The organism is Methanothermobacter sp. (assembly GCF_030055435.1).
Lineage (GTDB): Archaea > Methanobacteriota > Methanobacteria > Methanobacteriales > Methanothermobacteraceae > Methanothermobacter.
In genome coordinates, this window is the sequence record NZ_JASFYG010000006.1 from 1 (window position 1) to 57172 (window position 57172).

Sequence of the window (57172 nt, forward strand, 5' to 3'; positions counted from 1 at the left end):
GTCATGGCGCAGGGGTTTATACCTGATCTCGTTTCGATCTCAGTAGTTAAGTCCTGCTGCGTGGTGGGTGTGTACTGCGGTGTTTGCTGTGGGAAGCCCACTTCACTGCCAGACCACACATCATACTTACATATCATCCTCATTAACATCACACGGCATGGCGGTCATGGCGCAGGGGTTTATACCTGATCTCGTTTCGATCTCAGTAGTTAAGTCCTGCTGCGTGGTGGGTGTGTACTGCGGTGTTTGCTGTGGGAAGCCCACTTCACTGCCAGCCATTCATCCTAATCTTTATATAAAACTATTTTCATAGAATTAACTGTCACATCTTAACGACTGATGCCCAAGGTCCTTCTATGATGTGGGCTGATGCCTCAGATGATTAGAAGAAACCCAGCATCGGACAGACTGCCTGCTTCGAGGGTTGCTCGGGGAGGGAAGGGTAATCTACCTGTGAACCCGTAGAGTTAGTGTGCAGGCAAAATTATAAATTTTTATAAAAATTAAAATTTCATTCTCTTGATTAAGACACGATTACCTACTCAATCACTTAATCTATTTCATCAGCCTCTCAAAGTCATCGAACTGTTCATTGACCCAGTGATATATTGTTCTTTCACGAACCTTCGATTTAAGGCCATCTGAAAGCCTCTTTCTTTCATCAGACTTCATTGCTAGTGCCTTATAGATGGCATCTGCGGTTTCCTTTATATCAAATGGGTTCACACCTATGACGTACTCGGCAAGTTCCTCGTAGCAACCGGCGTTCTCTGAAAGTATGACTGTCCCTGATTTTTCATTCATAAGCGCAGCCTCCTTGGGGACGATGTTCATACCATCGGCAATGGGGTTCACAATGAGGCAGTCATAGTTTTTGAATGCAGCAGCCACAAGCTCGTAGTCGGCGCGGTGGATGTACTCAATGGGCTTCCAGCTGGAGTTACCGTACTTACTGTTGATTTCATCCACGGTGCCCTTCACAGCATCTGTATAATCCCTGTACTCCCTTATCTGCTGCCTTGTTGGTTTACCCGTGGCAAGGAACTTTACCTTACCATGAAACTCGGGATGCTCCTTCAAAAACAGTTCATAGGCCCTGAAGCCACGTATTATGTTCTTGCTGAGATCCGCCCTGTCTGTACGGTAAATGAGAAACATGTCACCCTTCAACTTTCTGACGAAATCCTCCTTCTCCCTGAAAGCATCTGATTTGGCGGTTCTTCTTATACTATCAGGATCAACGGATATGGGATAATTCCTTACAAATGTCTTTTCATCCCCATTCAGCACCACTCCATTCTCAGAATCCAAATCGTAGCCAAGGTCCCCGCAACATTCCATGAAGTTGGAACAGTACCTTTTGATGTGGAATCCGAGAACAGTATTTGAAAGGAGCCCATTTATTATACTCTCCCTCATCTTTTCAGGGAGTATTCTGAAATAATCCCTCTGTGGCCAGGGGATATGTATGAACTGGCTCAGGAAGACATCACCAACCTTCTTCTTTATGAAACCAGGACATAAGTAGAGGTGATAATCCTGTAACATAATCAGAGGATTCTTTTCATTTCTTTCAATTTCAGATATAACTTTATCTGCAAATTTCCTGTTAACATGGACATAACCCTCATCCCAGGCAAGATAGATTTTATCATCGATTTCAGGAAAGTAGGGAGTGTTCCACATGTAGTGCTGGATGAACCAGAGAAGCGGGTTGCTTATGACACTGTAGTATGATTCATACCTTTCACGGTCCACTATAACAAACGAAACTGTGAATCTCGGATCATCTTCCGGAAGGGGGACCCTGTTTTCAGGGTAACCCGCTGCCACTTCAGCATCCTCAGGGGTCATGGCGCTGGAGACCCAGACACCGCTGAACTTTTCAACAACAGGCAGCAGGGTTGAAACAAGACCCCCCGCACCTCTTTTCATAACAATTTTCCCATCTTTTCTGAAAAATTCCACTGGTCCCCTGTTGGATACGATAACAGGGTTCTTATCTTCAAGAAACTTCATGCTGCGTCCCTGAAGTTCACTCACCATAAAGATCACTCATTTTACTTTTTATAAGGTTCATTATATGGCGTGATTTCTTCTGGGTTTCCTCAGAGGATTCTGATTCAATATAGATCCTTATAAGTGGTTCAAATCTGGACGGCCTTATGAGGACAACTCCTGATGATTCCTCAATCCTTATACCATCTATAAGTTCAATTTTTTTGCCTCTGAAATGTTCAGCAAGCCTTTCAATTAAACTATCCTTGAATTCGTTGGGACAGTCCATGCTGAATTCAACCCTGCTGTACCTCTCCATTCTGGATGCAAGGTTGTGGAGTGTCATGTTTCTCTCTGCCATTATCTCCAGCATCTTCAGAAGCGCGAAGGTGGCATCGTAACAGTGCTGGAATTCAGGGAATATGTACATTCCAGGCTCATCACCACCGAAAACTGCATTCTCTGTGTAAACCCTGTTGAGGACATCATTTACTGATGTCCTTATAAGACGTCCTCCGGTGACATTCTCCAGCGACTTTGATGCGACCACTGAGGACACCACGGGACCATCAGATGATTTCAGGTAATGGTCTGCAAAAATCGATAGTACGGTCTGGTCCCTTATAAGTTCACCTCTCTCGTCTATGAAGAAGATGGTGTCCCTATCGTTATCCAGTATAACCCCCATATCCGCGCCGGTTGACCTCACAACATCCGCTATCATGGATATGCTGGAGGCATTCGCGAGGGGAAAGTTTTTACCAAATAGCGACCCTCTGAATGTGATGTTTATGGTCTGACAGTTTAGTCGGTTGAGTATATCCGCCTCAATGTTTGATGGGGACCCCTCATCGTAACCTAAGACCACCATAAATTCATGCTTTCCTACAGAGGGGGATATGAACTCGAGTATTGATTTGATATAGGAGTCAAGGTAGTTATTGACATATCGAAGCTTTCCAAGCTGATTCAAGTCTGCATAAACTGTGGGGCGTTGTTCAAGTGGAATTTCATGGTTGCTGAGGAGTTTTATGTTTATTTCATCTGTTCGGAGTGGGGAGCGGGAGACGTTTATCATCAAATGACTGTCAAGACGCTCCATGTGGTGATGTATAACAGGGACTGTGGCAACTCCAAAATCAATAACATCAACTCCAGCAGCCATCAATCCCGTTCCTATGGCCCTCTTTATCATCTGAGATGGTGTATGTGCGTCTCTGCCTATCAGGACACGCCTGCAGCTTACGTAGTCACCTATCAGCATCCCAAGGTTGAGGGCAAATGAGCAGTCTATGTCCCGGTTAACAGAGCCCCTTATATCCTGAACGTACCTTGCCATTGGAATCACTGTTCAGCCACAATGGGATAATCCGAATCAAGGAGGGAACCTGAGAGTATCCTGAGGTTGTTGCTGACGCTGCAGTGGGACCTGATAATGGTTGATGGTTCCAGGAGGGCGCCACGGCCGATCATGGCAAACCTTTCGATGATGCAGTTCTCTCTGATATGGCAGAATTCATCAATAACACAGTTTACAAGCTGGGAGCCTTCCTCAATTCTGCTGCCATCAAGAATAACGGACCCCCTCACGAAGCTGTCACTTCCCACATAAACTCGGGGTCCAATCACGGTTTCCCTGCCTATGAATGCACCATCATCTATCTCTGCACCGTCACCTATAACCACGGGTCCAGCTATACGAACTCCCTTGCCTATAACAACATCCTGTCCCACCCATATGTCTCCAAATCGACCTGGAACCTCATTTAAAAGTTCGCCTTCAGGTTGAGGGCTTATCTGACCATTAAGGGCGTCATGGTTGGCCTTAAGGAACGTGTCTGGTTTACCTGCATCATTCCAGTAACCACTGAAAATAAATCCGTATACACCCCTGTTCTCCTCTATCAAAAGAGGGAAGATGTCAGCTGAAAAGTCAGAGTTTCCTTCAGGTATGTAATCAAAGATCTCGGGTTCCATGACATATATGCCCGCATTTGCGATTTTGCTGAAGACCTCCTCTGGGCGGGGTTTCTCATGAAAACGTGTTATTCTCCCATCATCATCGAGAACCGCTATGCCGTAATGTGAAGGGTCATCAACTGGTGTGAGGGCCACGGTAACAAGTGCATCCTTCTTTCTGTGGAAACTGACCATCCGCTGGAGGTCAAGGTCAAAGAGCACATCTCCACTGAGGACAATAAAGGTTTCATCAATATTACTGGCCGCTGCCCTAACACCCCCAGCGGTTCCAAGGGGCTTCTTCTCGGATGAAAACCTGAAATCAATCTCCGGGTACCTTGAGGAGACATATGAACTTATCTGATCTTTGAGATACCCTAGTGTCATTATAATTTTACTGTAACCAGAATCAATGACCCTCTGAATTATATAATCCAGTATGGGTCTATTTGCAACTGGTACAAGTGGTTTGGGTTTTGAAAATGTTAGAGGTCTTATTCTTGTACCCTTACCCCCCGCCATGACAACCACAGATGTCATGGATAATATTATGTTGCCCTTATCTAATAAGTATTTTCAGTCAACACATAATAAATTATTAATAAATAAACTTATTTTAAGAGAAAATTAAGAAGTAGGGGTTTATTAAGAAAAATTAACCTATTTTAAGAGCCACTTAAGAAATCTGAGGACCTCTGGGACTCCTGACACATAAAAAGAGGCTGAATCCTTTATTTCATCGGGTATCTCCTTTGAGAGCACAATTATAGATGCAGTTTTGATTTTTCTTTCAGATTCTAGTTTTCTGAGTTCCCTGAAGGCATCGGCATCGGTGACGTCGTCTCCAAGGTACACTGCAGATGATACGTCTGATTCCTCTATGATTTTCCGGACTATGAAGCCCTTGTTGTACTCCACCGGGGGTTTGAGCTCAACAAGCATTCTCCCGTGATCCACACGTATTCCTCTGGATTCAGACATCTCCCTGAGGATATCCATTATCCTTTTCTCTGTCAGTTCAGGATCAGTGCACTGCCTGTAATGTATGGAATAACAGATACCCTTATCCTCAAATATGATATTCTCATCGGGGGATTTCTCCTTGAGTTTAAGGGCACATTTTCTGATGATGGGAATGTACTCCTCAACCTCTCTGAAGCGTTTATACCTCCCATTTATAATGTACTCAAGGCCATGGTTTCCAACATATATTGCATCCTGGACCCCCACCATCCTGAGCGCCTCATGCACAGGCCTTCCACTTATAAAAGCAAGTAAACTGTAGCGTTCTGAGATTCTCCTGAGAACTTCCCTCATCTCTTCATCTACGCGGGCTTCAGAGGGTGTTGGTGCTATTTCACTTATTGTACCGTCGATATCAGTGATTATAGCTGTCCTGCTGGGATTCTTCAGGTATTCAAGTTCATGAAGAAACTCAAATAAATACTCAGGCATCAAGAGCACCTTTAATTCTCTTGAATATGATATATGGATCGCTTCCGACGACTGAACTTCCAAAGAGTTCCATGCCGCCTATATCAGATGATGCTGATGCAATGTTTCCGCGGTCCACGATTCTTATGATGCCTGGAATCTCCATTTCTGCATTGAAGAGGTGCATTGAGAGGTTGAAGCTGTAGACACCACATTTATCTATCAGGCACCTTAATATCTTGAAGAGGTGATTCCGGAGATCAGAATCTCTGGAGACATCTGTCTTAAAGGTTATGATGATCTCCTTTTCCTTCAGGGGGGTTATACTTGCATATACACACGCTTCTCCTGCTTCAGCACCAAGTCCAAGGGCCTGGTGGACTGAAAAGACATCATCATGGTATGATGAACCATAACGTTCTCTGTATCTCCTGGAGACATCATCAAGGAATGCAATCCGTGCATAGGGTCTCCTGCCCAGGAGAAGCTGCATGTGGCCGTGGATCTGGGATGCCCCTGCCCGTGGGAGGCAGTTCCATACCAGCAATGGAAAATGAAATCCTGAGGATTTCTCCGCCATTTTAAACCATTCTGAGGCGGTTATTAGGTAATCTGAAAATTCCTCTAGGGTGAAGTCAAGGGGGTCATGTTTTCTGAATATCAGAAGGCCGCTCCATGCATCGTACTTAGCTATGTTTGATGCTGTAATGGAGTGCCTTCCCACGACACGTCCGAAATCATCTTCAGGTGTGTACAGTTCTGGTTTGCAGAAGTCACACCTCTTTTTATCATTGATAAGTTCATCAAGAACCTTTCTGGCGGGTTCGGTGTCCATAGCCGGCTTTTTAAGGCGCATGGAATTAAAAAGTGATCCTTCACCCGTCCAGCGGTTGTATGTGCCTATTATCCTTTGATTTTCAGCAGATTCAATAAATTTTGTCCCAAACCTCTCTTTGAGGCTTTCACTCACCTTAAAGTGTCCTTCACCACATTCAACATTATATATGCGGTTGAATATCTCATAGATGTCCTTCTGCTCTCTTTTAAGATCCAGGAGATGGTCCTTGAGATGGGTTATCATGGTAAATGATATAATTATTAAGATTTATCCGTTTTTCTGAAACTTTTCAAGTATCCTGCGATAAACCATCCTCTCATCATCACATGATTTCTCATATATCATCCTTATGATCAGCTCAGGGGTGCTCCTTGCAAGGTAGTTTATCCTGGGTGTTCTATCCACAATGAGATTATAGTTCTCATCAAGCCCCCTTGCCTCGATACCATCAACCCGCACATCCACGTACTTGAGTATTTCACGGGCCATGTGGGTCACAATGACCGCAATGGATTCGGATTCCATTATGAACTCTATGAAGGTTGCTATGATCTTCACTGCGGCATCAAGTTCGGTTATTGCCTCAAGTTCATCGAGAAGTATGAGTTTTGAGCTTCCACTCATTGTCACAGGGGTGAAAGTCCTTATGAATGACTCAAAGGCACCGGCATCCAGGGACCTCTTCTTTGAGATGAAGTGAATCTCCTCAACGGGTCTTACCCTGGCCTCGAGTGCACATACCGGAAGCCCCATCTGGGCCATCATGGTCACCTGTGCAAGTGTCTCAAGAAGCGTTGTTTTTCCCCCACTGTTGGCACCGGTGAGGAGCACAACATTATCAGGGTTACCCAGTTTGTAGTCAATTCGCTGTGGTTCTTCTGATCCAACAAGGTTGAGGTGCAGTGCCCCCCTGAGGATGATCTCATCACCGAATTCCGGTTCAACGAGTCCGTAATCATGTGCGAAGAGGCCAAGGGCGAAGCGGTAGTCAAATTCCATCAGCTCCTTTATTTCATTTTCAACGACTTCTCTGAGTTCACTGAGCCTTGATGCCGCATCAACCCTCCTTTCAAACTTCCTTATATTTCTTGATGCTGATTCAAGACGTCTAACCCTTTCAAGTTCCCGCTGATCGATCTTGAGAGGATAAGATTTTATGAAGGGATCGAACTCAACACCTGTCTTTCTCTTTATCATCTCACAGGCCTTTTTGAGGACATCATTGAATATCCTCTCTAGTTTACCTGTCATTCCCTGGTTGAGGAGGGCCAGGACCTCCTCTCCTTTAAGGTCGATATCCTTTATGAGGTCCCTTAATTCTGAATCAGCCCATGCCTTCACAGAGTTTACAGCCTCATCAATGTCAACTTCTTCCTCTTCAAGGCTACCCAGCTCATCCATTATCGCAAGGACCTCATCAAGACAGGTTTCCATGCCCAGAATTCGTTTGATTTCAAGGGCGCCACGCAGTAGCTCAATGTTCGCCCTGAAATATCCAAGGACATCCTCCGGCACAATCTCATGTTTTTCTGAATCTGCAGTGACCATTACCGTGTTGAATGTGTCCTGCAGGTCAATCATTCCCTCAGAGTAGACATAGATTATCAGTTCGTATTCATCGAGTTCGCCCTGTTCAGGGTTCATTATCACTGGATGGTAACGGTTGAGGCCCATGTCTATCATGTGATCATAGTCCTCTTTTGTCTCCACAAGTATGGCTCTTGATGGATTGAATGTAGGGCGGGGTTTTTCAGGCCTTTTAATTTTTTTCAGAAGGTCCCTTAACTCTTCAATGGGAAGTTCAGAGACCATTTTCTTGGATTCCATGACCATTTCAATATGGTTCCTCATGGCATCAATATCCATGGAGGGGTGGAGTAGCATTAGCCGGTTACGGGCATAGTCGGTATGGGCATATGAACTGATGGTCTCAACTATTTCCTGGTAGATCTGAGATGCTCTTTCTGTTTTCAGGAATGAGGGAACAGGATTTCCAAGGAGTTCACTGGTTATTTCAATGGCCTTCCGCTGACTTATACCTTCGATTGATGAGATTCTATCAATTTCAAGGTTTTCAACAGCCTTTAAAAGCTCTTTTTCTCCCCCGAATTCGTCTATTATCTTCTGCGCCAGCTTTTCCCCTATCCCACTGACATCTGTGAGGGCTTTTCTGACAGAATTCATGGACTTCATCATGCCCACTATGTGGGGTTACTTGAATATATATGAATTCAGAGTGCACATGGAAACTATTCAAATGTACATGGCGAGAATCCATTATTCTGCAAGACCCCTCCTGAAGTGTGATGCCGTTACCCCTGAGGGACTTTCCATTACAATGCGCTCCTTGATATCCGGAATCCCTTGGGGTGATTCAAGGGCACTCACATAGGATTCAACAAGTAACCTGGTTCTCTCTGGGGATTGAATACGGCAGTCGATGGAGAAGTTCCTGAAGCCCGCATCAAGAAGGGAGGGTAGAAAGTCAATGAGGCAGGTTTCCCTTGAATTCATGATTACCGTTTCACAGCCCAGCAGCTGATTTATGGGAAATACAGCGCCCCTACTGTCCATGATCCCCCACCTGGAATCTTTGGATGTATCGAAGTCTGGTGGTGCGAGTTTCCAGAGGTTGTCCCGGGTCACCATTGCTGTGAGATTCCCATGAACGATGATTTCAGCGGGGACCTGGATTCTCTGAAGGTCATTCCATGATAACTCAGGTGAGAGGGTCAGTAGGTGAAACTTGCCTGATAGGAGGGCGGCTGAGCAGGTGTTGAAAATGTTGAGGGCTGGTGATCCATAAAACTTCACATCACGGTTTATCAGGTTAGGGATACCGTAACCACCCACCATGAGGTCCATGGAGAGGTCCTCTTCAATTTCAAGGAGCCTTTCAAGGAGCCGGTCATGGGTTATGTCAGGCCATTTCCATACAAGTTCAGCACAGTATCTGGATGAAACCCCAGAGGCCCTCTCCAGAACACTGATGATGTCTTCACCATCACAGCTCCTGAAGTCATCGTGAAGCTGGGGTTCCAGGTAAACCCTCCCTGCACCGGCCTTGAGGGCGGATTTCATTGCCTTGAGGTCCTCAACATAGACTGATATACAGGGCTCCTCTGGAAGTCTCATGGTAGGGTGATCAAATTCAAGCATTGGATGGTGATGGTGGGGTCTTCTCTCTCTGAGTATCCTTCTTCCGACCTTCATCAGAAGTTCCCTTCTGAGGGCGTTGAGACGACTTAGGGGGTAGAATAGTCCCCCAGGGTACCTGAATTCGGTTAAAGTAAGCCTGAAGGGCTTATCCCCAGCCCTCAGCAGGTGATCTTTTATTGTATCCTCATTGAGGGGTCTTTTGAGGGCCCTCTCAAACTGTGTTTCAACCGATTCCCTGAGCCTCAGCCCATTCATCATCCATTCTGCGGTTAGATTCACCATTCCATCTTTATCTGCAGTGAATTTCAGTTCAATATCCCAGCACTTTCCTGGAGATGATCTTCTGAGTTTTTCAGTGAATTTCTGGAGGTCCTTCCTCCCTGTAAGGTAAACCCGTGTACCCTCTTTTACAGGTCCTGAAGGAACGGAGAGTAATCCACCATCGTATCTATGGTCATGGACATACATTCCTTTACCTGTTCCCTGGAAGAAGAGGCCATCACCGGCTTCTGGCTTTATACGGGAGGTTATCCTTATATGGGCCCTTCCACCCCTGTACCTTTCAACATAGCCCACCGGGAGGCCCCTGTCACCGGGGTATTCTCGTCCCATGAAGTCCTCCCTGAAGAGGTGTCCTCCTGTGAGTGTCCTGTTGAAGGCCAGCCTTAGCTTTTCAAACTCCTCCTTTGATGGCTTCCACCCACCCCTCTTTATCTCATCAAGGGCCCTTCTGTAGACGCTCACTGTGGTGGCAACGTATTCAGGGGACCTCATCCGCCCCTCTATCTTAAGGGATCGGACTCCGGCTTCAACCAGTTCCTTGAGGTGCATGTAGGCTGAGATGTCCCTTGTGGATAGGAGGTACTCCTCCCTTAGCGACACCCTCCTCTTTGAGGGTTTTAACTGAAGGAGTTTATACCTCTTTCTGCATGGCTGGGCGCACCGGCCCCTGTTACCGCTTCTACCACCTATAAATGAGGATAGAAGGCACTGGCCAGAGTAACTGTAGCACAGGGCTCCATGTATGAAAACCTCAAGCTCCACGTCTGATTCAGCCGCAAGGGTTCTGACCTCATCAATGGAGAGCTCCCTTGCAAGTATAACCCTCTCAAGGCCCATCTTCTCAGCCCATCTTATCCCTGCCCTGTTGTGTATGGTCATCTGGGTTGAGGCATGGAATGGGAGGTCAAGGGATAACTCATCCCTCAGAACCAGGAGCGCTGGATCCTGTATGATCACAGCGTCTGCACCTGCACTGGAGAGTTCCTGGAGGTATTCAGCAACATCTGAAAGTTCAGAGTCCCTTAGGAGGGTATTGACAGTTACATACACGTTTCTGTCATGCAGGTGGGCGTATTCCACTGCCTCATGAATCTCCTGCAGGCTGAAGTTCTCTGCATAGTGCCGTGCACCGAAGTCCTTTCCTGAGAGGTAGACGGCATCGGCCCCTGCATTGATGGCGACCCTGAAGGAGTCAGGTGAACCTGCAGGTGCAAGGAGTTCCGGGATTTCCAAGTACTGTTACCTCCAGACAGAATAAGGATTTATTTTATCTCCTCAAGGACCTCGGTAACTATCTTGAGGAATTTCTGTACAAGGGCCCTGTTTTTCTCCTCACTGGCCCTGACACGGTCCTCTTCAATTTTTCTGTGAATTGCGATTGCATATATGTCTGCAAGGCGCTCCATTACCTCAAGATCCCTTTCATCGTAGTCCCCATCCTTCCCTGAAACTGCAAGTATTCCCACGAGTTCCTTGTTGAGTAGCGCAGGGGATGCCAGGAAGTTCTTTATTTCAATGTGGCCCTCAGGGACCTCCGTGGATTCAGGGTGTGAGGATGGATCATTTACAAGAAGGGGCTCCTTTTTTCTGATCACCAGATTCCAGAGACCACCCATCTCAGCGGATTCAGAGTCCATATGACACTCCCTTCCCACTTCCTCTGAGGTGAAGTAATTCCTCAGTTTGCCGTCTGATTCAAAGAAGCCTGCCATGCAGTATCTGCTACCTGTAAGTTTTTTTGCCCTTTCAATTATGCTCTTTGATATCTCCTCTAGTGGAAGGGGGGATAGGAGCTTCTTTGATACCTCTGCAAGGCTTTTGTTTATGGCAGTCTCCCTTTCAAGCGCCCTTCTTGCAACTTCCTTTTCGGTGACATCCCTGTGGACACCCACCACCCCCTTTATATTGCCCTCAAAGTCACGTAGGGGCGATAGGGTTGTTTCAAAATGGGGGTTATTCATGGTCTGCCAGACCCACTCATAGCTCACGGTTTCTCCCTTAAGTGCCCTTTCAATCATTTCGCTGTGAATCCTGTCACCGAAGACCTCGCTGACATTTTCACCCTGAACTTCATCTGCATCAACACCGTATTCTGCAAGTGGTCCTGGTGATATCATGGTTAGTCTTCCGTTGCTGTCAGCGGTGAACAGTATATCGCTTATTGATGAGAGTATGGCCCTGAAGAGTTCATCGTTTTCTGCAAGGCGCCTCTCGAGCTGGTGTTTGTGGAGGGCGACCTCTATGACGCTGTGGAGTTCCCGGTCCTCAAAGGGCTTTATTATGTATCCAAAGGGCCCTGTTATCTTGGCCCTTTTGAGGGTTTCCTCGTCGGAATAGGCGGTTATATAGATTATTGGAACCTTCATCCTTTTGGTTATCTCCTCAGCAGCCTCTATACCATCCATGTCCCCCTTGAGGACAATATCCATCAGTATGATGTCTGGCCTTGTTTTTTCAGCCATTTCAACGGCCTTTTCACCGGTGGAAACTGTGGCTGTAACCTGGTAACCCAGGGATTCAAGGCGCTGGCTTATATCAATGGCAACTATGCTCTCATCCTCAACCACCATGACCTTGGCTTTTGACATGTTCCACCTCTATAATAAAATTAATACTATAATTCTGTATCTAAATCATTATAAAGTTATGTTATGATTTCAAGGCATAGGGGAAGATATTTTACCTTCACCGATAGATTAATCTCTATGTACATATGCTTTGAGGGAATTGACGGGTCAGGTAAGACGACACATTCCGCCCTCACCGCGGAGTGGCTCAGGGAAAACGGATACAGGGTCTTTAATGTTAGGGAACCAACAGACTCCAGGATAGGGGGCCTCATAAGGGAGATGCTCTCCAGTCCCGATGCCAGGACACCTGATGGGCAGAGGATACTGGCTCTGCTCTTTGCTGCGGACCGCCTGACACTCAGGGGCAAAATAAAGGGGGAATGGGGTGGAAGTGTTGTGGTGAGTGACAGGTGCTACTATTCCAGTATGGTTTACCAGGAACCCGATGAATGGGTTTCTGAGATAAACAGGTTCGCACCAAAACCTGATATAGTCATACTACTTGACCTTGATGTTGAACTGGCAATGGAGAGATGTGGTGGTACCGATGAATTCGAGGATCCCTCATTTCTTTCACGTGTCAGGGAGAGGTACCTTGAACTCGCAGATAAAAATGAATTTTACATTGTTGATGCAGGGAGGGGGCTCAATATCATTCAGAGGGATATAAAGAGGATAATTGCCCCCCACCTTGGGATATGCCCCGATGGGATAAGATAGTGGTTGATGAACTCATTTTGCGCGACCTAACAGGGTAGCTGGAGTAATTATATGATAGATCCAGTGGATCGATGCACTCATTTTTCCTGGGGCCCCGGGTTCTCGAGTTCCTCTATCCTCTTTCTGATGGATTCAAGGATACGTTCCCTTGCCCTTTCAAGTTCCTCTAGCTCACCCCTCAACACGGGGCCATCGTCTGTCTGTATCAGTTCAACCTCGTATTCATCAATTATCTCAGCCATTGTTGTGTGTGTTATACCTGGCGGAAGTCTCATGTCGTAAAGCATCTAAACACCTTCCATGTAGTCCCTTACAGGTCCCAGCATGTCAATAAGGTACTCTGAGACCGCATTCTTCAGATCCAGCGGGTGTAGGTCGCCGCTGGAGTAGGTATTCAGGAGTTCGTCAAGGTCCAGTTCAAGGTCACCCCCGAATTTCTCAGGGCGACTTATGGTCATCCTGCCATATTCTGGCATTATAAAGTACTTCACGATTTCGATGATGGGGTTACCCTCCAGTTCCCCCATGGGACAGTAACTACCCTTCACCTTTTCCCTTATCTCATCGGGGGAGTCGTCCACTGCAATGAAGTTGCCCTTGCTGGAGGACATCTTCTCTGAGCCGTCGGTGCCGTGGAGCAGTGGGGTGTGTATGCATACCGGTGCATCGAAACCGAGCCTTGGGAGGTTCTCACGTGCCAGCATATGTATCTTTCGCTGTTCCATTCCACCCAGCGCCACATCCACATCAAGGTAGACCATGTCAATGACCTGCATGAGAGGATAGATAACCTCTGCAACCTTGTGATTCTTTGATTCCCTTGTTATCTGGGCCATGCTCCTCCTGGCACGGGTAAGTGTTGTTATGAGGGCCATTCTGTATACAAGGTCTGTGTACTCTGGCTGAGTCTGGAAGGATGAACCGAGGATGAACTCGGTTTTATCAGGTGAGAGTCCCAGTGCCAGGAAGCATTTCCTGTTGTAATCTGCCATCTCCCTTATCCGCTCCATGCTGCCCTTACCATTGAGGTATGCATGGTAGTCGGCAAGGAGTATCTTGACCCTGAAGCCGGCATCCTGCATCTCCCTCAGTTTCCTTATGGTTATAGCGTGTCCCAGATGGACCTTACCTGAGGGTTCATAGCCTGTGTAGACAACAGGTTCATCCTTCTTCAGGACTTCCAGCAGTTCATCGGGTGTTATGACCTCAAGAACATCACGGGTTAGGGTGTTGAGCGTATCATCCATCGGATCATTCCTCCGCCTCATCAATGATGTAGAGTCTCTTCTTAATTTCTATAACAGGAACCTGTTCTCCTATCTCAAGTTTTGATGTGTAGCTGTCAGCTTCAAGGTCCACGGGTTCAAATGTTTCAGGGTGAAGTACCTGTATCCTTCCAGGGGATCGTGCAGTCACTGTGGTTGTCTTAACATCACTGGCCCTCGCAACGAGGTCAATATTTTCATATTCTCCCCAGAGTATATTCTTCACATCACGGGTCTCAAGGTCCTTTACAGCCACACCACGCTTTCTGAGGTCAAGGACCGTGAGCATTCGATCCTGGTGCAGTAGGAAATCCCCTCTTCTGAAATCAGGGAGTCTGAGCGAGATCCATGTTCTGTAGAGTCCCTTACCGCTTGACTTATCCTGCCCAATTAGCCGTGGTGATTCGCGGACAATGCCACCGAGTTCCTCCCTGAGGGCGCTTACAACCTTTCTGGCGGATTTATGGGATCCTATGTAGTAGTCGACCCCCTCCTTCACCTCAACCCTCTGGGGGAGGTATGCCAGCTTATCCTTCCTTGAAAGCTTCAGGAGGGTCCTTTTAACTGTGAGGTCAGCCCTTTCTATTTCTGATTCATCCAGTTCCCTTCCATCGGCCCTTAACTGTATCACAGCTTCGTAGTAGCCTGATGCCTGTTTGCTGCAGGCCGGGCAGGCAGTGTTTGTGAGGCGGACCTCCACCCCGTACTCCTGGCTCACCATACTTCCGAGGACCTCAGCATCCACCTCCACCAGGCACTGGTAGATGGTGCCCCTCTGCTGTATTATTTCCAGTTCAATTTCAGGGTTTTCAACGGGGGGTTGCCATCTGATATTCTCCTCAAGGGCCCTGTATACTATTTCATCCTCAGGGAGGCCCTCGTCCACCCACTGGCCACTTATCAGTTTTGCATGGCAGTGGCTGCACACATAAACCTCTATTCTGGAGGGTATGCTGAGGATGGTGTAGTCCTCAAGGAAACAGTCCCTGCATAGTCCATCATATAATTCAGAATCAGAACTACCGCATCTGACACAGAACATTTTCTATAGCTGCTCCTCTATCTTCTCTAGACGTTCTTGAGGGGCGCCTTGGCACCGCATGCCTCACACTTGAGAAGGGATATCCGCCCCTCCCTGATTATCCTTGTATCAGGTCTGTTGCATTCGTGACATATGACGAATTTGTTGACGTAGTCCTCTATCCTCTCGTTTATGAGAAAGTGGGTGAATTTACCCTGGAGTATGGCCCTTCCACCCTCAAGGTTACCTGCGGTACCCAGTTCCCTCAAAAGGAATTTCAGAAGGTGCTGCGGGTCCCTGTTGAGGGCATCTGCGACCTCCCTGAAGTTCTGTATGAATGTCCTGTTTCCTTGTATAACTGAGTACGCCTTTGGAACCTCGAAACGTTTTGTTTCAAATACCTCTGGGGGCAGCTGCTCTATGGCCCTTTCAAGTAATTTTTCGTAATCATCCATAATCTATACCTCCGGTAAAAAGTGTGTAATGGAAAATTCAGACCACCTTAAGGTATCCCCTGGCGGGCTCAAATATTGCACCCTTGTCCTTGAGGATCCTTATCAGTTCCTCAACCTTTTCCTCACTCACGTTATATCTATCCATCATCTCAGTTATAAGAATATTGGTGGGTGCCCTGCCACCGTAGTCCTCCTCGTATTCCTTTATGAGTTCAAGTAGAAGGCGGAACTTGTCCCTCTCGGATTTGGGTGTTCTCCCCTCAACCTTGTCGATGTCTATCTTGCCTGTCTCAGGGTCATACCCCACCTGTTTCAGGCATGCCTGGGACAGTTTTATGGCCTTCCTGGCATCCTCTGCCTCCACGTGTTCCTTGAGTTTTATCTTTGCACTGGCCTCTGAGAGTCGTACAAGGGCCTCCAGCTGCCTTGCTGTTATGGGGACGGGGGAGTCCTCATCGGCTGCGCTGGCCCTCATTGATACGTAGAAGTCCTCAAGGACTTGCATCGCCTCATCTGTCAGCACGGGCCTCACATTCTTCCTTGCATAGGCTATGTACTTCCTCAGCAGTTCTGGATCTATTTCAAAGGGGGTGTGGTCCTCCTTATGTGTTTTCAGGATGTGTCTTGCAAGCTCCCTGTCCTTCTCCTCATCGGGTTTATCCTCCACAACGAATATCAGGTCAAAACGTGACAGTATGGTTGATGGAAGGTCTATCTGTTCTGCAATTGATTTGTAACTGTCGAATCTTCCGAATTTTGGGTTTGCGGCTGCCAGGACAGAGCACCTTGAGTTGAGGGTTGCCATTATACCTGCCTTGGCTATGCTTATTGTCTGCTGCTCCAGTGCCTCGTGGATGGCTGAACGGTCCTCATCACGCATCTTATCCAGTTCATCCACACAGACGTTACCCTTATCCCCAAGGACAAGGGCACCGGCCTCAAGGGACCATCCACCGAACTCATCCCTCACAGCCGCAGCGGTGAGCCCAACCCCTGAGGTACCTTTCCCGCTTGTATATATCCCCCTGGGGGCCAGCTTTGACACGTACTTGAGCATCTGGGACTTACCTATACCTGGGTCCCCGACTATGAGGATGTGTATGTCCCCACGGAGGCGGGTCTTATCATCGAGCTCCTTTCCGGTCCCCCCAAAGAGCTGAAGGGCTATGGCCTCCTTTACCTCACGGTAACCGTGTATTGATGGTGCGGTGGACCTTATGATCTTCTCGTATATGTTGGGGTCGGCTGCAAGCTCCTTTATTTTTTTCTCGTCCTCCTCACTTATCTGGAGCTCCTCGAACTCCTGTTCAAGGAACTCGGTGTAGTTTCCGTATATGAAGTTCTTGAATCGCCTGGTCCTCTCATCGCGGACTGTCCTCAGTGTACCTGTGACCCTCACGATGTCCCCTGGTGTGAGGGTGTCAACTAGGTCATCCTCAAGGACGACTGTTATCTGGCGGGGCTGTTCACCACCTGAGAGGTTCTCAAGGGGCTCCTGGAGTTTCAGTGTCTGGGTGTCCAGGAACTCTGATTCGTCCTGAAGGAGCCTGAAGGACCTGCCACCACACTCTGAGCAGAGAGATGGCTCTGTGATCATGTTGGTGGACTGGCTGACCTCATGGAGCCTCATGCAGCCCCTGCACTCAAAGACGGCCTTAACTATTCTGGGTCTTATCTCATCTGTCTTCCTTACAATACCGTCAACTACAACGAATTTACCTATGAATTTACTCCGGAGCTCCCGGAGGGGTATGACGTTACTGACTCCGCTGAACCTTATGTTGAGGTCCACGTTCTTCCTCAGCGGATCAATATTCCTTATGGCCTTCTGCGCGGCCCTTATCACATCGTCTGGTTTTTCAATTAGAAGGTCCGCAAGATCTGGATCGAACATTTCAAGGTCAAGGTAATCAACTTCAATTGATCTGACGTTTGGGTACTTCTCTATGGACTCAAATACCCTGTCCTTGTACTTCTGGAGTGAAAAGAATTCTTCGAATTTTGTTAGTGTCTTGCTCATATCCACGGTTTTCATCATGAAACTATATTATAATGACATTATAAAACCTTAATTGAGTGAGTGAACTAGCCTTATGTATGAACATGAAGATTTTTTTTCACAGTCACTGAATGTAAGGTGAGATCATGAAGAGATCAAGGATAAACCTCTTTAAGGTAACTTCAATGACCATATCAATTCTGGGAGTACTTCTCATAGCCGGAACCATATTGATATTTGCATATATAGGCGTAGACGCAATATCTGATGCCATATCAGGGAGTGTGGAGAAGGGTGCCGAGTACGATGAACTTGCAAAGCTTCAGAGCGATTACTCGGTACTGAAGGTCCAGTATGACTCGGTTAAAAAGGAGGTTTATCATAGGAACAATGATAACCTGACAAAGACGTACCTGAATGCTGAGATAGAGCTCGTGAAGGCTAAATCGGCGATTGATGACGTTAAAAGTGCACTGGAGACAAATAAACCAAAATATGAGGTTGATAATCGTATAAAAACAGCCAGGTATCAGCTTCAGGTTGCCTCACAGGCCCTGAATGATCTGAGGGCACTCATGTGAGCTTAGGGTTCTCTCCTATTCCTTTTCTTGAATTCCACCCGATCTAATGGATGATTCTCTCCCATTTCCTTCTACCCTTGAAGTTCCGCCCTACAATGTACATCTCTGCGCTTGCCTTTCTTGATGAGGCTGGTTTTGTTGTTTTGAGTTTCCAGAAATCCTTTTTCATTTCCTTTATGACTTTATCGAGTTCAGGCCCCTGGAATGCCTTGATCAGGATGTTCCCCTTCCTTTCAAGGACCCTGTAGGCTATATCAAGGACGTTCTCAACGAGATCCACCGAACGGAGGCGGTCGATGTCCCTTATACCTGAAAGGGATGGGGCAGCATCTGATATAACCACATCCGCCCTTCCGCCAAGCTCCTCGATTATCCTCTCCTTTATTGCAGGGTCTGTGAAGTCCCCCATTATGGCCCTGAAGTTCTCGGCGGGGAAACCCTTTATCCTCTGGAGGTCAACTGCAACCACAAGTCCCTCCTCACCTACCTTCTCAAGGGCGACCTGTGACCATCCCCCGGGGGCTGCCCCGAGGTCGAGGACCCTGTCACCATTCCTTATCAGTTTGTAGCGGTTGTTGAGCTGCAGTAACTTGTAGGATGCCCTTGAGCGGTAGTTCTCCCTCTTGGCGCTTTTGTAGTAGTGGTCCCTTTTTCTTTCAGCCTGCCATCGTTTTCCCATGGATTCACCTCTGGAAGTTCAGTGATCTGCAGACAGGCGCCCCTGTCCTGATGATCCTGGCATCGAGTTTTTCATTGTCAATTTCAAGGAGCATGACGCTTGGATCTGTTAGGCGGGGCACTGTAGGGCTTCCAGGGTTGAGGAGAAGCATGTCCTCAAGTTCGGTTATGAAGGGCTGATGTGTATGTCCACTTATGAGGACATCCGCACCAAGCTCGAGCCCCAGGTACCTCAGCTGCTGGGTATCACCACGGGGGTAGACCTCCCCGTGTATGAGGCCCACCCTGTATGCTCCGATCTCAAATACCCTTGATCTGGGGTTGTCTACACCATATCTGCGGTCCATGTTTCCCTGAACGCACTCAACAGGTGCAATGGTTTCAAGGTCACTCAGAACATCCGGTGAGGTCAGGTCACCGGCGTGGAGTATAAGTTCAACGTCCCTGAAGGCCTCAAATACCGCCTCAGGAAGTTCAGCTGCCCTGTCAGGGATGTGTGTATCTGATATAACACCTATTAGCATTCTCACTCTCCTTATATGGGGGATAGTTTTCTTTGTTTACCCTCTGTCAGTTCCATGGTGGATTTTCAGTTGATACCATCAGGTGAGCAATAAAATTACACAGTCCTATATCTTTTTTATTTTTAAAATAAGTTTTCCGGGGTATCGGTATCTGGGTCGTGAATAAACTGTACCCTGTTGGGCCGCACTCTGGTTCCAGAGGTGTCTGTATTTCTGACCTGTACCGAGACCCGAAGGTGTTAATGAGGGGAAACAATAAATGGGCTGTTGGTTATCTCACAAATTCCTCAAATTCACAGGTACGGTCACCGAGACCCCAGCACTTAACCTCACGGAGGTCAACTGGTCTCCCGCTCATGGATTCGAGTATCCCTGCAAGTAGACCACCCTCAAAGTGACAGAGGGCCTTACCTGAAGCAGGAAGTCCTGCACAGCTTAGGCACTCATCAACCCTAAGGCGGTAGGGGTTCTCTTCAAGAATCTCAAGTTCACCGGCGCGGTTATCATGGAGAACTTTCACGGCTTCATCAGTGCTCTTCAGTCCCATACTCCGTCCAAGGTCCTTACCACTCTTGTAGAGGATACCATTGGCCCCGTCTCCTATGATTGAGTAGGGCATGAACCTCAGTATCCTGAACAGTTTTATATCTGTCATGGTACCAAGGGATGGTCTTTCCGCCACAAGGTCTCCAACATCATACATATTCATCACCTTTTAATAAAGGGTATCTCTTAATATTTAAAGTTTTGTTATTACCGGAGCATCCAAAAAATAGTAATAAGTCGCAGACAATTATTATCCCTGGCAGCATGGCCACAGTTCTTAATTAGGGATTAAAAAAATTAATGATCAGTCACCGGCAAGGAAACCCCCAATGGCGCCACCGATACCCATGAAGATCATTGAAACAAAGAGGAGTACCACCACAAGCAGTATACCGGCGAATGCACCAAGGAACAACCCTCCGAATCCTCCAAGGACGGCACCAAAGATTGTTAAGAGAACCGCTAGGACTATGCCGCCAAAGGCACCGGCAAGCGTGGCATTCCAGAACCCACCAGTGGCACCTTCCCTCACCATGAGGCCAACAACAAAACCCGCAAGGAACAAGCCAAGGACAGAGGCCTGGTCAATAAACGGGCTAAGGATGATCGGAAAAACAACTGCAAGTATGAATCCAGTAATGACAGCTCCCCACTTAACCATATAAACACCATTATAATTTATGTTACGCCATCCTAAAAAACTTTTAGATTTATAGACACCTCCTGACATAATATTATACATGCCAGGGGAATCTATGGCAGTTGTCTTCCCACACCACCTCATGGAGAATCATCCCGCTGCAGAGAAAACATCAGACTTCATTGTGGTGGAGGACCAACTCTTCTTCGGAGACCCCGTATTCAACCTGAGGTTCCATAAGAACAAACTCTTACTTCACAGGGCCTCCATGCGCTACTATTATGACCACCTGAAATCAAGGGGCCTGAATGTCAGATACATAGATTACACGCCGGACCCTGACATGGGGTACCTCAGGGAGCACCTTGAGGGATATGAGAGGGTCTACACACTGGAACTCCTTGACCATGAACTTGAGAGGAGATTGAGGCGGCTCTGCAGTGAAACGGGCGCAGAACTCGTTGAGATTGAGGGGCCATTCATCTTCAGAAGGAGGCTCATGGACAGTTACTTCAGGGATGGCAGGTTCTTTCTCACATCATTCTACATAAGGGAGAGGAGGAGGCTCTCCATTCTCATGGAAAACTCCAAGCCCAAGGGCGGTAAATGGACATTTGATAGGGAGAACAGGAGGAGGCTGCCGCGGGGAACGAATATTCCCAGGCCCATAGAACTGCCTGAAAACAGTTATGTGCGTGAAGCCAGGAGTTACGTGACCGAGCGCTTTTCTGATAACCCTGGTTTCATGGAACACTTCAACTACCCCACAACCCACAGGGAAGCCCGGATATTTTTGAGGGATTTCATAGAAAAAAGGCTCAGGAACTTTGGAAGCTACCAGGATTTCATATCCCGTGATGAGACGTTTCTCTTCCACTCTGTACTCTCTTCCTCACTCAACATCTGCCTCCTAACACCCATGGAGGTTCTGAAAGCAGCGCTATCTGCAGATGCCCCCCTCAATTCTGTTGAGGGATTTGTGAGGCAGGTTATGGGCTGGAGGGAGTTCATAAGGGCAGTTTACATTCTTAGGGGATCCTATCAGAGGACCAGGAACTTCTTTAACCACAGTGGCAGACTGACAGATAAACTTTATTATGGCAGAACAGGTCTTGAGCCCTATGATAACGCAGTAAGGAGGGTTTTAACCTGGGGATACACCCACCACATCGAGCGTCTCATGGTCATAGGTAATCTCATGCTCCTCCTCAGCATCGACCCTGATGAGGTTTATCGCTGGTTCATGGAGATGTTCATAGACTCCTATGACTGGGTGATGGTCCCCAACGTCTATGGCATGAGCCAGTACGCTGATGGGGGCCTCATGGCAACCAAGCCCTACATATCATCATCAAACTATATCCTGAGGATGAGTGACCATGCAAGGGGTGACTGGTGCAGGGTCTGGGACTCCCTCTTCTGGACATTCTTAAGTGATAAGAGAACCTATATAGGTGAAAATCCACGCATGAGGCTCCTCTACAGGTACCTCACAGATGAGAAACTTGAGAACTTCCAGAAGGTTAAAAGAAAATTTTTAGAGGAACTCAGAGACCCCTGATAGGTTACTCATAACCTGTGTAGTCCAGGGCACCTGAGTTGTAGAGCCTCTGAAGGTCAGATGCATGGGTTAGCTCATATGCGGTGTAGGGGTTGTTGAGGTAAGGGTGGATGAGACCCTTTATGATGTAATAGTAGGCTCCCAGTCTCCCGTACTGCCTCCAGACTATCTGCACGTAGAGGGGGAAACCACAGCCAGGGTTTACGAATACGTTACCCTCCCGCACGGTCCCATGGAAGACCATGGGCATGGGGCCCTCCTGGCCCTTCTCGGCAGCCACCCTCTCAACGTAGTCCATGGCCTCATCGAGAGTGTCGAATTCGTATCCATCGGCCCTGTAACGGTATTTGCCATCAGGCACTCCAAATATGAAGGATTCAAGGACCTCGGTCCAGTCTATGTCTGTCCTGTACTCTGAACTGATGTATGCGAGTTCTATTATGGTGACGTTGCCCTCCCTGTAGTGTCTGTAGTTTGAGCTCCCTGCGTAGTGGACCACAAGGGCACACTTGGACCCCCTCTGGGCCGCGTACTCTGCAAGCACCTTTGACTGGGGGTGTCCTGGGTACATATCAGGGTTTGCCAGTTTTACGAAACCCAGACGCCCAACGGGCTCCACGGGGCTCAGGGCAGTTACAGCGTAGAGGTATACCCCAAATATGAGAATGGCTGCAACGATTATATAGGATGATCTTGCCATGTTATCCTCGTTTAATTTATCTATTTTAATTTATGCTAAGGCCCATTCTGTATAAAAGTAACGGTGTATATTAGGCAAGAGAGAGTCATTATTTTTCCTGCAGTAACTCTTTGATTTCCCTGACCTCCCTTTTAAGATCCTCTATACTTTTTTCTATGTTTTCTATCCTGTCATGGATCTCCTTTTCTTCTTCAGGGTTTTTAACGAACCAGGAGGCCAGGGAGGCTGTGAGGAAACCCACGAAGGTGACCCCTACAAGCATGAGTATGCTGGTGATGGCCTTACCGTAGAGTGTTGTTGGGGGGATTACAACCTCACCCACGATGGTGGTTGTGATGCTGTACCATAGGGAGTCCAGCGGGCCGTGGAGGGATCTGTTGACCCCTGATTCTATCATATAGAAGAAGAGTGTGCCTCCCACTATTGCAAAGAGGAGTATTCCCAGTGCTTGGTCAAGGTGAGTGTCCACAAGGAATGTGAAGAACTTCTTGAGGTACTTCCTGAAGAGTGCGAGGACCTTCACAACCCTGATGATCCTTATGAACCTGAAGGCCCTAAAGAAATCCACAGGCATGAAGGCCAGTATATCCATCCAGTTCTCCCTTAAGAATCCTTTTCTGTTATCGGCCCTTTTGAGGTTGATGGAGAATTCCAGGAAGAGTATGATGCAGAGGAAAAGGTCAAACTGGTTGATGGCATTCACTGTCCCTGGATTTGAGGGGTAGAATGATATGTAGCTTAAAAGCACTATGTCAAGGATTATGAGTATTAGGAGAGTGAGTTCCTTGATCCTGATGAGTTCTCCGTACTCCATGGGGACCACATTATAGAGTTGGTCTTCTGGCATCTTAAATACTTTGCAGTGCATGGGGTTCCATCCTAACTGCGGTTCATGTAATCTCTTAGTCCACATGACAGCCATAAAATGTAAGTACATGACTTCGTTATAGTGACGTTACGAATCCACATGGTCAGAATAAACACCTAGGTAGTACTATTTAAAGAAATGTTATTTAAAGGTTAAGGTGGACTACAAGTTTTTTCCAAGATAATCTTTATTTCTACGACAAAGTCATGATTACCTGGTCTCTGCCACAATCAAAATTCCATGCCTATCTTCTCAAACATTTTTCCTATATAATCGCCATGTTCCTGAAACAAGATGTTATGATCCTCAAATTCCGCCAAGGCATCCTTGTCATCAATTTCGGAAAATCTGCCATTTTCCCATGATTTCTTTATTTTGCTGTACTCGGATACCGATACAATGAAAGCATCCAGTTGTAAATCAACACTCCCATCTTCATTTATCCTATCTTCAATACGCTTAATGAATTTGCATAATTGAATTTTCTCATCCTTGAAATTCCCCAAGTTTCTGATACCCTTCGGATCAACAAAAACCATATACTGCTTATCTCCATCTTTAAGCCACAAAATGAAGTCTGGATAGAAACCCGCACTTAAGAAAAACCCAACCCCCTTTTTGGAAATATTTCTTAATAAAAACAGATCTTTATCCTCAAATAAATCTTTTCTACTCTCCAAGAAATCTCTCAGATCCTCCACAAACTTTGTTTCTCCCTCATTCAACTTCACAGGGATTGATTTTATCTCTTCTTTATTTTCTTTCCAGATTATCAAAGGAGTGTAAAGATGGTTGTCAAGATGGACAATGAAAGAATCCCATTTTTCCCAAGAATCAGGCACCATGTCCCCATTATACCCTTCAAGCTGCTCTGTAATACTCGAAATATCAGAGGCCAATTTTTTCGGGATTTTAAGGGTAATCTCATAGTTCTCTGGAAACATTGAGAAACTTTCCTTAGTTAGTTTCTCAACCTCTAAATAATCCATCATCTTTCTTTTTTCCATCTTTCTGTAAAATTTGCTCATATAATCCTTGAGAACCATCAAAACTATTTCATGGAACTTTTCCATCCCCTTGAAGGAAGTTATTTTTAATGTGGGCCTACCATTCTCCCTTTCCACAGCTATTCCAGAGGCATCGGCCATGAAAATCTGATATCTCCTCGAGTTTATGATATCCCTCAGGACATCAACGTCGATGAGCAGATTGAACATTCCATTGATTGTCTTATGATTTATTACTTCAGAATAAATTAGATCCCAATCAATAAGATCCAGATACTCATCAGATATTTCCACGGCCCTGTTAACGACTGTAGATACCGCTTCATTTCTCAATCCATGTGCAAATGTAATTTTAGGCCTTAAATCAAGCTTAATAGTATCCAAGATATCCAGATCAGCCTCCAACCTAACTGGATGCTCAAGAAAATCAAAGTCATCCTTTGTCTTTATTGTATATATCTTCCCTTCCCATTTTTCGCTGTTGTTAAACCTGATAGGGATCACTATTTCCTCATAATGCACTTCCTCATTCTCTATCGCTGTGAGGAATGAATTTATGTAATCAGCGTTTAAACCGAATATAAACAAGGTCTGAAGGGCTTTTAATTCATAATCAGGATTTTCTTCTCTTTTTAGAGAATAATCTTTACCTTTAAGCCTCACACCCCTCCCAAAAAGTTGGATGATCTGCGGTCCTTCACCTTTTCCCATATTTATTAGTCCCATATTGGAGACTCTCCATGAGTTCCAGCCTTCAACAAATTTTTTTGAGCCTATAAGAATGTTTATTGGTGATCTGTTCTCATTTATTCCAAAAAACAGAGATTGACTCATGTGATCCTCTTTCAGTTCAATCCCTGACTCCTCTATTAACTTCTTAAGAGAAGACACATCTCCAACGTTTATAACTCCAAAGTATTTTTCTGATGTGGATGCTTTAAGCCCTATTTCACCCTCTGCATTCTTAATTTCATAAAGTTCAAGGTTTCCTTTGCCATTGAAAACATTTTGATAGATGCCTTCAACAATTTCTTCAATGGAATCTTCTCTCACAAAATCAAACTTGCCCTTGAAAATATCGTTCCCTTCCTCGTCAATGAGTCCTGACTGCCCGCCCAATATCTTCTCAACGTTTTCTTTAAGATAGTTTTCTGATTTCATTATTTTATCAAGAAATTGAATTAACCGGACCACATCAGAATTTAATCCCTTTCCAGTAACTTTACTTCCAACAAAGGTCTGCAGAGGTTTTTCTATATGGTACTCCCTCAATTCTTCCCTATTCTTTTCAAAAATGACCAGTTGCTCATAGAAAGATAATAATCCTGCTGTTAGCAATAAATTTTGCTGTTCTTCTGAATAGAACTCTCTTGCTCCCTTTTTCTCTGCTTTTATGTTATAAACGTAGAAATCCTTTCCATAACCATCCATGTAAAAATACTTGTAAGAGTAATCAAAGATTATGGCTTTTGAGTATTCATCATATAATTCAATATTCATCCGGTTTGACTTTCCACCTCTTGGTCTCCCGGAGCTTGTAAATTTAATAATCTGGCCAAATGTCGCTGAATATTCAAATATAAATCCATTTTTTGCTATTTTTTCTCTTAATCCTTTCCATGTCTGTTCTTCAGATTTTTGACCTTTGTGTCCCTCATCAATAAAAACCAAATTTTTACCATCGAAAGAGGAGATATCTACACTCACACCCTCTCCTTTTTTCTCCTCCCTTAGTTTATGAATTTCTATAACCAGAATTTCCTCATTCCTTGTCTTTAAATTATCAATGTTCCCATCATATAATTTGCAGGGAATACCTGACAATTTTAATTCATCATAATGCTGTTTTGATAAACCTTCATTAGGTGTTATAAGGATGATGTTATCCCATGGTTTATCTGCGTATTTCAGAATCTGCCAGTAATTTATATGCATAATAAGCGTTTTTCCGCTTCCTGTTGCCATCCAAAAAGCAAGTTTTTTAAGGTCATCCTCACTGAATGGTTTTATTTCTGTCCCCTTTTCCCTGTTAAACTCCTTCAGGAACGAGTTCAATTCATTTAAAAAGTTATGTCTGTCCCTGCAATATCTATCTAAAAATATTTCTGTAAATAAAACCGCCAGGTATTGGAAGTACTTGAGGTTAAAGTTTGGCTGGTTTCTATTTTTCCTTAATGTCTCTACATATCTTCTTATCGATTCATCGTATCTTAAAAGTTGATCCTCCCATCCTCCCTTTAATCCAATCAAAAAATCAGCAAAATAACTTCTTCCATGGGAGTCATAACCCTCTTCTACATCCTTTAATTTTTCCCTTAATTCGTTAAAATCATCCAAGCCAAACAGTTTGAGGAAATACTTATTTAGTACCAGGTGCTTCTCAAGTTCCATTGACATCTTATCTCACTTCCTCAAACATTAAAGATTTGAATAAATGTTCTACTAGTCTAAAGTTCTCAACTAGGGCTTCTCCATTTATGTAAATTTCATCTGGTCCGAAATCGCCTATGTTGTCTTCAATAATTCTTTTATCCTTCTCAAAATCAATGTTTTCAGTGCTTCTCCAGATGATGGCTGTTCTCTTCCTTTCGTTTTCTCCGAAAACAAAAACATATTTTCTACCGTTATCCTCTAAAGTCTTATAGGTTTTTACATGCAATCCTAAAAGATAGTTGAAGGTCTCCACTGTATCCACATTAACCAATTTTGGCTGATAATTATCCATAATTTTTAGTTTATAATTGAAGGGGTCTCTAAGTTCTTCAAGATTTAGAAAAGTACTGCTGTTCCTGGTTTCCCATTCAAGCATGTAATTAACAAAGTAATTGGGTACATCATAAAGTGTTTTCTGTGGTTCTTCAAACTCAATGTTTTCCAATGCATCCTCGTATTGCTCTAAGACATGGTATTTGAAAAATCCTCCAGCCGTTTCTGGGTTGTATTTCTCTTTAATATCATTACTTATTCCTGACCTGTCGTAAGCCAGCACCTTTTTCATTCTCGGTAAAACCACTGTCCAGAAATGATCCCCCATTTCCACCCCAATCCATTTTCTTCCTAGTTTATGGGCTACCGCCGTTGTTGTCCCAGAACCAAGGAAGAAATCCAAGACAAGATCTCCTTCATTCGAAGTGGATTCTATGACACGCTTTAATAGAACCTCAGAATTTTCAGTTTGGAAATCCCAGTTAGAGGTATAACCTGAGATATCAGTCCAATTAGAATCAATTTGTTTTACTTTAGTTGGAGGAAGTAAATATTCTATTTTTACATAATCTTTATTTCCGCAATTCGGACACCCTTTCCAAATGCCAGAACTATGAATATGATTACATTTTTTACATTTTAATCGTATTTTTCCTTCCTTTTCCATTTGCTTTATTTTTTTCTGTCCATATGTCCAATGTCTTCCTTTTGGAGGATCAAATAAATACCCAAATATATAAAGCGGGTTTCCCTGCCCCTGAGAGTCCATAGCATGCCATCTGGCACCCTTTGCCCGAGGTAATCTTTTAAAAAGCAAATTAAATAAAAAATTATCAGACTTAGAATAAAGATAAAGAGAGTCGCTTGCAGTATTGAATCTTCTCACTCTTGAATCTTGTTTGCTTATTCTACTGACAATTATTTCATTTCTGAAATTTTTCCTCCCAAAAATTTCATTCAAAAGCATTCTTACATACATATTCCCATTATAATCACACCTTACAAAGATGCTTCCCTTTTCATTAGACAAATCCCTTCCAAGTCTTATCCTGTTTTCAAGCATTGTTATCCAGGTCGCATCTTTATAATCTACTTTGTAAAGATAATCTGCTTCCTGCTCTTTGTTAAACGGCGGATCAATATAGATGGTCTGTACTTTCTCATAATATTTATTTAAAAGCAAATTCAAAGCCTGCCAGTTTTCACTTTTTATTAGAATACCATCCAAAATATCATCTAAATCATTGTTTTCTGACAAAGAACTTAACAGCCTCCACTTAAAATCTTCATCAAAGTACTTTGTATCAACTGGCAACGTCTTCCATTTTTTCCCCTCTAAAGTATTATTAACAACTAAATCATTTTCATTCCTGACATCAATCTCAAATAATTCCTTCCACTCATTTAATTGTTCTTCATTCTTCAGAATATCATCCAAAATACTTTCTAAAAACTTCTCACCTCCATATTCCTTAATTTTATCGAGGGTTATTACATAATTCGTATCAATAACAAACTTCTTCTTCTCCCATACTTTCTTCTGAAAGTTTTCAATCTGTGCTAAGAACTTGATTATCGTTAAAGCAATGCTCCTGAATGCTTTAAGCCCTATAATGTAAATTTTTAATTTATCAAAATACCCTCCATCATCTAATATCTGTAAATCTTCCAGATTCAAAAACTCATTTTTAATGTAAAAGTCCAGCTCCCTCTCCAAAAATTCTTTCAGATCTTTGTGTATGAAGTAATCTCTTGTGTTTCTTCTTGTGTACCTGTAAAGATGCCTTTCAATTAAAGTCTTATCTCCTTCTTTTCTGAAGATCAATTCCCCTATCTTTTCAGGGATTCTCTCCCTCAGGATTTTTATTGTTTCTTCATTAGCTTTATCCTGTGATACCGTGTTTCCGTGTTTATACTTCTTCTTTTCATCTTCACTTAAAGTTCTGTACTCAAAATAGATATCCAATTCATTATTTTCGTTATCGAAATCAAAAACTCTCTTATTCAAAACAAAAAACTTCTTTTCCTCTGACTTAACGTTTCCTTTTTCTTCTTCTGCTTCTAAAACTCTGAAATTAACTGTCAGAGCCCCAACCCTGAACGTGTATTTCCTGAAATACTCCGTGGTCTTTATGTAATACTGATCCTTATTTGCCCAATAAAGCAAAACTTCTTCACCATTATAGGGGACCATATATTTTTCATTCTTACCATATCTCCTTTTACTTATGAAATCCCCCTTATCATAATAACGGGAGAAGAAATTGATGAGATGATTGTAGATCTCTCTTTCTAGGTCTTCTGAAATTTTAACCGTTTCTATCTGCCTTTTCAAATTTTCATACTTCTCAATATCCTCAGCAAAATCTACTCTATAAATTTCCTCTCTATCCTTATCTCCACTTTTTAATGCCTCAAGGTATTTCTTAACACCATTTCTGGATGACAGCTCCTTTAATTGTTCTTCCAGACCTTTTTTTTCTTCTTTGCTAAGTAGATCCAATTGATTTTTAATTTCAGTGATAAGATCCTCTTCAATAAACTTTTCAATTTCTCTTCGCTTGTAATTCATTATCCTATAAATGCCAAAGTCAAGATCTTCATTTTCGAACTGAAATATTTCCCTAAGCTTTTCTTTTAAGTCTTCCCTCAATTCATTAGACATCTCAGTTTTTGAAGCCATTAAGCCCCACCTCTATATGATTATAAAGCTGTAATAATGTAACTAGTGACCACATCCTAGTTCTTGAGTAAACACCTAGACACCCCTTAGATATGGAGTTTAACCATCTAATTCTTTATTGTTCTCTTTCACATAAAATGATCCCTAAAGTATAAGAAAGTTAGATAGATAAACTAGATAAAAATGAAAGAGAAGACCTTATAAGGAGATTAGAGAAACTTTCCTCCCAGAAAGAACTTGCCAACAATGCCAAAAGAATTTTAGAACAGTTAAAAATGGAATAATTGAACTACTTAGACCAGATAACCCTTAAAAACAAAATAGAGTAAATAAGTAAGTATTCTCAATTCTCTAATCTAACCTTATCGATTCAACCACTTTTTTTATCTCCTTATCATTCACAATATTCCTATTAAAGTCAAAATAATAGCCTTTACCGTTTTTTATCGTATAATAGCGATAATTCGTGCTTGTTACAGTGTATACAGCAGGATTACCATCTATACTCGTATATCCATAATTCAATACAGGTTCTCCAAGCTCAGCCTTAACCTGTTGTGTCTCTTGAAGTTCCTGATCCAAAGTCGCAGGGAATAAAGTGCCAGGTTCAGAGGAAATAACTCCAGAGCCATAGGAAAAGGCCATCCTACCATCAGGCGTACGGACCCAGTCTCCCTTCACCTCCCAATCTCGAGGTATATCAAATGAAACACCGACCTTTGAATCATGATAGGTTTTTGTTGGAAAAATAATCCCAATGGCAAAATATAACAATATAAGACATACTCCAACAACTACGATTTTTCCATTAATATGCATCACCCCCTTCTTAACTTTGAATTATATATATGCATATAATATATTTAGAGGTATATATTATAAATATAAATTAGAGATGATGACAGATGAATAGAAATCTCCTCATAATAATCCTCATATCCCTAGTTATCACCACTGCAGGCTGCACCACCAAATACCAAAAATTCTCTAATGAGAATATGTCATTCGAATACCCTGAAAACTGGGAGGCCATGCCAATACTGGATGACGTAAGCCTAACAGAAAGGGAGGGTGATGGTAGAATCTTCATCAATCCCACCCTTGAGGATCTAGAAACCTTCAAATCATGGTATGGGCAGAGCGCAGAGTATATTGGTGAAGAAAAAATTGGAGGAGTAACCTGTTATAAATATAAAGTTGATCATGGAGGAGCCTACATTTTCCAAAAAACAAATACCGTCTTCCTTGTAGTATACGGTGAAGGATCTGAAGACGTTGCAAAACACATCATAGAAACATTAAATGCAACATACATTATTGAACCCACAAAATCCCCTCAAATATAAAAAAGAAGAAAAATTAAGTGATTGTAGATCCGTTTTCATCAAAGTAAAGAGTGCTTATTCTGACAACAGGCGATTTCTGTCTTCCCTTAACTCCTGAAACACTGACTCTGCTTGTTTTAATATCTGTGGTGTTGTAGGTGTTCTCATAGGATATCGTCCTTGACCTGTAATTGGTGTTGTAGGTGTACTGCTTGAAGAGTGCAGTGGTGCCGAGCTGGAAGTATCCAAGGCTGAGGTCCCTGCTGAGGCCCTTCTTCAGGTAGAAGTTGTAGGTCTTCCTGGTGACTTTGCCGTGGTCATTGATGTTCACATATAAGAGCACCCTGATGGTCACCGCAGAGTTGTTCTTTATCCTCACCTTGAGGGCCTTCTTTGGTATCGCTGCAGATATCAGCGCTGTATCATCATTGTTCACGGGGTTGCTGTCGTCTATTTCAGGTGAGACCGCAGAGGCGTTCACTGTAAAGTTACCCGCTGAGACCACCCTGGCTGTTATATTGAGGAGTGCTGTTTCACCGTCTGCAAGGTCACCGATGACCCAGACACCGTTACTGTAGGTGCCCCTGTCCATCTGCACATTCTGGACCTGCAGGTTAGCAGGTAGCTGCAGGTTGACCCTGGCATTCTGGGCGACCTCAGGACCATTGTTCCTGACACGGCAGACCACGTTGACCACGTCACCCTGATAGGCCCTCGGTTTACTTACATAGAGGTCAAGGTCCAGGTCAGTTCCCCTGACAGCGACTGATGCGCGGGCCATGTTATTGTAGACATTCACATCACCCTCATCCACCTCACGCACCGAAACATAGTCAGAGAGATCACCTGTCCTGTTAACCAGGCACACAACTGTGAGGGTGACCTCTTCACCGGCATCAAGGGTCTCGAGGATCCACTCCCTCGCCACATCATCAAAGTAACCTGTAGTGTAACTGTAACTCTGAATCGCAAGGCCGCCTGAGAAGAAGTTGGCAACATTGATGTTATTTGCAGCGTGGGGGCCCCTGTTCTTGAGTTTCACATTGAATGTGACCGTATCACCAAGCCGGGCACTCTGCTTACTGCTTGTCACATTGAGTTCAAGGTCCGCGATCCCCCTGACCCTGAACTGCAGCTGGGCATCGTTGTTGGAGGGGTTCTCATCACCATCCGCCGTCACATTGGCAGTCACCGTAACGTTTCCTGTCGTGTTGAGGAGGCACACAAGTGTCAGGGACCTCTCCTCATATGCAGGTATGTCCCCAATCTCCCAGGTACCTGTCTCGAGGTCATAGTATCCCTGACCTGTGTAATAGTCCTGGAGGACCAGACCCTCAGGAACTCTGACAGTTGCAACGGCATTCTGCACGTTCTGATTGCCTGCCTTCGCTATGACCTTAACCCTAAGTGTCGAGTTATACACTGGCTTCGTATTGTTCTTATCGAGTTCAACACCCACATCTGCTGCAGCCGATGAACCTGCCAGTATAAAAACTGCGAGGAGTGCTGCAAGCAGAAGTGTTCCATTACGCATGCTATTTTCCACCTCCTGAAGATTCATTCACAGTAGATACCTGAAGGAGGCTTTAAAGCATGCCTTTGGGTACAAACGAGTGTCTTATGTAACCATGCAGATTAACAGATTCATAAGTTACATAAGAATATTAAAAATCGAGCATTGGCCTCCAATAAATCTAATATCAAGAATTTTCAGGTATTATAATCTAAAACATGGAAATACCATTTTAATACTTTTAAATCTTCCATTTAGAGATTATTTCAAAAAATATTTATGAAATCAGGGTTTATAAGTGAAATGGTGATTAAAATGCCGCTAAAAGATATAAACTTAAAAGCTCTTGATGGGAAACTAACGCTCTCACTGAGCATTTTTGTCATGATACTATCAATGTTTTCATTGATTTTATGGTTAAAAGGACCATCAAGTCTGTTTGAAATAAGACCTTTTCTGGATACAAATCCTGTGATATTCACGAGTTTCATCTTGCTGGCCATCTCAATCATCACAGTGAGGACCTCAATGAAGATAACATCTCTAATCCTTGCAGTTCTCCTGATACTCCTACAGATGAGTGGAAACTGTAAATGCATGCAGGGACTCCTCAACCTCCACCTTCCAGCAACCTGCACCATCACCTCAACAATAATCACAGCCTACGCAATAGCCGTAATCCTGTTCACCCTAAGATACTATTCCGCGGCCCAGATCATCAGCTACACTGCAGGCACAGTGGCATATGCATCATTCCTCTCAAGCATCACAGGCATATCAGAGACCTTACCACAGTTCAGAGTATGCATAACATCCTCTGCAATGATGGTATTCGTGGCAGTAGGACTCCTCAGCACCCACCCATCAAGGGGGGTCATCGAACCCATATACTCCAACAACATAGGAGGTTACACAGGAAGAATGCTCATCCCAATCATCATAGGCGCCGTAACCATCACATCATTCATAATAATCAGCAGCAAGAAATACCTCCCATTCTCCGCAGAAGTTTTCATCGCAGCACTGAACCTTGCACTCATAATCATAATAATAACCTTCACAGCCTACAAACTCAACAGAGTAGATGCAGAAAGAATAAAAAACCAGAAGAGGATGGAGAGGACCTGGAAATTCTTCAGGAAAGTCGTGGAAAACCTTGAAGAAGCAATCGCAGTCCTTGACAAAAATGGCGAACCCCTTCACAGAAACACTGCAATGAAAACCCTCAAAGTGGACCTAAAGGAACTCTGGAAGGAAAACCTGAAAAACAAAAACCTCCCACAGCCAATCCACACATTCAAAATAGATGAGAGATACTTCACAGGATGGGCCATACCCCTCGACGAGGGAGGCATCATCTCACTAATGGACGTCACAAGACTCATAGAAATACAGGAGGACCTCAGGGCAAACATAACCGAAAAAGAGGCCATTCTCAGGGAACTTCATCACCGCGTCAAGAACAACCTCCAGATAATAACGAGCCTCATAAACATACAGTTACATGATGCAGATGAAAAGGCAAGGGAAGCCCTGCTGGCAATCCTCACAAGAGTAAAGGCCATGGCCATAATCCAGGAGTCCATTTACAGCGCTGAAACCTATACCATGGTTAACATGAGGTCATGCGTATCTAGACTAACAGAACACCTGAGGTCACTGTTCAACGCACACAACATAAATTTCCATATCAACACAGACCTGAAACTCAACATGGAAACGGCCATGCCCCTCTGCCTCATAATAAACGAACTCGTAACAAACTCCATCAAACACGCATTTCCAGAAAACAAGGGAAGTGTTCACATTGAAGTAAAGGAAAAGGATTCAGAATACCACTTAAGAGTGGCAGATGATGGAGTAGGACTCACAGATAAGGAAGAAGGGACAGGTCTCAGCCTTGTAAAGAGCCTTGCACAGCAATTAGAAGGTGAATTAAGGATACTCACAAAAGAGGATAGGGGTACCGAGGTCATAATACCTTTCAGGGAACTGGAATACAAAAAAAGAAGATGAAATACAATATAAATTGTTTATATCCACATCAACTCCCTTTTTGCCCTGTTAATCAGGTTCCCATTTTCATCCTCATATTCCTCGATTATCCTCCTGATGGCCATCCTTGAGATATCACTCCTGGACCTCCCCTCAATGAAGCTCAGAATATGAAGCTTGCAGGCAGTATGGAGGTCCAGGTAGACCCTCTGAAGGAATATCTTCTTCCCGTGATCATATTCCAACCTGCAGATGAATTTCATTACTTCATCGATTTCTGAGTTCTTCAAGGAAATCACATCCTGCCTACGCTCTGCGCTGTCCTTGCAAACAGGTAGGTCATCCATAACAATACCAGAATTATCATGGATGCCGTGAATATAAAGGCGTATTCATCAATTTCACATACTCTACGGTCCCTAAATTCTTCATCCAGATCCATATCTTCCCAGTGGTCGTCAAAATCCATATCATCACCTCAGGAGTTTTATGAAGCCCTTCTGATATGATTTTATGGAGATAAAAGCCCCTGGACATGGAATTTGGCACATTAAGAATCTCTTGAAGAGAAACTGTGGAGGTAGCACCATATCCACTGACCATAATATTACATATTATTAATATTATAATAAAAGTTTATGGGTACTGCATAACATCTAGTTAAACATCCGATGTCAGGATTGTTAGAGAAGAGTGTTCTTACAGCACCTTAAGATGATTTATTCGAGGTCTATATGATTGTCTCTGGACGGCAAAATAGCTACTGGAGTTCTCACTCCGGAAAATTCGATTTGCATTTACATTACACAGGGACCTCCCGAATATACGACCAAAAAGAAGCAAAATCCTACTTATATACGTCCAGTTTATTGAGTCCGCCGAAATCGCATACTTCCCTTATCCTGAACCCATAACCTCATATATCCATAGTATTATTTAATAGTCCTATGGTAATATGAGGTGATTAAAATGAATAGTGAAATAAGAGCCGCCCCGCCCTCAGCGAAAGAAACTGGAGAACTAACAAAAAAACTGCCCTTAGACAGGAAAAAGAACAAACACCTCTTTATTCTAGAAGAAATCCTGTACATGGACACAATTGAAGAACATCCCCTTGGAATACACCTCCACCTAGAGGTACACATCCTCTCTGGAACCTGTGCCCATGGAAGCCATAGATGAAGGATCATGCAGAGTCACTATGGGCCTTAAATCTGTAACAGGGGAGTGTAAGGCTTGGAGAAACTCATCAACGAACACCTCGAAAATGGCAGGAGCGTGGCTGTGAGATACAGGGACGTCACAGAATATGATATAAACGCAGACTACGAGATCATCTACCTGGAGATTATAAACCCCGCAAAGGAAACCGCTGCGATGATACTCTCAGAGCTTATAGAATCATCCAAAACCACCATATACAGCAAATACACTCTGAATGAAATCACAAGGACCATAAAGAAAAGAACAAAAAACAGGGACGTCCTGATAGTCTTCAATGATCTGCAGGACCTCTCAAGGAGCTCAACCCGCTTCTTCCTGGATATAATCAGTGAGGTCCAGATACTCTGCAGCATACGAGCAGAGACAAAGGGATACCACACAAAGCTCCTGAACAATATGAAGGTCCTGAGCCTCGAAGAAGATGAAGTGACCGACATAAAAATACCTCTGATCATAATGGGAGGGCTTATAGCCTTTTTATTATACCTGAAGATTGCAATGGGCCTTACGGGAACTGTTGCATATCTTGTTCTTGCATCTGTATGGTTTGGAACGATAATAGCAAGGACACTGCTCTGGATTGCATCATGAAATTCACAGGAGTTCAGATGGGGATGAGATGGTACACTCATGCGATTTTTGCATTTATCATGGGCACTGTCCTTGGTTATATCCTCGGTGTGGATCTGGGACCCTACTATTTTATTGTTACAGTTGCAGCAGGTACAGTAATTGATTTCCTGGAAATTGCAGTTTATGATAATCACAAAAGAAACCTTCACAACCTCTTCATTCTAATACCCTCAGCTCTGATTTACATGATGTATGATGCCACAATAGGCGCGGGGCTGACAGTGGGGCTCTTCTCACATATTGTACTTGACTGTATGACACCTACAGGTTGCCCACTCCTTCACCCTTTAAAGAAGATGAGATACGCTGTGAAATGGAAGAATAAAAACTCCAAGGCACGTGAAAGGAGGATCCTGGCAGTAATGGTCGTACTTGCATTCTGTACAGTGGTAATAATGGTTCCGCACAGTCCTGTGAATGGCATGATCGAATCATGGGCGGCAGGCCAAAACACAGGCAATAGGTCAGACCAAGGATTTACAGGACCCCACCTGAGCATAAGCAACCCTACAAGGGACGTGTGGATCCACCCCTTCTCAAATGGGAGCATATTCATAGATGTGGAAGATGATCCATCCAGTAAGTACCACCACACTTCAGGCCCATCTAGATCCAGATATAAACTACAAGGAGACCCAGATAAAAAAGAAAAGAAAAATGAAAACAATACAAACAATTTCAACTCCTCTAAACAAAGATAGAATCCCATAACCTGTCATAACCACAACCATAACCAGCCATAACCAGGATATCCAGAGGTCACATTAAGAATCTGATAAATCCAAAAAACAATCAAAACTGATATTATCGTTAAAAAAGGATTATGGTATCGTCAAAAGATCAAAAGAAAGCTTTAATGATCTTGTGATACGGTTACAAAACTGGGTTTCACCAATATATAACAATTTTTTATGATAATTCCAATACGGTAATCACTTTCAGGAATTTTCCTGATACCTGTTTCGATGCATAGGAGTACCTTTACCTGTGCATGACAGGAGACTCAGACCTAAATTCAGTTGCACTCTTTTCTTATGTAACCATGAACAAGATTTATATGTAAAAAGTTACATAAGAAAATATGGTGATGGTGATGATAAAGTCATTCACCGCGATAGTAGACAGACAGAAAGACGTTGAAACCCTGCAGGAGATGAAAGACTACATAGCTGCAAGAATCAGGGCCCTGGAAAGCCAGACCTCTGAGGCTGGAGACGGGTCCTCAGGTAAGAGCAGGGAGGTCGTGGCCTCAGTAACCTACAGGCTTGAAAAGGTGAGGTGCGGGAAAAAGGGCTGTAAGAAATGTCCACACGGCCCCTACTGGTACGCCTACTGGAAAGAAAACGGAAAAACAAAATCAAAATACATAGGGAAAACGCCGAAACCAGTGACTAGGACACCGAAAGCTCCTCAATAACCTCTTTTTGCATTGAAACAAATGAGAAGCCCTCCCTGTCAACATCCAGGAGTTCATCCTCAGTGAAGAGGTACCTGGCCTCATCAGGCATCAGATACAGAACTGCAAGGTACTCATCAAACCACTCCATATACACAGGCTCATCAGGGACAAAGAAATAGTAATTACCTGTGATCCTATCCATGAAGAGCCTGCCACGAACCATCCTTGAACCTGACACTCCAATCACCACCTACATCAACCTCTGCTGAAGTTCCTCTGAAATCAACCTGTGCAGGTAGAAACCCCTATGCCTGCAGGACTCCACATCCAGGACAAAGGAGGACCCATCATCCCTGAGGGCCGTGAGGGGTACAAAGAACCAGTGCCTCACCTCAGGTATCAGAGTCGTGACAAAGGGCCTCGCCCTGAACCTGGTTGCAAGTCTCCTCAGCTTCCAGATGTAAGCCTTGGGGAGTTCAAAGACCTCCATGTATGGCAGGAGGACCATGAACAGAAAAACAGTTTCACCATCACCTGCAAGCATGAGGTGCATTTCACGCTCCCTGATACTCAGAACATCAAAATTCTCCTGCATGAGGGACCTCTTGAGGTCATTCTGGCGATTCAAGAACGCCTCACTGTTGACATACTCACTCAATTCCAGACCTCCACAAGGTTTAATGCCGTGGACAGGCCCCCCGTGGTGGAGGCACCCTGAGGGGGGAGATTCGGCCGGAGAGGGACACAATCTGAATTCCATAATTAATTGCATGTGGGACCTGTCCACCGACACTTTCATATTAAACTGAATAAAAAAAGTAATAAAAATTTATGGGTACAGAAACAGCAGGTAAACCTGTGAATCTCATTTAAGCCATCCATAAATATGGGATTGTTGAAGGGGGTTGGTGGGGGTGGGCGGGTGGGGTGTACAAGTTAGATCCAGAGCCCATAAAAACTGGCCCCACTCCAGGACCCCCATATGTCTGATATACAGGGTGTGTATATCATGATATACATGGGGTGTATATAACTCTCCGAGGGTACCCGCCGGTCGGGGCTGATATCGATATACAGATATTGTAATACATCATCTGATATACGTGGTGTGTATATCTGGGGGTGTGGGGGTGATATACGTTGAAGGTATGCCTGTAGGGCCGTCCTGATATACATATACACGATATATATATCAGGTTTTTCTCCAGGAGACCTTCGCTGGGTTATATACAGTATGTGTATATCATGATATACAATGAGAGTATATAAATACTAAAAATGATTATTTTATTATTAAATTAATTATAAGATCAGGAGGTGTTAATCTGGATAATTCCTGGAGACGGTTCTCTAATAAAAAAGTGCAGATGATCATAGAACTACCTGAAAGACTGCTGAGGGACCTCAGATTCATGGCCCTCCTGAAAGGCATGGATGAGGAAGAACTCCTGCAGGAAATCATAACAGACAAAATCAGTGACATTAAAGGCAAAAACAACTAGATTCGAGTCCCAATTACTCTTTTTCTAGGTGATCAAGAATTATCTTCCGAATGTAGTTACTCATCGTGCTCCTCGGCGGGACCCTCCTCTTGAGGGCCTCAACCTCATCAGGGTAAAGCCTCACAACAACGGGTTTTGTGTTCTTGAAACCGCCACCAGGTCTGCTGCCAGCCAAGAATAATACCTCCTCTGTGTAGACCTTCACCCTTGGAACTTATAAAGGTTTAGGAAACCAGGGCAACTTTTCTGGGGTCCCTGCAGAGTTGATACAGAAAGACAAAATTGCTGGGCCAAAAAAATTATGAATAGAGAATAAAAAGGAAGTCAAATATTCATTCTCAGGAGCTCCTCAAGTTCAAGTCTGGTTATACCACACTTCATGGCATGGAAACCAATAGTGTCATTACCTGTGAACTCATTGATCTCCATCGGATCACAGTCAAAAACCTCAGCTATGCTCTTAATGGACCTGATTGATTCCAGGATCTTCTCATCAACCTCAAAATCAGCAGAGTACCTGGACTCAAGAAGCTGGAGGTACTCGCGCTTCTCCTCAATCTTCCTCTGCGTTTTCTTAAGGACATCCTCAAGTTCACTGATCTCATCCTTCAGGAGCTCAATCTCAACACGGAGCCTCGTGCTTTCACTGCTGATCTTACTGGCAAAGTAGTCGATGGCATCCCCGTAGCTGTAATTACTGTTCTTTATGATCACCTTGGACTGAGGCTTGCACCTGGCAGAGACCAGAACCTTCTGCATATACGTAATCACTCCCTCAGAAGCGTTTCAGCATCATCCAGGAGTTTAACCAGCCTCTCAAATGCATCAATGGCCTCCAGTATCTCCCTGAGATCATCTTCACCAACACTATTCATAACAACACCTCCAAAATTATTACAATAATTGTATTAAAATAACATTATATAAATATTACTAAAACTAGCAGTTGGTAAAAAATGAATGAATAAAAGATCAATCAGAGACCCTAATCAGGGATTCTCTTACTCAAAAGTTCATTGATCTCAGGGTACTGCTTGAATATCCTTATGAGCTTCTCAGTCTTCTGGATCTCCTCCTTCATCTGATTATAAATCTTCTCAACCTCCCTCAAGCGCCTGTAATCCCTATCCTCAATGGTCCTCACCTCAACACCATCAATTGAAAGATACGGGAGGGCCTTCATGTACCTCCTCTTGAGGTCCTCAGGATCCATGTACCAGTAGGCCCTATCCACATCAGAGATCTTATGACCTGCAAGGAAGTCCGCCAGGACCTTGTCACCCAGCTTATTAATGATGGTGGATATGAAGTACTTCCTGAGTGCATGGGCCCTCCAGAAACTGTAGGCACCATCCTTCTTCCTGAAACCCGCCTCGAGGCCTATACGCCTGAAATTCGTTACGATGATATCCCTGTCAATATCCTCACCATTTCTCTTAACAAAGAGAGCCCGATCATAATCCCTGATGCGTATCTTCTCATTCCTGCCATACATCCGCTCCTTGAGGTAATTCAGGATCTCCTTCGTGGCCTCAGGTGGGATGAAGGTCATGTAGCGGTAGTTAACCTTCTTCCTGACAATATCCAGGGTTATGATCTCATCCATGAGTTCATCCCTGGCATTGAAGAGGTCCTCAACCGTTTCAAGTTCACGGCCGATGGCATCACCTGCAGCATCCAGGAACTTTCTGATGGTCAGCCTCCTGGCCTCTGCCTGCGCCATGCCTGAGAGTGCCATGAGGTAGATGAGGGCCTTCTCCCTGGGCGGTGCCATGCTCACAAGTGTCCTGAGTTCCTCCCTGGTGATGAGTTTGCCATAGTTCTGCTCCAGACAGATGTCCCCTGAGGGCTGTCTGAGTTTTGGCATTGTGATGTCCATGGCCTCATAGAATGACCTTACGGCATAATAGTAAAGGCTGATGGTGGAGGGGGCCTTGCCCTCATCCTCAAGGGTCCTTCTGAACTTCAGGAGATGCAGGTTTATCTTGCGGTTTCTCATCCTGATGCCGGCCTCCTCCTCTTCCTCTGCCTCAGTTATGAGTTCTGCAGGTGTCATGCCTGTGACCATGCAGTACTTCTTGAGGCACTGGAGGTATGTTTTGAAGGTGGACTTCTCCAAACCCTTCCTGAGTACCCAGGTCTCAAATATCACATGGTCCGAATCTCCAAACTTCATACACTCTCCTCCAAAAATATTATTTAATACTGTCCCTTAAATATCTTATTACAAATAGTGTTTATTCGGACCATACGTTCGTAATAGTATCCTATTACGAATATACGGACTGAATAAACTGGATATTTCCATTTATAGAAAATTTTTTCAAACTAATCAGTAGATGAGGGATGAGAATCAAAAAATATCATTGATCTGAAAAAGAATTATAAATTATTTTATCTTTATCCTCCTGAGGGAATCCCTATAGGAGAAATCAGTCTTCCCTCTGTTCTGAATCCGATAATTGAAACATCTTCAGTGACGTTTATTCTTCCCCTGAACTTTCTTTTTTCTCCAGGTTCAAGCCTATCTATATCGATTCCATCAACCTTCACTACATTTCCATAATCGTCAATTAATTTTATATAGACAACCCCAAAATCTAGAGGCTGATTGTACCTGTTTTGAACTTCTCCCGTGATAAAATAAGCTCCATTAGCCTCTTCAATAGTGAAATTGATGACATCAAACTGGACAAGCCCTTTTTCATAGGAGGTCATAACTTCGCTTCCTTCAAAACTTCCCACCATAAAAATAAATATGGACCATAAAAGGAAGATAGAAATCTTTGTAATTCGTCCACGTCTATTCCACCATTCACTGATTCTTCCAATTATACCTCGTTTATCTCCCATTAAATCACCTTTAACATTAAACAGATAAACTATAAATTCATCTGATTAAAGTTTTTTCTATTTAATCTCAAATAACTACTTAATAAACATATAATAGATGACTATTATTATAATAAATAGAGGTATTCAATTTTTTCAGACTGCATTTAATTATTTCAATTTTTTACTACATAAAAAGGTCGATACTAAAATAATTCACTTAGATGGTGCATCCTAAAGCTGCTATTAATTTATAAAAAATAAAGAGATCCTGCTTAATTAAACAGGCGTTCCATATGCAGGGTAGCTAAACTTCTCTTCCCACATGTATCCACAGTTCCTGCATTCGAAGTAATCGAGATATTTGCCCTCCCTTTCCAAGTATATCTCATCAGTGACAATATTATTAAAGGAACCACAATAGGGGCAGCTTACCTTCTCTCCCTCGGGTAAAACAAGTGGAAACTTTCTATCCTTAGTTGATTTATCGGTAGATTTGGATTCATATTCATATAGTGATTTATCTGCATCTATAACTTTAGCTTCATATTTTACTATTTCATGGCCGGGATCATCAAGATAGAGCTCGAATGTTGATTTAGCTCCAGGAGCAAGATTAGTATCGTTAGCATAGGTGTAATCTTCTGCTACGAGTTCCCCATTTTTATCGTATCCTCTTACAAGAATTTTGACATAGGCCACGCCAAAATCATTTTTGTTTTTTACCGTACCGTTAATATAATAGTATCCATATTGAAAGCTACCAGTTGAATTTACTATTACAACATTTTTTGCTTCAGGATGTGTTTCCTGTGTTTCATTAATGGTTTCAGTAGGTTCTTCAGAAGTACAACCAGAAACCATAACTACCATACAAATTAAACCCAAAGTTAGAAAACCCAAATATTTTGTTTTTATAGACTTCATGGAATACCTCTAAAAAGTTATATGGTTTATGTTTACTTATTTATGATATCAAAATCATTTAAATATTTAATCAAAGTTTTTGGTGTCATAGTTAATAACATACAGCTAAGCATCGATAATTATGAAAGTAGCTGACCACAGGTTGCACAATCATAATTAACGAATCAGCCTAAATTTCAGATTGCTAGAAAAGCGATTCGTGTTGTTTCCTGAAACCCAAATAGTTTTTATAGAAATGGCAGGAATATAGTAATGTATCTCAGGGGGTGATCGGAGGATTGAGTTTATTTCTGTTATTCTTCAGGGGAATGGTTATTTAATAAATATGAAATCGGACATGATTATTTAAGTCGTATGGATAGAATAAGGGGAGGTCAATGCTTTGAGCAGGATAATGAACTTTTCCAGGGACCTTGTAGGGGTTCTGGCATCGCCTGAGGAGACGTTAAGCAGGGTAAGGGAGCTTGGAGTTGAAAACCAGGGCCTTTACCTTTACGTGTTCTTCTCGGCCTTTCTTGGGTACATGATGGGTGGGTTAATTTCTGCTATAACGGGCGCCGGTATAATGGTACCCGTCCTATTGGCGCTGGTTGGACTCGTTGTGTCCTTCATAAAACTGATAGTATGGGCTATCATATCACATATAATCGCTACCGTGGTATTTGAGGGTAAGGGGACATTCGCAGGCACCCTGAAGATGATGGGATTCTCAGCGGCGCCCTTTGTGGTGGGAATATTCGCTCTCCTGACAATGACACTTCTCGGGACATTCTTCACATCATCAATGCTATTTGTGGTGATGTACATCTGGACGGTAATGATTGCCGCCGCTGCAGTGGCTGCTGAACATGAAATGGGCTATGGAAAGGCGTTTCTATCAGTGTTCGCACTTCCAGCCATTATAATAACACTTCTTATGATGCTTGCGGGGGCATTATGATGGATAGAACTGACATTGCAGGGGCCATAATCCTCATAGTGCTAATTGGAGGGTTCATTGTGGCATCAACAGCCTCTCTTCTACCCAAAACCTGGGAGGAGTCCACTGTATCTGAAAACTTCACCCTGAACTCTGCAGAGGTCTCTGGTGTTAAGTATGTAAATGTGAACATGGAATCAAATACAAGCGGGGCCTACATTGGATTTGCTGATAATGCAGATAGCGTTTACATGATCTCAACAAAAACCGGCCCTGGAGATGCGAAGCCAGAGGTTAACTATACCGTTGATGGCGAGACACTGAACCTCAACGTTAAGATGGATGCAGGTGATGCAAGGATACTCCTATCAAACAGGTACACCTACAATATAACCCTCAGGAGCAAGCTTGGAGGCGTTACACTGGTTCTTGCAAATAACTCAAGGGTGGACACCATCAATTCAACCATCCAGTACGTCGGCGGCGGCACAGTAATCCTGGGGAATACAAGCTTCCGGAACGCCTCACTCAATGTGAATACTGGTGGATTCTACATAGCAGACCTTGCAGAGGGTGTGAGACCCACAGGTAATATGAGCACCCAGGTCACGGTGGGGGGAACATCAGTAGCCTTGTTTCCGGCATACGCCACCAGAATCACCGGATCCGTGGATTACGGAGGGATAGGTTTCGAACCACAGGGATTCAATGTTTTGAGAAATTCAACCGGTTACCTTGAAATGGAAACACCATCCTATGGAAGTTCAGCAGGACTTCAGATAATAAACAGGGTCGGACTTGGAGGCATCAACGTGGGTGTATTCAGGATGCCTGTCACGCCCTGAAACTTTTCACGCCTTTAATTTTTTTTCTCAGGGGGATCTTAGGCTCAATGTATGTCCTGTACAGTGTTTCAAAGAATACACGTATCATGTATGTGTGCTTAAGGAGATATGAGGGCCTTGAATAGAATTTGAGGTATGCCTTAACGAGTTTTCTCTGGATAACTTCACGGCTCAGTCCAAGTTTTTCGTACTTTATAACAGGCTGTATAACGGTGTACCGACCCCAGTCCTCCTCTAGGAGGCCCTTACTTTTGAGTTCAGTGTAGATGGGGGTCCCGGGGAATGGTGTCAGTATGGATTACTGGCTGTAGTCCGGGTTAAGTTTTATTGAAAAGTCGATTGTTCGATCCATCTCGGAGGGCCTCTCACCAGGGTAACGAGAATGAATGATGTTATAACCTCCAAACCAGCCCTTTTAGCAGCCTTTACCGCGTCCTCTGACTGCTTAACGGTTATGCCCTTTTTCATCATATCAAGGATGCGCTGGCAGCCTGATTCAACACCATAGTATACTGTGCTCATCCCCGCCTCCCTGAGAGTCCTCAGAAGTGGCTCCTGAACCATATCCACACGTGAGGATGTAACAAAGCTCACATCCAGGCCCCTCCTTCTGATCTCCTCTGCTATTTCACGGGCCCTTGGCCGATGCAGCATGAAGGTGTCATCAAGGAAGGCAATTTCATGGAGGCCGTAGATCTCGGTGAGTTCCTCAACCTCATCCACGAAGTTCCCGGAGCTCCTGAAACGAAACTTTTTACCCATTATAAGTGATGAAGAGCAGTAGCGGCAGGGATAAACGCATCCACGGCTTGTTATCATACCCCGCCTCCTGACTGGAGGTTTCATAGTCCCTGAAGTGCACAAGGTGCCTTGCAGGAAAGGGGATGTCGTCGAGGTTCTCTATGAGCGGCCTTGGAGGTGTGGTTCTGAGCCGCTCATCGGCGCGGTAGCTGATACCCTTAACCCGCTCGAGGACAACCCTGTACCCGCGTTCCCAGCCCTCTGCGATTTCGACGATGGTTTCCTCACCCTCACCCATAACAACAACATCAAGTTCCCTGCAATCCCTGAGAGTCTCCAGAGGGAGAAAAGTGGGGGTGGGGGCCACCTATAACCGTAAGGACATCGGGAAGAACTCTCTTTATGGTCTTTATGTACTCAAGGAGGTCTTTATGGTGGCTGTGGTTGCGGTTATCCCAACAATGAGGGGGTTGAGCTTTTCAACGAGGAGTGCAACACCCTCTGCCCCCATCCTTCTGAGGTCGTCGTCTATTATCTCCACACTGAAGGAGGCCCTCTCAAGGGCTGCTCCAAGGTACATCAGGTTGAGGGGAGGTAAAACAAATCCAAGCTTATTCTTAACAGCTGTCTGATCCTCAGGGTTTATGAGAACAACGTCCAATAAAAACACCATCCTTCAATTAAGGCCTCCTACGAGGATGGCTTCTTTAAGTATGCCCTTCAGTCTATTCACCCCTCAGGGTTTTAAGCCGTTCCACAGGATGTCAGCGAATTTTTGGGGGAGCCTGGTTTCATGGCATCTGAAGTGTGAACTGAGGCTTGCATGTGAGATGTAACCTATTATAAGTTCTGCGGCGACTCCTGGATCCACATCCTTTATCTTTCCTTTTTCTGCCATTTCGCTGAGATAATTCTCAAGTGCAGTGTATATCATCTCCCCTGTTGAATCTGGAAGTTCCCATTCCTCAAATCCGTGTTCCTCAAGTTCTCTCTCAGCCAGCATCACAAAGAGGAGGTCCATCTTCTCTTTAACAATGACCTCTGTGAGCCCTGAGATAACATCATAGATGACCTCCTGGGGCTCCCTGTCTGCATTAAGTACATCCTCGAGTAGTGAAGACACCCGTCTTCTGCTTGTATCCATTATCCTTTTCAGTAGATTTTTCTTGGATCCGAACTTTCTAAAGAGTGTTACCTCGCTGACACCGGCTTCAGCAGCTATCTCCCCTGTTGTGGCTCCCCGGTAACCCTTTCTTATGAATAGGCTCCTTGCAGCTTCCAGTATCCTATCCTCTGTGGAGACCATGATATCACTTATGTAAGTACTTACTAACACACCTTATATAAACTTATCCCGATAAGCGGGTTAATGTTATATAAAACAACCAGCACAGATTAAACCATGGAAATAACCGAGGACGATGTTATCCAGTCCCTGGGTATCTTCACAGCTGTCCCTGTAATTCTGCTTAAGCGCTGGGCCGGAAGGGGCACCAACCTCGCGGCAAAATTCAGGTCCCAGATAATGAGCCAGTACTCTGACCTGTCCCTGAGGGACCAGAAGCGGGTTAAAAGAGTACTTGAAATGGACGTATCAGAGATTCAGGATATACTTAAGAGGGCCTACATGAGAACAGGTAAGAAACAGCTCAAGATACTTGCAGATCCCTCAAGCAGAAGATTCATAGAGGTAAACCTCCGGGAGGTCAGGAGTATACTCGATGGCATCCTCTGAGGGCGCACCCTCCTTACTTCCTTAAAGGACTCCAGGCATTGGACCCCAGTACGCAGTATCTTTTCTTCCTCTTTGCATGATCAGGACCGTAGCCTTTCACCATACATGCGCTCATAGTACCTGAGGTACTCCCCGCTCTTGATGTTCTCCCACCACTCTCTGTTTTCAATGTACCACTGGATAGTCTCCCTTATACCCTCCTCGAAGGAATAGGTGGGCCTCCAGCCAAGTTCATCCATTATCTTACTTGCGTCTATGGCATATCTCCTGTCATGTCCTGGTCTGTCATCAACGAATTTTATGAGTGACTCATCCTTCCCGAGCTCCCTGATGATGAGTTCTACGATCTCAATGTTCCGCCTCTCATTGTTGCCACCTATATTGTAGACCTCACCGATACGGCCATGGTGGAGTACCAGGTCTATGGCCCTGCAGTGGTCATACACGTGTATCCAGTCCCTAACATTCATGCCATCACCGTATACAGGGAGCGGCTTCTCCTCGAGGGCGTTGGTTATCATGAGGGGTATGAGCTTCTCAGGGAACTGGTAGGGGCCGTAGTTATTGGAGCAGCGGGTTATGTTGACCGGCAAACCATAGGTACGGTTGTATGCCCTGACAATGAGGTCTGCAGAGGCCTTGCTGGCAGAGTAGGGGCTGTTGGGTGCAAGGGGAGTATCCTCTGTGAAGTAACCCTCCTCTGCGGAGCCGTAGACCTCATCTGTTGAGATCTGTATGAACCTCTCAACGCCGTGCCTCCTTGAGGCCTCCAGAAGTGTCTGGGTACCCATGACATTTGTCCTTATGAATATGCTGGGGTCCTCGATACTCCGATCAACGTGGGATTCCGCCGCAAAGTTCACAACAGCGTCAGAGTCTGCTATGAGGCGGTTAACGAGTTGTTTGTCGGTTATGCTGCCCTTAACAAATGTGTAACGCGGGTCATCCTCCACGCCGGCGAGGTTTTCAAGGTTCCCGCAGTAGGTAAGGGCGTCAAGGTTGATTATCTCATAGCTGTGGTTCTCAAGCATGTACCTTATGAAGTTGCTACCTATGAAGCCGGCTCCACCGGTTACAAGAATCCTTTCCATTCAAATCTCCTCAGAGGTAAACTGGCCTCTCCTTCAGGGGCTTCCAGTTTCTGTCCTTATCTGAAATTATGAGTTCATCCACCATTTCCAGGGGCCACTCTATCCCGATGTCGGGGTCGTCCCAGGGTATGCCAGAGTCATATTCAGGGAGGTAAAGTTCCGTGCACTTGTAGTTGACTATGCACTCATCTGCGAGGGCCAGAAATCCATGCGCAAATCCCTCTGGAATGAAGAATTCCCTCCGATTCTCCTCTGAAAGGAAGACACCCACCCATTCACCGTAGGTCTCTGAGTCCCTCCGGAGGTCCACCGCAACATCAAAGATCTCACCCTTCACAACCCTTATGAGTTTTCCCTGGGGCTTTTTTGTCTGGAAGTGAAGGCCCCTGAGAACGCCCCTCCTGGACATGGACTCATTGTCCTGGAGAAAGGTTATATCAAGCCCATGGTCCCTGAATAATGCCTGGTTGAAGGTCTCCATGAAGTATCCCCGTTCATCTTCGTAAACCTCAGGTTCTATGATGACTGCACCATCGACTCTGGTCTTCTGGAATTTGAATTCACCCATGGAAGTTTCCCTCCGCTAGGTCCTTCAGGTATCTGCCGTATTCTGTCTTCTCAAGTTTTTCTGCCATTTCAAGGAGATCTTCCCTTGTGATCCACCCGTTGTTATAGGCTATCTCCTCAAGGCATGCGATGTAGAATCCCTGCCTCTTCTGTATGGTCTCTATGAAACTGCTTGCCTCAAGTAGTCCATCATGGGTACCTGTGTCAAGCCAGGCCATACCACGGCCCATGAGCTCCACCCTGAGCTTCTTCATCTTCAGGTACTCCTCATTGACGGAGGTTATCTCAAGTTCACCCCTCTCAGATGGCTCTATTCTCTCGGCAATTTCAACAACCTGGTTGTCATAGAAGTAGAGGCCAGGAACGACGTAATTGGATTTGGGTCTTTCAGGTTTTTCCTCTATTGATATAACCCTGCCTTCACTGTCGAATTCAACAACACCGAATGGTCGGGGGTCCTTTACATAGTAGCCGAATATAACAGCACCCTCCTTGATGGATGCGGCCCTCTGGAGTATTTCACTGAACCTGTGCCCGTAGAATACGTTATCGCCCAGGACCAGTGCCACCCTGGAGTCTCCAATGAAATTCTTCCCCACAATGAATGCATCGGCAATACCACGGGGTTCCTCCTGCACCTCATAGGAGAACCTGACACCGAACTGTGAACCATCCCCCAGCAGGTCCCTGTAGAGTGGAAGGTCCCTTGGTGTTGATATCACCAGTATATCCCTTATACCTGCGAGCATCAGCACAGATAGCGGGTAGTATATCATGGGCTTATCATATATGGGGAGGAGCTGCTTTGAAACAGCCCTTGTTATTGGGTAAAGGCGGGTTCCTGAACCTCCTGCAAGCACTATACCCTTCATTGTGAACCTCCTTATCTCATTTCTTCAAGGTAATCCTTAAGGGCTTCCCTGTAGCTTCTTAGGGGTCTGAAGCCCTCCATGATCCAGTTGTAATTTTTCAGGACAGAAAATGATGGCCTGCGGGCGGGTCTCGGGAATTCATGGCTCCTTACAGGTTTCAGTTTAACATCCATCTGCAATGTACTGAATATTTCCCTGGCAAATTCATACCATGAGCAGTGGCCAGAGTTTGTTATGTGGTAAACACCATATGCGGGCCTTTCAATAAGCTTCCCGATTGCACCTGCAAGGTCACGGGTGTATGTTGGAGATCCGTACTGGTCATCCACAACACTTATCTCATGTCCCCTCTCTGCCAGTTCCACCATGGTCCTCACGAAGTTCCTCCCGTTCCTGCCAAAGAGCCAGGAGGTCCTTACTATGTAGAATTTATCTGTCAGATCCCGCACAGCAACCTCGCCCAGGTACTTGGTTTTACCATAGAAATTTAGGGGATCAGGTTCATCAAATTCAAAGTATTCATCACCCTTCCTGCCATTGAAGACATAATCGGTGGATATGTAAACCATACTGGCACCTGTCTGTGACGCGGCAGCCGCAACGTTCCTGGTCCCGAGCACATTCACCTGATAGGCGGTTTCACGCTCTGACTCTGCACAGTCAACGTCTGTGAATGCAGCCGCATGTATAATGGTATCAGGCTGCGTTTCGGCTGTAAGCTCCATGAACCCCTCAAGGTCCCGAATGTCAAGATCTCCTGACGTTAAAACATCATGTTTTTCTTTCAGGACATCAATGAGGTCAGTTCCAAGCATACCCGAGGCTCCGGTTAAAAGAACCTTCATTCAATCACCCATAATGCTCACTGCAGCCCCATAACCTGTTATCTCAAGGAAGGCATCAACGTCACCGAGACCCTCAAGGACATGGTCGGCGCCTGCGGCCTCCAGTTCATCGACGGTGAAGTCCCCGGTGGCAACCCCCACAGTCCTCACCCCAAGTTCTCTTCCGGCTTCAATATCCCGTGGGGTGTCACCTACGGTTATAACATTTTCCCGCCGTATCTGTCCGTAGATGGAGGATGCTCTTTCAAGGGCAAGCCTCAGTATGGCGGCCCTGCTGCACCCCTCATTGCCAAAGCCCCCGAAATTGAAGTATCCGTCAAATGAGGCCTCATGGAGCTTCAACCATGCGACTGGCTCAATGTTTCCGGTCACAACCCCCAGCGGTGTCCCGGCTTCACTTAGCCTTTTAAGTATAAACTCTGCACCATCCAGGGCTCTTATGTTATCCCTCTCAAGGTTCAGGCGGTAATTGTATGAGATCCTATCCACTATCCTCAAGAAATCCTCATCGCTGATTTCAAGGCCGTACTTCCATGCTGTCTGGAATATTATCTCCTTATCGGTCATCCCCTGGATGCTCCCAATGTCTATCTCAACATCAACGTTGAAAAGTTCCCTGAACGCCTGCCTGAAGGAGTAGAAGTGACAGTGGGATCCAACAAGCAGCGTTTTATCAATATCAAATATGATTGTGTTCATCTTAGACCTGCCTCTCATACTTTTTCCTGAGGTGTTCAGAACTGTACTCATAGTAAACTATGTTTGATTTCAGAAATACCCTCTGGGCGGGGGTGCCATTCCTGAGGTAGGTGACGATTATCTTACGTTCACTTACCCGTATTTCAATTGCATTTCCACGGGGACCTGTGGTGTAGGTGTGTTCAGCCCCCAGGATGTCCATTATTCTTATCCAGTCCACTGCCATGGCCCTTTACCCGCTCTTTGATTCTGCTTCACCATCATGGTAACGTTATTATTATCTACAGTTTCATCTATAAATTATTCTATGAAGAGGGATGTCTGTGAAATCGATGATGCCAATGAGGCCCTTGTGCTCAGGGTGAAGGAGTCGATGCCTGGAGACGATGAAATAAAAAGACTCTGTGACCTCTTCAAAATATTATCAGAGCCCACAAGACTCAGAATAATCGAGGCACTCAGTGTGGATTCCCTGTGTGTCTGTGAACTTGTATCCCTCCTTGAGATGACCCAGTCAGCGGTTTCCCACCAGCTCAGAATCCTGAGAAGCGCGGGAATCGTTGACTATGAAAGGGATGGTAAGATGGCACGCTACCACCTCACCGATAGGGGCGTGGCAGATCTCATAGAAAACTGCAGGAGTAAATGTCTCTAGTAGGGAGTTATATCATGTATGAGGTTCTTTCGCATCCGCTGGAGGATGGTTCACCGGTTCACACGGCACTTGATGATGTGAGGATATCAATCAGGAACAGGATACCTCTGGATGGGTATGAGAGCCACACCATCATCACATCCAACCATGCCGGGACCCACGTTGATGCCCCGGCCCATTTCATTGAGGGCGGAAAAAGGATATGTGAATACAGTATTGATGAACTTGTATTCAATGATGTCTGCACTGTCGACGTTGATGTGGGGCCAGGGGACCCCATAGGAAGTGGGGATATTGAGATTCCAGACTGCAACCTTCTCCTCATAAGGACGGGCTTCGAGTCGGTGAGGGGTGAGGACACCTACCTGCAGAATAACCCTTGGATCACACCTGAACTTATTGATGACATAAGGAGAAACTTCAGGGACATCAGGGCCATAGGTGTGGACTGCATATCAATATCAAATCCGGAACACCCATCTGAGGGTGAGATGGCCCACCTAAGGGCCTTTACTGAGGACCCTGACTACGGGGAACCACTTCTCATACTTGAGGATATGAAACTGATGGATGCTCCGGAGGTTATTGAGAGGGTCTTTGTGGTCCCATGGACAATTGAGGGTGTTGACAGCGCACCATGTACCGTTATAGCGGAATTTCAGGTTTAATTTTCAGGAATTCTGTGGAGGGTATCTGTGGAGATAAAAATAAGGCCTGTTGGATTTGTGAGATCCCCATTCATGAAGAGGGGGGAGGCACCCCACCAGGGTAGGCTTTCAATGGAGGAGAGCGAGATCCACATCTTCCCGCAGTATCGTGACGCCCTGGAGGGGGTTGAACTTTTCAGGTACCTCTTTGTTCTCTACTGGCAGCACCTGGCTGAAAGGGATGTTCTTAAGGTTGTCCCGAGGGGTAAAAAGAAGAAGAGGGGTGTTTTTTCAACAAGAGCCCCTGCAAGACCCAACCCCATAGGTCTGTGCCTGGTTGAACTCCTGGAGTCAGGGGATTTCCTCAGGGTGAGGGGCCTTGATGCACTGGACGGCTCACCTGTCGTTGATATAAAACCCTACCATAAGGATATCGATTCACCCGGGGACTGAAAGGTCAGAACTCCTTTTCACTGCAATTAGCAGGCAGTTATTGGGGAATGCTTAACGTCTGGCCTATTCATCAGTTCTGAATGCTGCCTCAATGTCCCTTACAAAGGGTTCTATCTTGCAGTCATAGACGTTCTCATTTATCTCCCTCTCGGTTATGGCGACTGTCTGGACTGGTTCCTTCCCGATGATCTCGCTCATTCGTCTGAATGTTCTATCTGCACCGCTTCCACCGTATGTACAGAAGAAGGCAGCATTCTTTATCTTTGATGCATTTTCCCTGAGGTAGGTTCCTATAGGTACTGATGGATTACCTGCCCAGACAGGCGTACCCACTATCACGAGATCATAATCTGATGGGTCCTTTTCATAGGGTTCAAGTACAGTGTCCTTTCCCCTTGCAGCCTGGTAACCTGATTTTAAAAACCCTATGATACCAGTTCGTTTCTGGGTGTCCCTTATCTCCTCGATGTCACATTTGAGTTCCCTGGCGATCTGAGATGCCACCTCCCTGGTACGCCCGGTTCTTGAGTAATATACAACAAGTGCCTTCATGGTTACTGGTATGTGAATGGGCGCATAAATAATGTTCCCTCTCTGTTGAGGTTAAGTGAGCCTAATGATCATTTCATGAATAGCCTGCGGGACCTGAAAATTGAAGTAATAAGGATCATTATTAGTATGGGGGGTAGCTTCCAGAGATTTAAAGGGGGGTTGTTAGGAGTGGAAAAACGGGGAGGTGCTTTTTTGTTTTTTTATCTCTGGAAGCTGATTTTTTTGGTGCTTTCAACAGAACAAAATATCCCGGAAGTTGAAAGCAGTAAATTAGGGGGTGATGTGTGTATGAGACACACAAACCTATATGTTAGAATTCTAGTATATAAAGATTTCGGTTCTTTTGGGTGGTTTGCAAGCTAAGGTATCACATACAAAAACAGTGATGGGGGTCCACACATAAGTCCTCTTTACGGGGTGCATGCTAAAGTATCACATACAACACAATATAGACAGGTGACACATTATGCCGGTTATAGTGGGGCCCCTTTTCACTGCACGCACATGCCAGGAATACATGAAGATGTTTGATCTCAGGATAAATGAACTTGAGGGGCTGCGAATACTTGACTGCCCAGCTGGCGCCAGTTCATTCACACCACTCATGGCGGAGCTCGGCCTTAATGTGAGGGCCTGTGACATCATGTATGGTGAAGATGCAGATAACCTTGGAAACATGTGCAGGGAGCACCTCATGGTCCTCACCGATGCACTTAAGAGGATCAGGAACAATTTTGTGTGGAGGTTCTACTCTTCACCTGAGGAGATGCTTGAAAAACGCCTGGATGCCTGCAGGTGCTTTGAGGAAAGCTACCGTGAGCGCCCTGAACTTTACGTGAGGGGGGACCTCAGGGATTTACCATTTGATGATGATGAGTTTGATCTCCTTCTCTCATCCCATCTCCTCTTCATATATGACCACCGCCTTGACAGGGAATTTCATGAGAGGGCCATTTCCGAGATGATACGCGTCAGCTCAGAGGTGAGGATATACCCCATCGTCAAGGAGAACGGGAAACTCTCAGATTATGCAGAGAGCATACTGGAGGATAGAAGAGATGAATTTGATGCATTCACAGTCACAGTGGACTATGAGTTCAGGAGGGGAGGTAACATGATGCTTGTTCTTAAGAAAAAATGATGTCAGTTTTTTGTTTTTTATAGCTTATGATTACTGGTTTCGTCCTTGAAGAAAAGATTATATCAGCTCTTTTCCCCTGGAAGATCATCTGATCTCATCCAGTATAGCCTGATGCATCCTCCTGATGAATTCTATCCGGTCCTCATACTTGAGCACATCCAGGTAACCCTGGGCAACCAGGTTAAAGGCGAATGGTGAGGGTATCCTCGTATCAACCTGCTTGATCTCCATTTCACCATCACGGATCCATTCAAGGACCCTGATGGCATTCTCGATGTCCATGTAGTCCTCCATAACCTCCCTCCGGGCCTCCTCGAGTATGGGGAACCTGTCATCCAGTTCACTCACAAATTTAAGGAGTATCTTACCCCTAACCTGCTGCCTGCCAACAGACTTCTCCTCCCCCCTGTACCTACGGAGTATCATGAGGGCACGGCCAGCGCAGTGCCTGAACCTGCTTGCAAGGGTTTCTGTCCTGTCAATGGCCTTCTTAAGTATCTCCCTGAGATTCTCAGGTTCAAGTTCCATGAATGACTCGAGACCACCCATCTTTCCCTCTGAACTCAGATAGAATCCATTATCAGATACAGATATCATAACGTCCCGCCGGTAACGCCTTGCAATGACATAGGCAACAGCCCTTGATAGGGCGTCGTTAACCCTCCTTCCAAAGAGGCTGTGGAAGACTATGAATTTTCTGCCCCCGAAGCCAGTGTAGTACTCAACAAGCATCCTCCTGATGCTGGGTATTGCCGCGTAGAGGTACTGTTCACGGAAATACTCGTAGATTGAACCCGCGGCCCTCTCATCCACGTGGAGGTAGTCCATTATGAATTCTATTATCTCTTCCCTTGAACGCCCGTACTGGAACTTACCATCCATAATGTCCCTGAAGCGCTGTATGTCAACTGCAAGGTCAAAGGAGAGGGGCAGCTGCTCTGAGAACCATGATGGAATGTTGGGGGGTCCTGAGGCGGGGCTGACATTGACGGTCATGCCCCTCGCATAGTTGAATCTGTAGATCTTCCCGCCGAGAACAAAGGTGTCACCCTTCCTGAGTTTCTCCATGAAATCCTCCTCTATCCTCCCCACGACCTTCCCGTTGCACTTTACAACCGCAGCGCTCCTATCAGGTATGGTCCCTATGTTGGTGGAGTAGAGCATCCTGGCAAGTTTACCCCTCCTCCCGAACATGTTCTTTTTGTGGTCAACCCAGATCTTGGCATAGACGTACCTCTCCTTGAGCTCAGCATACTCCCCTGCAAGGTAGCTGAGTACAGAGAGGTAATCCTCCCTCCTGAGGTTCCTGTAGCAGTAGCTGTTCCTTATAACCTCCAGGGCATGGTCAATATCCCAGGGGTTCTCAATGGCCATCCCGTATATGTGCTGGGCCAGGACATCCAGGCAGTTCTCGGGTACCCTTATGGAATCTATTTTACCCTCAACGGCGTTCTTGAGTATGAGTGAACACTCAACAAGGTCATCCCTGTCCACGACAACTATCCGTCCCTTTGATTTCTCATGAAGCTGATGACCGCTTCTCCCGATACGCTGAAGTGCCCTTGAAACAGATTTTGGTGAACTCAAAAGAACCACCAGGTCAATGTACCCGATGTCTATCCCGAGTTCAAGGGAAGTTGACGATACAACCGCCTTCAGCTCACCCCTCTTGAGTTTTTCCTCTGTTTCAAGCCTTATCTCCCTTGAAAGTGATGAGTGGTGTGCCATGATGTTTTCATCGGTATAACTCTCAGGGAAGCGACTTTTCAGGTTGTAAACCACACTCTCGGTCCCGCTGCGCGTGTTGGTGAAGATCAGGGTTGTCCGGTGTTCCATTATGAGGTCGTGGAGGATGTCATAGAGGGC

General features: G+C 44.9%; 62 protein-coding genes and 2 rRNA genes (1 of these 64 cut by a window edge). 19 read left to right on the top strand and 45 right to left on the bottom strand.

The genetic code is table 11. From position 1 onward, the window contains the following. Positions 1 to 114: ribosomal RNA gene (gene rrf, locus QFX30_RS07310) — 5S ribosomal RNA — on the top strand; the annotation flags it as partial. 42 nt (positions 115 to 156) lie between these two features. Next, positions 157 to 277: ribosomal RNA gene (gene rrf / locus QFX30_RS07315) — 5S ribosomal RNA — on the top strand. A gap of 278 nt (positions 278 to 555) precedes the next feature. On the opposite strand, the gene QFX30_RS07320 is transcribed toward rrf (QFX30_RS07315), so the two are convergent. From QFX30_RS07320 to QFX30_RS07355, 8 genes are all read right to left on the bottom strand, one after another. Further along, positions 556 to 2019: a trehalose-6-phosphate synthase gene (locus QFX30_RS07320; protein ID WP_300490285.1), complete on the bottom strand. Its 1464-nt coding sequence runs from the start codon at positions 2017 to 2019 to the stop codon at positions 556 to 558. 16 nt (positions 2020 to 2035) lie between these two features. After that, positions 2036 to 3337: a phosphomannomutase gene (locus QFX30_RS07325; protein ID WP_300490288.1), complete on the bottom strand. Its 1302-nt coding sequence runs from the start codon at positions 3335 to 3337 to the stop codon at positions 2036 to 2038. 5 nt (positions 3338 to 3342) lie between these two features. Further along, on the bottom strand, positions 3343 to 4497 hold the full coding sequence (locus QFX30_RS07330; protein ID WP_300490291.1) for an NDP-sugar synthase: 1155 nt from the start codon (positions 4495 to 4497) through the stop codon (positions 3343 to 3345). A 120-nt stretch (positions 4498 to 4617) separates the two neighbouring features. Continuing rightward, positions 4618 to 5412, bottom strand: coding sequence for a trehalose-phosphatase (otsB, locus tag QFX30_RS07335; protein WP_300490294.1), 795 nt, complete (start codon positions 5410 to 5412; stop codon positions 4618 to 4620). Then, a complete protein-coding gene (locus QFX30_RS07340) occupies positions 5405 to 6472 on the bottom strand; it encodes a hypothetical protein (protein ID WP_300490298.1) in 1068 nt (355 codons plus the stop codon). Before QFX30_RS07340 ends, otsB begins: the two co-directional genes overlap by 8 nt. Before the next feature lie 24 nt (positions 6473 to 6496). Next, a complete protein-coding gene (locus QFX30_RS07345; RefSeq protein WP_300490301.1) occupies positions 6497 to 8425 on the bottom strand; it encodes an endonuclease MutS2 in 1929 nt (642 codons plus the stop codon). Positions 8426 to 8506: 81 nt separating this feature from the next. Beyond that, positions 8507 to 10903 (bottom strand): U32 family peptidase, encoded by a 2397-nt coding sequence (locus QFX30_RS07350; protein WP_300490304.1) that lies wholly within the window; start codon positions 10901 to 10903, stop codon positions 8507 to 8509. Positions 10904 to 10932: 29 nt separating this feature from the next. Further along, positions 10933 to 12258 (bottom strand): GAF domain-containing protein, encoded by a 1326-nt coding sequence (locus QFX30_RS07355; protein WP_300490307.1) that lies wholly within the window; start codon positions 12256 to 12258, stop codon positions 10933 to 10935. A gap of 117 nt (positions 12259 to 12375) precedes the next feature. Between QFX30_RS07355 and tmk the strand changes: the two genes are divergently transcribed. After that, complete coding sequence (gene tmk / locus QFX30_RS07360; RefSeq protein ID WP_300490310.1) at positions 12376 to 12960, top strand: dTMP kinase; 585 nt, start codon at positions 12376 to 12378, stop codon at positions 12958 to 12960. 77 nt (positions 12961 to 13037) lie between these two features. On the opposite strand, the gene QFX30_RS07365 is transcribed toward tmk, so the two are convergent. Genes QFX30_RS07365 through mcm form a run of 5 tightly spaced genes read right to left on the bottom strand, consistent with a single transcriptional unit; the run spans position 13038 to position 17739 of the window. After that, positions 13038 to 13247, bottom strand: a complete 210-nt coding sequence (locus QFX30_RS07365) for a hypothetical protein (RefSeq protein WP_300490313.1) — start codon at positions 13245 to 13247, stop codon at positions 13038 to 13040. Beyond that, a complete protein-coding gene (locus QFX30_RS07370) occupies positions 13248 to 14207 on the bottom strand; it encodes a tyrosine--tRNA ligase (RefSeq protein WP_300490316.1) in 960 nt (319 codons plus the stop codon). Between the two features lie 4 nt (positions 14208 to 14211). After that, positions 14212 to 15267, bottom strand: a complete 1056-nt coding sequence (locus tag QFX30_RS07375) for a 60S ribosomal export protein NMD3 (protein WP_300490319.1) — start codon at positions 15265 to 15267, stop codon at positions 14212 to 14214. 26 nt (positions 15268 to 15293) lie between these two features. After that, positions 15294 to 15701: a translation initiation factor IF-2 subunit beta gene (locus QFX30_RS07380; protein WP_013295174.1), complete on the bottom strand. Its 408-nt coding sequence runs from the start codon at positions 15699 to 15701 to the stop codon at positions 15294 to 15296. A 37-nt stretch (positions 15702 to 15738) separates the two neighbouring features. Next, positions 15739 to 17739 (bottom strand): minichromosome maintenance protein MCM, encoded by a 2001-nt coding sequence (gene mcm, locus QFX30_RS07385; RefSeq protein ID WP_300490321.1) that lies wholly within the window; start codon positions 17737 to 17739, stop codon positions 15739 to 15741. A gap of 107 nt (positions 17740 to 17846) precedes the next feature. Here mcm and QFX30_RS07390 point away from each other — a divergent pair, with 107 nt between their 5' ends. Further along, positions 17847 to 18281, top strand: coding sequence for a hypothetical protein (locus QFX30_RS07390; RefSeq protein WP_300490324.1), 435 nt, complete (start codon positions 17847 to 17849; stop codon positions 18279 to 18281). Between the two features lie 43 nt (positions 18282 to 18324). On the opposite strand, the gene QFX30_RS07395 is transcribed toward QFX30_RS07390, so the two are convergent. The 4 genes from QFX30_RS07395 to QFX30_RS07410 all read right to left on the bottom strand — a co-directional run bounded on the left by QFX30_RS07395 (position 18325) and on the right by QFX30_RS07410 (position 20690). After that, the gene (locus tag QFX30_RS07395; RefSeq protein ID WP_300490327.1) at positions 18325 to 18960 is read right to left on the bottom strand and encodes an SAM-dependent methyltransferase; all 636 of its coding nucleotides are present in this window, start codon (positions 18958 to 18960) and stop codon (positions 18325 to 18327) included. Positions 18961 to 18964: 4 nt separating this feature from the next. Then, positions 18965 to 19483: a metallophosphoesterase gene (locus tag QFX30_RS07400; protein WP_300490330.1), complete on the bottom strand. Its 519-nt coding sequence runs from the start codon at positions 19481 to 19483 to the stop codon at positions 18965 to 18967. Between the two features lie 271 nt (positions 19484 to 19754). Further along, positions 19755 to 20186, bottom strand: coding sequence for a V4R domain-containing protein (locus QFX30_RS07405; RefSeq protein ID WP_300490332.1), 432 nt, complete (start codon positions 20184 to 20186; stop codon positions 19755 to 19757). A gap of 147 nt (positions 20187 to 20333) precedes the next feature. Next, positions 20334 to 20690 (bottom strand): DUF5518 domain-containing protein, encoded by a 357-nt coding sequence (locus QFX30_RS07410; RefSeq protein ID WP_300490335.1) that lies wholly within the window; start codon positions 20688 to 20690, stop codon positions 20334 to 20336. Between the two features lie 94 nt (positions 20691 to 20784). Here QFX30_RS07410 and QFX30_RS07415 point away from each other — a divergent pair, with 94 nt between their 5' ends. Beyond that, a complete protein-coding gene (locus tag QFX30_RS07415) occupies positions 20785 to 22230 on the top strand; it encodes a cryptochrome/photolyase family protein (RefSeq protein ID WP_300490338.1) in 1446 nt (481 codons plus the stop codon). Positions 22231 to 22234: 4 nt separating this feature from the next. Here QFX30_RS07415 and QFX30_RS07420 read toward each other — a convergent pair whose 3' ends face one another. The 5 genes from QFX30_RS07420 to QFX30_RS07440 form a co-directional block, all read right to left on the bottom strand. Next, positions 22235 to 22930: a hypothetical protein gene (locus QFX30_RS07420; protein WP_300490341.1), complete on the bottom strand. Its 696-nt coding sequence runs from the start codon at positions 22928 to 22930 to the stop codon at positions 22235 to 22237. Positions 22931 to 23018: 88 nt separating this feature from the next. Then, on the bottom strand, positions 23019 to 23777 hold the full coding sequence (locus QFX30_RS07425) for an ion transporter (RefSeq protein ID WP_300490344.1): 759 nt from the start codon (positions 23775 to 23777) through the stop codon (positions 23019 to 23021). 251 nt (positions 23778 to 24028) lie between these two features. Further along, positions 24029 to 27202, bottom strand: a complete 3174-nt coding sequence (locus QFX30_RS07430) for a DEAD/DEAH box helicase family protein (protein WP_300490346.1) — start codon at positions 27200 to 27202, stop codon at positions 24029 to 24031. Position 27203: 1 nt separating this feature from the next. Continuing rightward, positions 27204 to 30194, bottom strand: a complete 2991-nt coding sequence (locus QFX30_RS07435; protein ID WP_300490350.1) for a site-specific DNA-methyltransferase — start codon at positions 30192 to 30194, stop codon at positions 27204 to 27206. Positions 30195 to 30545: 351 nt separating this feature from the next. Then, positions 30546 to 31013, bottom strand: coding sequence for a hypothetical protein (locus tag QFX30_RS07440; RefSeq protein ID WP_300490353.1), 468 nt, complete (start codon positions 31011 to 31013; stop codon positions 30546 to 30548). Positions 31014 to 31099: 86 nt separating this feature from the next. Between QFX30_RS07440 and QFX30_RS07445 the strand changes: the two genes are divergently transcribed. Then, complete coding sequence (locus tag QFX30_RS07445; protein ID WP_300490358.1) at positions 31100 to 31540, top strand: hypothetical protein; 441 nt, start codon at positions 31100 to 31102, stop codon at positions 31538 to 31540. A gap of 13 nt (positions 31541 to 31553) precedes the next feature. Here QFX30_RS07445 and QFX30_RS07450 read toward each other — a convergent pair whose 3' ends face one another. Then, positions 31554 to 33053: a DUF11 domain-containing protein gene (locus QFX30_RS07450; RefSeq protein ID WP_300490360.1), complete on the bottom strand. Its 1500-nt coding sequence runs from the start codon at positions 33051 to 33053 to the stop codon at positions 31554 to 31556. Between the two features lie 245 nt (positions 33054 to 33298). Further along, complete coding sequence (locus QFX30_RS07455; protein WP_300490363.1) at positions 33299 to 33544, bottom strand: hypothetical protein; 246 nt, start codon at positions 33542 to 33544, stop codon at positions 33299 to 33301. 16 nt (positions 33545 to 33560) lie between these two features. Between QFX30_RS07455 and QFX30_RS07460 the strand changes: the two genes are divergently transcribed. Further along, positions 33561 to 35048: a sensor histidine kinase gene (locus tag QFX30_RS07460; RefSeq protein ID WP_300490365.1), complete on the top strand. Its 1488-nt coding sequence runs from the start codon at positions 33561 to 33563 to the stop codon at positions 35046 to 35048. Positions 35049 to 35065: 17 nt separating this feature from the next. On the opposite strand, the gene QFX30_RS07465 is transcribed toward QFX30_RS07460, so the two are convergent. Then, on the bottom strand, positions 35066 to 35317 hold the full coding sequence (locus QFX30_RS07465) for a hypothetical protein (RefSeq protein ID WP_300490369.1): 252 nt from the start codon (positions 35315 to 35317) through the stop codon (positions 35066 to 35068). Positions 35318 to 35322: 5 nt separating this feature from the next. Further along, on the bottom strand, positions 35323 to 35496 hold the full coding sequence (locus tag QFX30_RS07470) for a hypothetical protein (RefSeq protein ID WP_300490372.1): 174 nt from the start codon (positions 35494 to 35496) through the stop codon (positions 35323 to 35325). A 500-nt stretch (positions 35497 to 35996) separates the two neighbouring features. On the opposite strand from QFX30_RS07470, the gene QFX30_RS07475 reads away from it, so the two are divergent. From QFX30_RS07475 to QFX30_RS07490, 4 genes are all read left to right on the top strand, one after another. Then, positions 35997 to 36209: a hypothetical protein gene (locus tag QFX30_RS07475; RefSeq protein ID WP_300490375.1), complete on the top strand. Its 213-nt coding sequence runs from the start codon at positions 35997 to 35999 to the stop codon at positions 36207 to 36209. A gap of 54 nt (positions 36210 to 36263) precedes the next feature. Next, a complete protein-coding gene (locus QFX30_RS07480) occupies positions 36264 to 36842 on the top strand; it encodes a hypothetical protein (protein ID WP_300490377.1) in 579 nt (192 codons plus the stop codon). Next, positions 36839 to 37585, top strand: coding sequence for a metal-dependent hydrolase (locus tag QFX30_RS07485; RefSeq protein WP_300490380.1), 747 nt, complete (start codon positions 36839 to 36841; stop codon positions 37583 to 37585). The genes QFX30_RS07480 and QFX30_RS07485 overlap by 4 nt, the downstream gene beginning before the upstream one ends. Positions 37586 to 37977: 392 nt before the next feature. Beyond that, positions 37978 to 38301: a hypothetical protein gene (locus QFX30_RS07490; protein WP_300490383.1), complete on the top strand. Its 324-nt coding sequence runs from the start codon at positions 37978 to 37980 to the stop codon at positions 38299 to 38301. Here QFX30_RS07490 and QFX30_RS07495 read toward each other — a convergent pair. Beyond that, entirely contained in the window at positions 38276 to 38533 is a 258-nt protein-coding gene (locus QFX30_RS07495; protein WP_300479227.1) for a hypothetical protein, read from the bottom strand. The genes QFX30_RS07490 and QFX30_RS07495 overlap by 26 nt on opposite strands. Next, positions 38534 to 38941, bottom strand: coding sequence for a hypothetical protein (locus tag QFX30_RS07500; protein WP_147670837.1), 408 nt, complete (start codon positions 38939 to 38941; stop codon positions 38534 to 38536). Between the two features lie 709 nt (positions 38942 to 39650). On the opposite strand from QFX30_RS07500, the gene QFX30_RS07505 reads away from it, so the two are divergent. Further along, positions 39651 to 39785 (top strand): hypothetical protein, encoded by a 135-nt coding sequence (locus QFX30_RS07505; protein WP_255477753.1) that lies wholly within the window; start codon positions 39651 to 39653, stop codon positions 39783 to 39785. Positions 39786 to 39798: 13 nt separating this feature from the next. Here the strand turns inward: QFX30_RS07505 and QFX30_RS07510 are convergent, their stop codons facing one another. From QFX30_RS07510 to QFX30_RS07530, 5 genes are all read right to left on the bottom strand, one after another. Further along, a complete protein-coding gene (locus QFX30_RS07510) occupies positions 39799 to 39960 on the bottom strand; it encodes a hypothetical protein (RefSeq protein ID WP_191216084.1) in 162 nt (53 codons plus the stop codon). A gap of 149 nt (positions 39961 to 40109) precedes the next feature. Then, on the bottom strand, positions 40110 to 40544 hold the full coding sequence (locus tag QFX30_RS07515) for a hypothetical protein (protein ID WP_300490386.1): 435 nt from the start codon (positions 40542 to 40544) through the stop codon (positions 40110 to 40112). A 226-nt stretch (positions 40545 to 40770) separates the two neighbouring features. Next, positions 40771 to 41961, bottom strand: a complete 1191-nt coding sequence (locus QFX30_RS07520; protein WP_300490389.1) for a site-specific integrase — start codon at positions 41959 to 41961, stop codon at positions 40771 to 40773. A gap of 224 nt (positions 41962 to 42185) precedes the next feature. Further along, positions 42186 to 42638, bottom strand: coding sequence for an FxLYD domain-containing protein (locus QFX30_RS07525; protein ID WP_300490392.1), 453 nt, complete (start codon positions 42636 to 42638; stop codon positions 42186 to 42188). A gap of 258 nt (positions 42639 to 42896) precedes the next feature. After that, positions 42897 to 43544 carry a DUF3426 domain-containing protein gene (locus QFX30_RS07530; protein WP_300490395.1) on the bottom strand — a complete coding sequence of 216 codons (648 nt, stop codon included), beginning with the start codon at positions 43542 to 43544 and terminating at the stop codon, positions 42897 to 42899. A gap of 382 nt (positions 43545 to 43926) precedes the next feature. On the opposite strand from QFX30_RS07530, the gene QFX30_RS07535 reads away from it, so the two are divergent. Beyond that, positions 43927 to 44484 (top strand): YIP1 family protein, encoded by a 558-nt coding sequence (locus QFX30_RS07535; protein ID WP_300490398.1) that lies wholly within the window; start codon positions 43927 to 43929, stop codon positions 44482 to 44484. Beyond that, a complete protein-coding gene (locus QFX30_RS07540; RefSeq protein ID WP_300490401.1) occupies positions 44484 to 45308 on the top strand; it encodes a hypothetical protein in 825 nt (274 codons plus the stop codon). Before QFX30_RS07535 ends, QFX30_RS07540 begins: the two co-directional genes overlap by 1 nt. Positions 45309 to 45632: 324 nt before the next feature. Here QFX30_RS07540 and QFX30_RS07545 read toward each other — a convergent pair whose 3' ends face one another. The 4 genes from QFX30_RS07545 to QFX30_RS07560 all read right to left on the bottom strand — a co-directional run bounded on the left by QFX30_RS07545 (position 45633) and on the right by QFX30_RS07560 (position 47355). Further along, on the bottom strand, positions 45633 to 46127 hold the full coding sequence (locus QFX30_RS07545) for a radical SAM protein (RefSeq protein WP_300490403.1): 495 nt from the start codon (positions 46125 to 46127) through the stop codon (positions 45633 to 45635). Further along, positions 46063 to 46416, bottom strand: a complete 354-nt coding sequence (locus QFX30_RS07550; protein ID WP_300490405.1) for a hypothetical protein — start codon at positions 46414 to 46416, stop codon at positions 46063 to 46065. The genes QFX30_RS07545 and QFX30_RS07550 overlap by 65 nt, the downstream gene beginning before the upstream one ends. 42 nt (positions 46417 to 46458) lie before the next feature. Then, entirely contained in the window at positions 46459 to 46710 is a 252-nt protein-coding gene (locus QFX30_RS07555) for a cobalamin-dependent protein (protein ID WP_300490408.1), read from the bottom strand. A gap of 75 nt (positions 46711 to 46785) precedes the next feature. After that, complete coding sequence (locus QFX30_RS07560) at positions 46786 to 47355, bottom strand: TetR/AcrR family transcriptional regulator (protein WP_300490410.1); 570 nt, start codon at positions 47353 to 47355, stop codon at positions 46786 to 46788. Between the two features lie 96 nt (positions 47356 to 47451). Between QFX30_RS07560 and QFX30_RS07565 the strand changes: the two genes are divergently transcribed. After that, positions 47452 to 47784 carry a hypothetical protein gene (locus tag QFX30_RS07565; RefSeq protein WP_300490414.1) on the top strand — a complete coding sequence of 111 codons (333 nt, stop codon included), beginning with the start codon at positions 47452 to 47454 and terminating at the stop codon, positions 47782 to 47784. 80 nt (positions 47785 to 47864) lie between these two features. Here the strand turns inward: QFX30_RS07565 and rfbB are convergent, their stop codons facing one another. The 6 genes from rfbB to QFX30_RS07595 are packed head-to-tail and all read right to left on the bottom strand — an operon-like array spanning position 47865 to position 52084. Continuing rightward, positions 47865 to 48875: a dTDP-glucose 4,6-dehydratase gene (rfbB, locus tag QFX30_RS07570; RefSeq protein ID WP_300490417.1), complete on the bottom strand. Its 1011-nt coding sequence runs from the start codon at positions 48873 to 48875 to the stop codon at positions 47865 to 47867. 10 nt (positions 48876 to 48885) lie between these two features. Next, the gene (gene rfbC / locus QFX30_RS07575; protein ID WP_300490421.1) at positions 48886 to 49443 is read right to left on the bottom strand and encodes a dTDP-4-dehydrorhamnose 3,5-epimerase; all 558 of its coding nucleotides are present in this window, start codon (positions 49441 to 49443) and stop codon (positions 48886 to 48888) included. Continuing rightward, entirely contained in the window at positions 49436 to 50314 is an 879-nt protein-coding gene (rfbA, locus tag QFX30_RS07580) for a glucose-1-phosphate thymidylyltransferase RfbA (RefSeq protein WP_300490424.1), read from the bottom strand. Before rfbA ends, rfbC begins: the two co-directional genes overlap by 8 nt. An 11-nt stretch (positions 50315 to 50325) precedes the next feature. Next, entirely contained in the window at positions 50326 to 51159 is an 834-nt protein-coding gene (rfbD, locus tag QFX30_RS07585; protein ID WP_300490426.1) for a dTDP-4-dehydrorhamnose reductase, read from the bottom strand. After that, positions 51160 to 51858, bottom strand: a complete 699-nt coding sequence (locus QFX30_RS07590; protein WP_300490429.1) for an HAD family hydrolase — start codon at positions 51856 to 51858, stop codon at positions 51160 to 51162. A 1-nt stretch (position 51859) separates the two neighbouring features. Next, positions 51860 to 52084 carry a hypothetical protein gene (locus QFX30_RS07595; protein ID WP_300490432.1) on the bottom strand — a complete coding sequence of 75 codons (225 nt, stop codon included), beginning with the start codon at positions 52082 to 52084 and terminating at the stop codon, positions 51860 to 51862. 81 nt (positions 52085 to 52165) lie between these two features. Here QFX30_RS07595 and QFX30_RS07600 point away from each other — a divergent pair, with 81 nt between their 5' ends. The 3 genes from QFX30_RS07600 to tsaA are packed head-to-tail and all read left to right on the top strand — an operon-like array spanning position 52166 to position 53613. Then, positions 52166 to 52513, top strand: a complete 348-nt coding sequence (locus QFX30_RS07600) for a metalloregulator ArsR/SmtB family transcription factor (RefSeq protein ID WP_300490435.1) — start codon at positions 52166 to 52168, stop codon at positions 52511 to 52513. A gap of 14 nt (positions 52514 to 52527) precedes the next feature. Beyond that, positions 52528 to 53181, top strand: a complete 654-nt coding sequence (locus QFX30_RS07605) for a cyclase family protein (protein WP_300490437.1) — start codon at positions 52528 to 52530, stop codon at positions 53179 to 53181. A gap of 27 nt (positions 53182 to 53208) precedes the next feature. Beyond that, positions 53209 to 53613, top strand: coding sequence for a tRNA (N6-threonylcarbamoyladenosine(37)-N6)-methyltransferase TrmO (gene tsaA, locus QFX30_RS07610; RefSeq protein ID WP_300490440.1), 405 nt, complete (start codon positions 53209 to 53211; stop codon positions 53611 to 53613). Positions 53614 to 53676: 63 nt separating this feature from the next. Here the strand turns inward: tsaA and QFX30_RS07615 are convergent, their stop codons facing one another. Then, positions 53677 to 54165, bottom strand: a complete 489-nt coding sequence (locus QFX30_RS07615; protein ID WP_300490442.1) for a flavodoxin — start codon at positions 54163 to 54165, stop codon at positions 53677 to 53679. 466 nt (positions 54166 to 54631) lie between these two features. Here QFX30_RS07615 and QFX30_RS07620 point away from each other — a divergent pair, with 466 nt between their 5' ends. Next, positions 54632 to 55306, top strand: coding sequence for a methyltransferase domain-containing protein (locus QFX30_RS07620; RefSeq protein WP_300490445.1), 675 nt, complete (start codon positions 54632 to 54634; stop codon positions 55304 to 55306). A gap of 84 nt (positions 55307 to 55390) precedes the next feature. Here the strand turns inward: QFX30_RS07620 and QFX30_RS07625 are convergent, their stop codons facing one another. Next, a protein-coding gene (locus tag QFX30_RS07625) for an ATP-dependent helicase (protein WP_300490448.1) crosses the window boundary here: on the bottom strand, positions 55391 to 57172 show its 3' portion. Its footprint extends 804 nt past the window's final position; 1782 of the gene's 2586 nt are visible here — the last part of the coding sequence; its start codon lies beyond the right edge, outside the window; it ends in the stop codon at positions 55391 to 55393.

Coding starts and splice junctions, on each gene's coding strand:
- QFX30_RS07320 (WP_300490285.1), bottom strand. CDS start 2,019: ATGAAGTTTCTTGAAGATAAGAACCCTGTTATCGTATCCAACAGGGGA.
- QFX30_RS07325 (WP_300490288.1), bottom strand. CDS start 3,337: ATGGCAAGGTACGTTCAGGATATAAGGGGCTCTGTTAACCGGGACATA.
- QFX30_RS07330 (WP_300490291.1), bottom strand. CDS start 4,497: ATGACATCTGTGGTTGTCATGGCGGGGGGTAAGGGTACAAGAATAAGA.
- otsB (WP_300490294.1), bottom strand. CDS start 5,412: ATGCCTGAGTATTTATTTGAGTTTCTTCATGAACTTGAATACCTGAAG.
- QFX30_RS07340 (WP_300490298.1), bottom strand. CDS start 6,472: ATGATAACCCATCTCAAGGACCATCTCCTGGATCTTAAAAGAGAGCAG.
- QFX30_RS07345 (WP_300490301.1), bottom strand. CDS start 8,425: ATGATGAAGTCCATGAATTCTGTCAGAAAAGCCCTCACAGATGTCAGT.
- QFX30_RS07355 (WP_300490307.1), bottom strand. CDS start 12,258: ATGTCAAAAGCCAAGGTCATGGTGGTTGAGGATGAGAGCATAGTTGCC.
- tmk (WP_300490310.1), top strand. CDS start 12,376: ATGTACATATGCTTTGAGGGAATTGACGGGTCAGGTAAGACGACACAT.
- QFX30_RS07365 (WP_300490313.1), bottom strand. CDS start 13,247: ATGCTTTACGACATGAGACTTCCGCCAGGTATAACACACACAACAATG.
- QFX30_RS07370 (WP_300490316.1), bottom strand. CDS start 14,207: ATGGATGATACGCTCAACACCCTAACCCGTGATGTTCTTGAGGTCATA.
- QFX30_RS07375 (WP_300490319.1), bottom strand. CDS start 15,267: ATGTTCTGTGTCAGATGCGGTAGTTCTGATTCTGAATTATATGATGGA.
- QFX30_RS07380 (WP_013295174.1), bottom strand. CDS start 15,701: ATGGATGATTACGAAAAATTACTTGAAAGGGCCATAGAGCAGCTGCCC.
- mcm (WP_300490321.1), bottom strand. CDS start 17,739: ATGATGAAAACCGTGGATATGAGCAAGACACTAACAAAATTCGAAGAA.
- QFX30_RS07390 (WP_300490324.1), top strand. CDS start 17,847: ATGAAGAGATCAAGGATAAACCTCTTTAAGGTAACTTCAATGACCATA.
- QFX30_RS07395 (WP_300490327.1), bottom strand. CDS start 18,960: ATGGGAAAACGATGGCAGGCTGAAAGAAAAAGGGACCACTACTACAAA.
- QFX30_RS07400 (WP_300490330.1), bottom strand. CDS start 19,483: ATGCTAATAGGTGTTATATCAGATACACACATCCCTGACAGGGCAGCT.
- QFX30_RS07405 (WP_300490332.1), bottom strand. CDS start 20,186: ATGTATGATGTTGGAGACCTTGTGGCGGAAAGACCATCCCTTGGTACC.
- QFX30_RS07410 (WP_300490335.1), bottom strand. CDS start 20,690: ATGGTTAAGTGGGGAGCTGTCATTACTGGATTCATACTTGCAGTTGTT.
- QFX30_RS07415 (WP_300490338.1), top strand. CDS start 20,785: ATGGCAGTTGTCTTCCCACACCACCTCATGGAGAATCATCCCGCTGCA.
- QFX30_RS07420 (WP_300490341.1), bottom strand. CDS start 22,930: ATGGCAAGATCATCCTATATAATCGTTGCAGCCATTCTCATATTTGGG.
- QFX30_RS07425 (WP_300490344.1), bottom strand. CDS start 23,777: ATGCCAGAAGACCAACTCTATAATGTGGTCCCCATGGAGTACGGAGAA.
- QFX30_RS07430 (WP_300490346.1), bottom strand. CDS start 27,202: ATGTCAATGGAACTTGAGAAGCACCTGGTACTAAATAAGTATTTCCTC.
- QFX30_RS07435 (WP_300490350.1), bottom strand. CDS start 30,194: ATGGCTTCAAAAACTGAGATGTCTAATGAATTGAGGGAAGACTTAAAA.
- QFX30_RS07440 (WP_300490353.1), bottom strand. CDS start 31,013: ATGCATATTAATGGAAAAATCGTAGTTGTTGGAGTATGTCTTATATTG.
- QFX30_RS07445 (WP_300490358.1), top strand. CDS start 31,100: ATGAATAGAAATCTCCTCATAATAATCCTCATATCCCTAGTTATCACC.
- QFX30_RS07450 (WP_300490360.1), bottom strand. CDS start 33,053: ATGCGTAATGGAACACTTCTGCTTGCAGCACTCCTCGCAGTTTTTATA.
- QFX30_RS07455 (WP_300490363.1), bottom strand. CDS start 33,544: ATGATTGAGATGGCCAGCAAGATGAAACTCGTGAATATCACAGGATTT.
- QFX30_RS07460 (WP_300490365.1), top strand. CDS start 33,561: ATGAAGATAACATCTCTAATCCTTGCAGTTCTCCTGATACTCCTACAG.
- QFX30_RS07470 (WP_300490372.1), bottom strand. CDS start 35,496: ATGGATTTTGACGACCACTGGGAAGATATGGATCTGGATGAAGAATTT.
- QFX30_RS07475 (WP_300490375.1), top strand. CDS start 35,997: ATGAATAGTGAAATAAGAGCCGCCCCGCCCTCAGCGAAAGAAACTGGA.
- QFX30_RS07485 (WP_300490380.1), top strand. CDS start 36,839: ATGAAATTCACAGGAGTTCAGATGGGGATGAGATGGTACACTCATGCG.
- QFX30_RS07490 (WP_300490383.1), top strand. CDS start 37,978: ATGATAAAGTCATTCACCGCGATAGTAGACAGACAGAAAGACGTTGAA.
- QFX30_RS07505 (WP_255477753.1), top strand. CDS start 39,651: ATGATCATAGAACTACCTGAAAGACTGCTGAGGGACCTCAGATTCATG.
- QFX30_RS07515 (WP_300490386.1), bottom strand. CDS start 40,544: ATGCAGAAGGTTCTGGTCTCTGCCAGGTGCAAGCCTCAGTCCAAGGTG.
- QFX30_RS07520 (WP_300490389.1), bottom strand. CDS start 41,961: ATGAAGTTTGGAGATTCGGACCATGTGATATTTGAGACCTGGGTACTC.
- QFX30_RS07525 (WP_300490392.1), bottom strand. CDS start 42,638: ATGGGAGATAAACGAGGTATAATTGGAAGAATCAGTGAATGGTGGAAT.
- QFX30_RS07530 (WP_300490395.1), bottom strand. CDS start 43,544: ATGAAGTCTATAAAAACAAAATATTTGGGTTTTCTAACTTTGGGTTTA.
- QFX30_RS07540 (WP_300490401.1), top strand. CDS start 44,484: ATGGATAGAACTGACATTGCAGGGGCCATAATCCTCATAGTGCTAATT.
- QFX30_RS07545 (WP_300490403.1), bottom strand. CDS start 46,127: ATGATAACAAGCCGTGGATGCGTTTATCCCTGCCGCTACTGCTCTTCA.
- QFX30_RS07560 (WP_300490410.1), bottom strand. CDS start 47,355: ATGGTCTCCACAGAGGATAGGATACTGGAAGCTGCAAGGAGCCTATTC.
- QFX30_RS07565 (WP_300490414.1), top strand. CDS start 47,452: ATGGAAATAACCGAGGACGATGTTATCCAGTCCCTGGGTATCTTCACA.
- rfbB (WP_300490417.1), bottom strand. CDS start 48,875: ATGGAAAGGATTCTTGTAACCGGTGGAGCCGGCTTCATAGGTAGCAAC.
- rfbC (WP_300490421.1), bottom strand. CDS start 49,443: ATGGGTGAATTCAAATTCCAGAAGACCAGAGTCGATGGTGCAGTCATC.
- rfbA (WP_300490424.1), bottom strand. CDS start 50,314: ATGAAGGGTATAGTGCTTGCAGGAGGTTCAGGAACCCGCCTTTACCCA.
- rfbD (WP_300490426.1), bottom strand. CDS start 51,159: ATGAAGGTTCTTTTAACCGGAGCCTCGGGTATGCTTGGAACTGACCTC.
- QFX30_RS07590 (WP_300490429.1), bottom strand. CDS start 51,858: ATGAACACAATCATATTTGATATTGATAAAACGCTGCTTGTTGGATCC.
- QFX30_RS07595 (WP_300490432.1), bottom strand. CDS start 52,084: ATGGCAGTGGACTGGATAAGAATAATGGACATCCTGGGGGCTGAACAC.
- QFX30_RS07600 (WP_300490435.1), top strand. CDS start 52,166: ATGAAGAGGGATGTCTGTGAAATCGATGATGCCAATGAGGCCCTTGTG.
- QFX30_RS07605 (WP_300490437.1), top strand. CDS start 52,528: ATGTATGAGGTTCTTTCGCATCCGCTGGAGGATGGTTCACCGGTTCAC.
- QFX30_RS07615 (WP_300490442.1), bottom strand. CDS start 54,165: ATGAAGGCACTTGTTGTATATTACTCAAGAACCGGGCGTACCAGGGAG.
- QFX30_RS07620 (WP_300490445.1), top strand. CDS start 54,632: ATGCCGGTTATAGTGGGGCCCCTTTTCACTGCACGCACATGCCAGGAA.